The 56,157-nt window shown below is 64.1% G+C and carries 47 protein-coding genes, 2 tRNA genes and 2 pseudogenes; 25 read left to right on the top strand and 26 right to left on the bottom strand.

Features of this window, described 5'->3' with window-relative positions:
- The 5 genes from AAEZ08_RS20955 to ychF all read left to right on the top strand — a co-directional run bounded on the left by AAEZ08_RS20955 (position 1) and on the right by ychF (position 3,576).
- Positions 1–75 (top strand) — tRNA-Gln (locus AAEZ08_RS20955).
- A gap of 78 nt (positions 76–153) precedes the next feature.
- A complete protein-coding gene (locus tag AAEZ08_RS20950) occupies positions 154–1,095 on the top strand; it encodes a ribose-phosphate pyrophosphokinase (protein ID WP_003284802.1) in 942 nt (313 codons plus the stop codon).
- 120 nt (positions 1,096–1,215) lie between these two features.
- A complete protein-coding gene (locus AAEZ08_RS20945) occupies positions 1,216–1,833 on the top strand; it encodes a 50S ribosomal protein L25/general stress protein Ctc (RefSeq protein WP_041016211.1) in 618 nt (205 codons plus the stop codon).
- 33 nt (positions 1,834–1,866) lie between these two features.
- Entirely contained in the window at positions 1,867–2,451 is a 585-nt protein-coding gene (gene pth / locus AAEZ08_RS20940; RefSeq protein WP_014819341.1) for an aminoacyl-tRNA hydrolase, read from the top strand.
- 24 nt (positions 2,452–2,475) lie between these two features.
- A complete protein-coding gene (ychF, locus tag AAEZ08_RS20935; protein ID WP_023446969.1) occupies positions 2,476–3,576 on the top strand; it encodes a redox-regulated ATPase YchF in 1,101 nt (366 codons plus the stop codon).
- Positions 3,577–3,649: 73 nt separating this feature from the next.
- Here ychF and AAEZ08_RS20930 read toward each other — a convergent pair whose 3' ends face one another.
- The 10 genes and pseudogenes from AAEZ08_RS20930 to AAEZ08_RS20885 form a co-directional block, all read right to left on the bottom strand.
- Complete coding sequence (locus AAEZ08_RS20930) at positions 3,650–3,847, bottom strand: hypothetical protein (RefSeq protein ID WP_014819329.1); 198 nt, start codon at positions 3,845–3,847, stop codon at positions 3,650–3,652.
- 107 nt (positions 3,848–3,954) lie between these two features.
- Positions 3,955–4,962, bottom strand: coding sequence for a branched-chain amino acid ABC transporter permease (locus AAEZ08_RS20925; RefSeq protein WP_038662708.1), 1,008 nt, complete (start codon positions 4,960–4,962; stop codon positions 3,955–3,957).
- Positions 4,963–4,964: 2 nt separating this feature from the next.
- Positions 4,965–5,852 carry a branched-chain amino acid ABC transporter permease gene (locus AAEZ08_RS20920; RefSeq protein ID WP_044316223.1) on the bottom strand — a complete coding sequence of 296 codons (888 nt, stop codon included), beginning with the start codon at positions 5,850–5,852 and terminating at the stop codon, positions 4,965–4,967.
- 69 nt (positions 5,853–5,921) lie between these two features.
- Complete coding sequence (locus AAEZ08_RS20915; RefSeq protein WP_312916971.1) at positions 5,922–7,139, bottom strand: ABC transporter substrate-binding protein; 1,218 nt, start codon at positions 7,137–7,139, stop codon at positions 5,922–5,924.
- Positions 7,140–7,223: 84 nt separating this feature from the next.
- Positions 7,224–7,940, bottom strand: coding sequence for an ABC transporter ATP-binding protein (locus tag AAEZ08_RS20910; protein ID WP_174214551.1), 717 nt, complete (start codon positions 7,938–7,940; stop codon positions 7,224–7,226).
- Positions 7,937–8,698: an ABC transporter ATP-binding protein gene (locus AAEZ08_RS20905; protein WP_014597518.1), complete on the bottom strand. Its 762-nt coding sequence runs from the start codon at positions 8,696–8,698 to the stop codon at positions 7,937–7,939. The genes AAEZ08_RS20910 and AAEZ08_RS20905 overlap by 4 nt, the downstream gene beginning before the upstream one ends.
- A gap of 313 nt (positions 8,699–9,011) precedes the next feature.
- A pseudogene (locus AAEZ08_RS20900) lies at positions 9,012–10,273 on the bottom strand (OprD family porin).
- A gap of 102 nt (positions 10,274–10,375) precedes the next feature.
- Positions 10,376–10,981 (bottom strand): peroxidase-related enzyme, encoded by a 606-nt coding sequence (locus AAEZ08_RS20895; protein WP_125862794.1) that lies wholly within the window; start codon positions 10,979–10,981, stop codon positions 10,376–10,378.
- 57 nt (positions 10,982–11,038) lie between these two features.
- Positions 11,039–12,721: pseudogene (locus AAEZ08_RS20890) on the bottom strand (AMP-binding protein).
- 392 nt (positions 12,722–13,113) lie between these two features.
- Positions 13,114–14,136 (bottom strand): apurinic/apyrimidinic endonuclease family protein, encoded by a 1,023-nt coding sequence (locus tag AAEZ08_RS20885; protein ID WP_500125073.1) that lies wholly within the window; start codon positions 14,134–14,136, stop codon positions 13,114–13,116.
- 319 nt (positions 14,137–14,455) lie between these two features.
- On the opposite strand from AAEZ08_RS20885, the gene AAEZ08_RS20880 reads away from it, so the two are divergent.
- The 16 genes from AAEZ08_RS20880 to AAEZ08_RS20805 all read left to right on the top strand — a co-directional run bounded on the left by AAEZ08_RS20880 (position 14,456) and on the right by AAEZ08_RS20805 (position 34,468).
- Entirely contained in the window at positions 14,456–15,619 is a 1,164-nt protein-coding gene (locus AAEZ08_RS20880) for an isovaleryl-CoA dehydrogenase (RefSeq protein ID WP_044314764.1), read from the top strand.
- Positions 15,620–15,729: 110 nt separating this feature from the next.
- The gene (locus tag AAEZ08_RS20875) at positions 15,730–17,337 is read left to right on the top strand and encodes a carboxyltransferase domain-containing protein (RefSeq protein WP_500125072.1); all 1,608 of its coding nucleotides are present in this window, start codon (positions 15,730–15,732) and stop codon (positions 17,335–17,337) included.
- 57 nt (positions 17,338–17,394) lie between these two features.
- Positions 17,395–18,192 (top strand): gamma-carboxygeranoyl-CoA hydratase, encoded by a 798-nt coding sequence (locus AAEZ08_RS20870; RefSeq protein WP_500125071.1) that lies wholly within the window; start codon positions 17,395–17,397, stop codon positions 18,190–18,192.
- A 511-nt stretch (positions 18,193–18,703) separates the two neighbouring features.
- The gene (locus tag AAEZ08_RS20865) at positions 18,704–20,605 is read left to right on the top strand and encodes an acetyl/propionyl/methylcrotonyl-CoA carboxylase subunit alpha (protein ID WP_500125070.1); all 1,902 of its coding nucleotides are present in this window, start codon (positions 18,704–18,706) and stop codon (positions 20,603–20,605) included.
- Between the two features lie 236 nt (positions 20,606–20,841).
- Entirely contained in the window at positions 20,842–21,741 is a 900-nt protein-coding gene (locus tag AAEZ08_RS20860; protein ID WP_500125069.1) for a hydroxymethylglutaryl-CoA lyase, read from the top strand.
- An 86-nt stretch (positions 21,742–21,827) separates the two neighbouring features.
- Complete coding sequence (locus AAEZ08_RS20855; protein WP_500125068.1) at positions 21,828–22,523, top strand: CoA transferase subunit A; 696 nt, start codon at positions 21,828–21,830, stop codon at positions 22,521–22,523.
- Positions 22,524–22,527: 4 nt separating this feature from the next.
- The gene (locus AAEZ08_RS20850) at positions 22,528–23,157 is read left to right on the top strand and encodes a CoA transferase subunit B (protein ID WP_049339925.1); all 630 of its coding nucleotides are present in this window, start codon (positions 22,528–22,530) and stop codon (positions 23,155–23,157) included.
- 257 nt (positions 23,158–23,414) lie between these two features.
- The gene (locus AAEZ08_RS20845) at positions 23,415–24,596 is read left to right on the top strand and encodes an acetyl-CoA C-acetyltransferase (RefSeq protein ID WP_500125067.1); all 1,182 of its coding nucleotides are present in this window, start codon (positions 23,415–23,417) and stop codon (positions 24,594–24,596) included.
- A 73-nt stretch (positions 24,597–24,669) separates the two neighbouring features.
- Positions 24,670–25,068, top strand: a complete 399-nt coding sequence (locus tag AAEZ08_RS20840) for a MerR family transcriptional regulator (protein ID WP_103458122.1) — start codon at positions 24,670–24,672, stop codon at positions 25,066–25,068.
- A 687-nt stretch (positions 25,069–25,755) separates the two neighbouring features.
- On the top strand, positions 25,756–26,841 hold the full coding sequence (locus AAEZ08_RS20835) for a TRAP transporter substrate-binding protein (protein WP_500125066.1): 1,086 nt from the start codon (positions 25,756–25,758) through the stop codon (positions 26,839–26,841).
- Positions 26,842–26,913: 72 nt separating this feature from the next.
- Positions 26,914–27,516, top strand: coding sequence for a TRAP transporter small permease subunit (locus AAEZ08_RS20830; RefSeq protein ID WP_011914296.1), 603 nt, complete (start codon positions 26,914–26,916; stop codon positions 27,514–27,516).
- A gap of 16 nt (positions 27,517–27,532) precedes the next feature.
- A complete protein-coding gene (locus AAEZ08_RS20825) occupies positions 27,533–28,903 on the top strand; it encodes a TRAP transporter large permease (RefSeq protein ID WP_500125065.1) in 1,371 nt (456 codons plus the stop codon).
- 76 nt (positions 28,904–28,979) lie between these two features.
- Positions 28,980–30,479, top strand: coding sequence for a sigma-54 interaction domain-containing protein (locus AAEZ08_RS20820; protein WP_500125064.1), 1,500 nt, complete (start codon positions 28,980–28,982; stop codon positions 30,477–30,479).
- Between the two features lie 111 nt (positions 30,480–30,590).
- A complete protein-coding gene (locus AAEZ08_RS20815; RefSeq protein WP_500125063.1) occupies positions 30,591–30,989 on the top strand; it encodes a DoxX family protein in 399 nt (132 codons plus the stop codon).
- 232 nt (positions 30,990–31,221) lie between these two features.
- On the top strand, positions 31,222–32,937 hold the full coding sequence (locus tag AAEZ08_RS20810; RefSeq protein WP_500125074.1) for a tannase/feruloyl esterase family alpha/beta hydrolase: 1,716 nt from the start codon (positions 31,222–31,224) through the stop codon (positions 32,935–32,937).
- 265 nt (positions 32,938–33,202) lie between these two features.
- A complete protein-coding gene (locus AAEZ08_RS20805; RefSeq protein WP_500125062.1) occupies positions 33,203–34,468 on the top strand; it encodes an OprD family porin in 1,266 nt (421 codons plus the stop codon).
- 121 nt (positions 34,469–34,589) lie between these two features.
- Here the strand turns inward: AAEZ08_RS20805 and AAEZ08_RS20800 are convergent, their stop codons facing one another.
- The 8 genes from AAEZ08_RS20800 to otsB form a co-directional block, all read right to left on the bottom strand.
- The gene (locus AAEZ08_RS20800; RefSeq protein WP_181067089.1) at positions 34,590–34,751 is read right to left on the bottom strand and encodes a hypothetical protein; all 162 of its coding nucleotides are present in this window, start codon (positions 34,749–34,751) and stop codon (positions 34,590–34,592) included.
- Positions 34,752–34,919: 168 nt separating this feature from the next.
- A complete protein-coding gene (locus tag AAEZ08_RS20795) occupies positions 34,920–35,129 on the bottom strand; it encodes a hypothetical protein (RefSeq protein WP_500125061.1) in 210 nt (69 codons plus the stop codon).
- Between the two features lie 240 nt (positions 35,130–35,369).
- Positions 35,370–35,651, bottom strand: a complete 282-nt coding sequence (locus tag AAEZ08_RS20790) for a hypothetical protein (RefSeq protein WP_102821592.1) — start codon at positions 35,649–35,651, stop codon at positions 35,370–35,372.
- A 90-nt stretch (positions 35,652–35,741) separates the two neighbouring features.
- A tRNA-Met gene (locus tag AAEZ08_RS20785) sits at positions 35,742–35,818 on the bottom strand.
- 146 nt (positions 35,819–35,964) lie between these two features.
- Positions 35,965–36,864: a DMT family transporter gene (locus AAEZ08_RS20780; protein ID WP_500125060.1), complete on the bottom strand. Its 900-nt coding sequence runs from the start codon at positions 36,862–36,864 to the stop codon at positions 35,965–35,967.
- A complete protein-coding gene (gene can / locus AAEZ08_RS20775) occupies positions 36,864–37,508 on the bottom strand; it encodes a carbonate dehydratase (RefSeq protein ID WP_500125059.1) in 645 nt (214 codons plus the stop codon). The genes AAEZ08_RS20780 and can overlap by 1 nt, the downstream gene beginning before the upstream one ends.
- An 80-nt stretch (positions 37,509–37,588) precedes the next feature.
- A complete protein-coding gene (gene otsA, locus AAEZ08_RS20770; RefSeq protein ID WP_500125058.1) occupies positions 37,589–39,004 on the bottom strand; it encodes an alpha,alpha-trehalose-phosphate synthase (UDP-forming) in 1,416 nt (471 codons plus the stop codon).
- Between the two features lie 16 nt (positions 39,005–39,020).
- Positions 39,021–39,797 (bottom strand): trehalose-phosphatase, encoded by a 777-nt coding sequence (otsB, locus tag AAEZ08_RS20765; RefSeq protein WP_500125057.1) that lies wholly within the window; start codon positions 39,795–39,797, stop codon positions 39,021–39,023.
- Positions 39,798–39,977: 180 nt separating this feature from the next.
- On the opposite strand from otsB, the gene AAEZ08_RS20760 reads away from it, so the two are divergent.
- On the top strand, positions 39,978–40,520 hold the full coding sequence (locus AAEZ08_RS20760) for a hypothetical protein (protein ID WP_102821589.1): 543 nt from the start codon (positions 39,978–39,980) through the stop codon (positions 40,518–40,520).
- Between the two features lie 547 nt (positions 40,521–41,067).
- Here AAEZ08_RS20760 and rimI read toward each other — a convergent pair.
- The 5 genes from rimI to AAEZ08_RS20735 form a co-directional block, all read right to left on the bottom strand.
- Positions 41,068–41,520 (bottom strand): ribosomal protein S18-alanine N-acetyltransferase, encoded by a 453-nt coding sequence (gene rimI, locus AAEZ08_RS20755; protein ID WP_003281964.1) that lies wholly within the window; start codon positions 41,518–41,520, stop codon positions 41,068–41,070.
- 9 nt (positions 41,521–41,529) lie between these two features.
- Positions 41,530–42,339, bottom strand: coding sequence for an energy transducer TonB (locus AAEZ08_RS20750; protein ID WP_500125056.1), 810 nt, complete (start codon positions 42,337–42,339; stop codon positions 41,530–41,532).
- A complete protein-coding gene (locus AAEZ08_RS20745; protein ID WP_102821587.1) occupies positions 42,336–43,880 on the bottom strand; it encodes a 2-isopropylmalate synthase in 1,545 nt (514 codons plus the stop codon). Before AAEZ08_RS20745 ends, AAEZ08_RS20750 begins: the two co-directional genes overlap by 4 nt.
- Positions 43,881–44,283: 403 nt before the next feature.
- Complete coding sequence (locus AAEZ08_RS20740) at positions 44,284–45,525, bottom strand: saccharopine dehydrogenase family protein (RefSeq protein ID WP_500125055.1); 1,242 nt, start codon at positions 45,523–45,525, stop codon at positions 44,284–44,286.
- 26 nt (positions 45,526–45,551) lie between these two features.
- Positions 45,552–46,649: a carboxynorspermidine decarboxylase gene (locus tag AAEZ08_RS20735; protein ID WP_102821585.1), complete on the bottom strand. Its 1,098-nt coding sequence runs from the start codon at positions 46,647–46,649 to the stop codon at positions 45,552–45,554.
- Between the two features lie 306 nt (positions 46,650–46,955).
- Here AAEZ08_RS20735 and mksB point away from each other — a divergent pair, with 306 nt between their 5' ends.
- The 3 genes from mksB to mksF all read left to right on the top strand — a co-directional run bounded on the left by mksB (position 46,956) and on the right by mksF (position 52,060).
- The gene (mksB, locus tag AAEZ08_RS20730; protein ID WP_014819294.1) at positions 46,956–48,197 is read left to right on the top strand and encodes an Mks condensin complex protein MksB; all 1,242 of its coding nucleotides are present in this window, start codon (positions 46,956–46,958) and stop codon (positions 48,195–48,197) included.
- Positions 48,198–48,527: 330 nt separating this feature from the next.
- A complete protein-coding gene (gene mksE, locus AAEZ08_RS20725) occupies positions 48,528–49,229 on the top strand; it encodes an Mks condensin complex protein MksE (protein WP_228208291.1) in 702 nt (233 codons plus the stop codon).
- A complete protein-coding gene (gene mksF, locus AAEZ08_RS20720) occupies positions 49,226–52,060 on the top strand; it encodes an Mks condensin complex protein MksF (RefSeq protein WP_500125054.1) in 2,835 nt (944 codons plus the stop codon). Before mksE ends, mksF begins: the two co-directional genes overlap by 4 nt.
- A gap of 103 nt (positions 52,061–52,163) precedes the next feature.
- Here the strand turns inward: mksF and AAEZ08_RS20715 are convergent, their stop codons facing one another.
- The 3 genes from AAEZ08_RS20715 to AAEZ08_RS20705 are packed head-to-tail and all read right to left on the bottom strand — an operon-like array spanning position 52,164 to position 55,732.
- Entirely contained in the window at positions 52,164–54,473 is a 2,310-nt protein-coding gene (locus AAEZ08_RS20715; RefSeq protein WP_500125053.1) for a PqiB family protein, read from the bottom strand.
- Positions 54,466–55,089 (bottom strand): paraquat-inducible protein A, encoded by a 624-nt coding sequence (locus AAEZ08_RS20710; RefSeq protein ID WP_104098607.1) that lies wholly within the window; start codon positions 55,087–55,089, stop codon positions 54,466–54,468. The genes AAEZ08_RS20715 and AAEZ08_RS20710 overlap by 8 nt, the downstream gene beginning before the upstream one ends.
- Positions 55,076–55,732 carry a paraquat-inducible protein A gene (locus tag AAEZ08_RS20705; RefSeq protein WP_181067079.1) on the bottom strand — a complete coding sequence of 219 codons (657 nt, stop codon included), beginning with the start codon at positions 55,730–55,732 and terminating at the stop codon, positions 55,076–55,078. The genes AAEZ08_RS20710 and AAEZ08_RS20705 overlap by 14 nt, the downstream gene beginning before the upstream one ends.
- Between the last annotated feature and the right edge of the window lie 425 nt (positions 55,733–56,157).

Raw genomic sequence — 56,157 nt, 5'->3', positions numbered from 1 at the left:
AGGGGCGTCGCCAAGCGGTAAGGCACCAGGTTTTGATCCTGGCATGCGTTGGTTCGAATCCAGCCGCCCCTGCCATACACTTGAAGCTGTTCAAGAGCTTGCCTTTTGAACAGCTTTTTATTCATCGGACCCACCCTCAGGCAGGTACTGCGCGTGTCCAAGATGATGGTCTTCACGGGGAACGCCAACCCCGACCTGGCCCGGCGTGTCGTACGTCAGCTGCATATCCCCCTCGGTGATGCCTACGTCGGAAAATTCTCCGACGGCGAAATCAGTGTCGAGATCAACGAGAACGTTCGTGGTAAGGACGTCTTTCTGATTCAACCGACCTGCGCCCCGACCAACGACAACCTGATGGAACTGGTGGTGCTGGCTGACGCCTTCCGCCGCTCCTCGGCGTCGCGAATCACCGCTGTGATCCCCTACTTCGGTTATGCCCGCCAGGATCGTCGCCCGCGCTCTGCTCGTGTGCCGATCAGCGCCAAGGTCGTGGCCGACATGCTCGACGTCGTGGGCGTCAACCGTGTTCTGACCGTCGACCTGCACGCCGACCAGATCCAGGGTTTCTTCGACATGCCGGTGGACAACATCTACGGCTCGCCGGTACTGGTCGACGACATCCAGGCTCAGCGCTTCGACAACCTGATGATCGTCTCCCCCGATATCGGCGGCGTAGTTCGCGCCCGTGCCGTAGCCAAGTCCCTTGGCGTCGACCTGGCGATCATCGACAAGCGTCGACCAAAGGCCAACCAGTCGGAAGTGATGCACATCATCGGTGACATCGATGGCCGTACCTGCATCCTCGTCGACGACATGGTCGATACCGCCGGCACCCTGTGTCACGCAGCCAAGGCGCTGAAGGATCATGGCGCCGCCAAGGTCTACGCCTACTGCACGCACCCGATCCTGTCCGGCCGCGCCATCGAGAACATCGAAGGCTCCGTGCTTGACGAACTGGTGGTGACCAACACCATCCCGCTGTCGGCTGCCGCACAGTCCTGCACCCGAATTCGCCAACTGGACATCGCGCCAGTGGTGGCTGAAGCGGTTCGCCGCATCAGCAATGCCGAATCGATCAGCGCGATGTTCCGCTAAGCGAAAAGCTTCGCGAATCGCACTGAACGTAATGTGCCCCGCCTCGTGCGGGGCTTTTTGCCCAACAGCCCGAGCGCTGGTCGCAAGCGCGACAGGTAATGTTGCTACTGGAGAATCACCATGAACGATTTCACTCTGAATGCCCAAGTGCGTTCCGACCTGGGGAAAGGTGCGAGCCGCCGCCTGCGTCGTAACGCCGCCCTGGTTCCGGCCGTCATCTACGGTGGCGACAAAGCCCCGCAGTCCATCAGCATCCTGGCCAAGGACTTCGCCAAGCTGCTGGAAAACGAAGCCTCCTTCAGCCACGTGCTGAACCTGAACGTCGACGGCCAGAACGAATCCGTTCTGATCAAGGCACTGCAGCGCCATCCGGCCAAGAGCTTTGTCCTGCACGCTGACTTCGTTCGCGTCGTTGCCGGCCACAAGCTGACCGCAACCGTTCCCCTGCACTTCATCAACCAGGAAACCTCCGTGGGCGTGAAGAAGCAAGGCGGCGAAATCCTGCACAACCTGAACGAAGTCGAAGTTTCCTGCCTGCCGCAAGACCTGCCGGAATTCATCGAAGTCGACATGATCAACGTCGAAGTCGGCCAGGTTCTGCACATGACCGACATCAAGCTGCCGAAAGGCGTTGAGCTGGTCGCCCTGGCCCACGGCAGCGACCTGCCAGTAGCCAACGTTCACGCTCCGCGCGTGAACAAGGAAGACGCTCCGAAAGAAGAAGACGCTGCCGAGTAATCCACTCGCATAGTCGAAGAAGAGGCCCCCGTCGTGACTGCCGTAAAACTGATCGTCGGCCTGGGAAACCCAGGCCCTGAATACGACCAGACCCGGCACAACGCGGGGGCTCTTTTCGTTGAGCGTCTGGCTGCCCGTGAAGGCGTCTCGCTCAGCAACGATCGCAAGTACTTTGGCCTGGTCGGCAAATTCAGCCATCAGGGTGAAGACATCCGCCTGCTTATCCCCACTACCTACATGAACCGCAGCGGTCAGGCGGTGGCGGCATTGGCCGGCTTTTTCAGAATTCCCCCCGAGTCCATCCTGGTCGCCCATGATGAGCTCGATATGCCCCCGGGCGTCGCCAAGCTCAAGCAGGGTGGCGGTCATGGCGGGCACAACGGGCTGCGTGACATCATCGCCAAGCTCGGCAATCAGAACGGCTTTCATCGCCTGCGCCTGGGTATCGGCCATCCTGGCCACGCCAGCCTGGTCAGTGGCTACGTACTGGGCCGCGCACCGCAGACCGAGCGCGAAAAGCTCGACGCCAGCATCGACTTTGCGCTGGATGTCGTGCCAGAAATCCTGGCCGGCGACTGGACCCGCGCGATGCAGCGCCTGCACAGCCAGAAGGCCTGAACCTAACTCCGAGGCAAGATCACCATGGGATTCAACTGCGGCATCGTCGGTCTGCCCAACGTCGGCAAGTCCACCCTGTTCAACGCCCTGACCAAATCCGGCATCGCGGCTGAGAACTTTCCCTTCTGCACCATCGAGCCGAACAGCGGCATCGTGCCGATGCCCGACCCGCGCCTCGACGCGCTGGCGGCGATCGTCAAGCCGGAGCGGGTGATCCCGACCACCATGGAGTTCGTCGACATCGCCGGCCTGGTCGCCGGCGCTTCGAAGGGCGAAGGCCTGGGCAACAAATTCCTCGCCAACATCCGCGAAACCGACGCCATCGCCCATGTGGTGCGCTGCTTCGAAGACGAGAACGTCATCCACGTCGCCAACAGCGTGGACCCCAAGCGTGACATCGAGATCATCGACCTCGAACTGATCATGGCCGACCTCGACAGCTGCGAGAAGCAGCTGCAGCGCGTCGCTCGTACCGCCAAGGGCGGCGACAAGGAAGCAGTCGCACAGAAGGGGCTGCTGGAGAAGCTGATCCCGCACCTCACCGAAGGCAAGCCGGCACGCAGCCTGCTGAAGAGCTTCAGTGACGAGGAAAAGCGCCTGGCCAAGACCTTCCACCTGCTGACCACCAAGCCGGTGATGTACATCGCCAACGTCGCCGAGGATGGCTTCGAGAACAACCCGCTCCTGGACGTAGTCAACGCCATCGCCGAGGAAGAAGGCGCCATCGTCGTGCCGGTGTGCAACAAGATCGAGGCCGAGATCGCCGAGCTGGACGATCTGGAAGAGATGCAGATGTTCCTCGAAACCATGGGTATGGAAGAACCAGGTCTGAACCGTGTGATCCGCGCCGGTTACGAGCTGCTCAACCTGCAGACCTACTTCACCGCCGGCGTGAAGGAAGTCCGCGCCTGGACCGTCAGAATCGGTGCGACCGCTCCGCAGGCGGCCGCGGTGATCCACACCGATTTCGAGAAAGGCTTCATCCGCGCTGAAGTCATCGCCTATGACGACTTCATCCAGTACAAGGGCGAAGCCGGCGCCAAGGAAGCCGGCAAGTGGCGCCTGGAAGGCAAGGAATACATCGTCAAGGACGGTGACGTCATGCACTTCCGCTTTAACGTCTGAGTCCTTCAGGTACTCGGCAAAAGGCCCCGACTCGTCGGGGCCTTTTAGTTTCTATCGAAGGGAGTGCAATCCGTTAAAGCGGACCCGGGTCGGGCATCGGATCCGGTGGCGGAGCGACCTTCTCGAGTTGTTCGAGCACTTCTTCCGGCAGCTCGTCCGGGCCTTCGAACTCGGTATCGCTCTCGGCGTCGTCGAGATCGTTGAGGGGCGATTCGTCGGCTCGCCAGGGCCAGGTGGGTTGCGGCTGCATTTGGGGTTCGGTGCCAGGCATGGCTCTGTCCTCTGAAAGGGGCCTGGGACGTTAGGCACGTATCCCTGCAGCGGGTTCGCCGATGGCGGGACCGTCCGGCGCAATCTGGACGGTCCCGCATCGGATCGCTACTTGAAGTTGCGTTTCACCAGCCGTTCCAGCCAGCCGACGATGCCGGAGCGGAACAGCAGCACGCAGAGCACGAAGATCACCCCGAGGATCACATGCACCCACTCGCCCAGCGGGCCATTGGACAGCGAGCTTTGTAGCGTCACCACCACGGTGGCGCCGACCAGCGGCCCGAGGATGGTGCCGACGCCGCCGAGCAGGGTCATCAGGATGACCTCGCCGGACATGTGCCAGTGCGCGTCGGTCAGCGAGGCCAGCTGAAACACCACGGTCTTGGTCGCGCCAGCCAGGCCGGCAAGCGCCGCGGAGATGACGAACGCCAGCAGCTTGTGCCGATCGACGTTGTAGCCGAGCGACACCGCCCGCGGCTCGTTCTCGCGGATGGCCTTGAGCACCTGGCCGTACGGCGAGTGGATGGTGCGCTGGATGATGGCGAAGCCAATGACGAACACCGCCAGCACGAAGTAGTACATGGCCATGTTGTTCTTCATGTCGACCAGGCCGAACAGATGCCCGCGCGGCACGCCCTGCAACCCGTTTTCACCGCCGGTGAATGGCGCCTGAACGAAGACGAAGAACACCAGCTGCGCCAGCGCCAGGGTAATCATCGCGAAGTAGATGCCCTGCCTGCGGATCGCCAGCATGCCGAACAGCGCACCGAGCACCGTCGAGGCCAGGGTGCCGGCGAGTATCCCCAGCTCGGTACTGAGCCCACTGTAGCTGCTCAGCATGTAGCCGGTGATGTAGCCGCCGGTGGCGAAGAACGCCGCATGGCCAAAGGACAGCAGCCCCGCGTAGCCGAGCAGCAGGTTGAAGGCGCAGGCGAACAGGGCGAAGCACAGCAGCTTCATCAGGAACACCGGATACACCGCCAGCGGCGCCAACAACGCGATCACCAGCAACACCGCATAGAAAATCTTCTGCCGCCGTGCGGCCGCGTGCCTGCGCTCGCGTACCACACTGGCCTGCCGCAGCGATGCGGCCTGCACGTTTGCCGGATTCGTCATGCTCATGCCTCCTTACCAAAGAGTCCCGCAGGACGAATCAGCAACACCGCCACCATGACCAGGAACACCACGGTGTTGGCCGCTTCCGGATAGAACACCTTGGTCAGCCCCTCGATCAGACCCATGGCGATGCCGGTGATGATGGCGCCGAGGATCGAGCCCATGCCGCCGATCACCACCACAGCGAACACCACGATCAGCAGGTTCGAGCCCATGCCCGGCGTCACCGCGTAGATCGGCGCAGCCAGCACGCCGGCGAAGGCCGCCAGCGCCACACCGTAGCCGTAGGTCAGGGTCACCAGCAGCGGTACGTTGATGCCGAAGCCTTGCATCAGTTTCGGGTTCTCGGTGCCGGCGCGCAGGTAGGAACCCAGGCGGGTGCGTTCGATCACGTACCAGGTCGCCAGGCACACCACCAGCGCGGCGACGATCACCCAGGCGCGGTAGGTCGGCAGGAACATGAAGCCGAGATTGAAGCCGCCACGCAGCAACTCCGGCATTGGATAGGACGAGCCGGACACGCCGAACAGCTTGACGAAGCTGCCCTCGACGATCAGCGCCAGGCCGAAGGTCAACAGCAATCCGTAAAGGTGATCCTCACCGGCAATGCGCCGCAGCAGCCCGCGCTCGATGGCCATGCCCAGGCAACCCACCACCAACGGCGCCAGCACCAGCGCGAACCAGTAGCTCACACCCAGGTAGTTCAGCCCGAGGAAGGCCACGAAGGCGCCCAGCATGTACTGCGCACCATGGGCGAAGTTGATGATGCGCAGCAGGCCGAAGATGATCGCCAGGCCCAGGCTCAGCAGTGCGTAGAACGCCCCGTTGATCAGGCCGAGCAGCAGCTGCCCGAGCAGTACGCTCAGGGGTACGCCGAATAGGAGAGTCATGGTTCACCACCCAAAGGAAGTCCGTGGCACCCGGCCGTTGCCGACCGGGTGATGGCGCGGATCAGCCGGTCAGTCCTTGGCGACCAGCTTGGTGCACTGGGTCTCGGCGATCGGCCGGTAGGCCTGCTCTCCCGGAATGGTGCTGACGATCTTGTACAGGTCCCACTCGCCGCTGGATTCGGCCGGTGTCTTGACCTGCACCAGATACATGTCATGCACCATGCGGCCGTCCTCACGGATACGGCCGTCCTTGGCGAACATGTCGTTGACCGGGGTCTTGGCCATCTGTGCACGCACCGCGACGGTTTCGTCGGTGCCGGCGGCCTTTACAGCGTTCAGATAATGCGTTGTGGCCGAATAGATGCCGGCGTGCACCATGCCCGGCATGCGCTTGGTGCGCTCGTAGTAGCGCTTGGCCCAGGCGCGGGTGTCATCGTTCATGTCCCAGTACCAGCCGGTGGTCAGCATCAGGCCCTGGGTCACGTCCAGGCCCATGGCGTGGATGTCGTTGAGGAACACCACCATGCCGGCGAGCTTCTGCCCGGACTGGGTGACGCCGAATTCGCTGGCGGTCTTCAGCGAGTTGACCGTATCGGCACCGGCGTTGGCCAGGGCGATCACCTCGGCTCCGGAGCCCTGGGCCTGCAGCATGTAGGAGGAGAAATCGTTGCTCGGGAACGGATGGCGAACCTTGCCGACGACACTGCCACCTTCGCCTTCCACCACCTTGGTGATGTCGGTTTCCATGGCATGGCCGAAGGCATAGTCGGCGGTGAGGATGAACCAGCTCTTGCCGCCATCGGCGAGTACGGCCTTGGCCGTGCCATTGGCCAACGCGTAGGTGTCGTAGGTCCAGTGGATATGGTTCGGTGAGCAAAACTCGTTGGTGATGCTCGATGCCGCCGCGCCGGAGATCAGCGCCAGCTTGCCGCCCTGCTCCACCACCTTGCTCGCAGCAAGCACCACGGAGCTGGCGACCATGCCGGTCACCATGTCGACGTTGCGCTCGTCGATCCACTGGCGCACGGTATTGGCGCCGACGTCGGGTTTGTTCAGGTCGTCGGCATGGAAGACAACGATCTTCTTGCCGTCGACCTTGCCGCCGAAATCCTCCACCGCCATCTTCAACGCTTCCAGGCCGCCCGGGCCGGAGAGGTCGCGATAGGTGCCGGACATATCGGCCAGGTAGCCGATGCGGATTTCGTCATTGCTGATCTCGGCCTGGGCGGCCGAAGCGATCAGGGAAGAAGCCAGGATGGCGCTCGCGCTCTTGCGGAAAAAGCTCATGTATTCACCACTCTCGATTGTTTTTGTTGTGGTTCGGGCCGGCATCCACTGCGGCCGGTTGCTGCTTCCTGAGTCGTCCGGGGCTTACACCCCGAGACAGGAATTGAGGAAATCCTTCTTCGAATCCAGGTCGGCCGCCTCGATCTCTTCGATGATGCGGCCGTGTTCCATGACGTAATGGCGGTCGGCCAATGGCGCGGCGAAGCGGAAGTTCTGCTCCACCAGGACGATGGTCAGGCCGCGCTGTTTGAGCTTGATCAGCACCTCGCCGAGCTTCTGCACGATGACCGGCGCCAGGCCTTCGGTGATCTCGTCGAGCAGCAGCAGGTTGGCGCCGGTGCGCAGAATGCGCGCCATGGCCAGCATCTGCTGCTCGCCGCCGGACAGCCGCGTACCCTGGCTGAAGCGGCGCTCGTAGAGGTTGGGGAACATTTCGTAGAGCTCGTCCAGGCTCATGCCGCCGCTGCGTACCGTGGGCGGCAGCAGCAGGTTTTCCTCGACGCTCAGGCTGGCGAAGATGCCGCGCTCTTCCGGGCAGTAGCCGACGCCCAGCCGCGGAATCTGGTGGGCCGGCATGCCGATGGTTTCGTTGCCGTTGACCACGATGGAGCCGGTGCGGCGCCCGACCATGTTCATGATCGCCCGCAGCGTGGTGGTTCGCCCGGCGCCGTTGCGCCCTAGCAGCGTCACCAGCTCGCCGCGGCCGACCACCAGATCGACACCGTGCAGAATGTGCGATTCGCCGTAAAAGGCATGCAGATCACTGACGCGCAGCTGATCGCGGTCCATGGGTGGATTCATGCGTGCGCCTCCTCGAGTGTCGCGGCTTCGCTGCCGAGGTAGGCCTCGCGCACCTGCGGGTTGGCCGAAACGCTTTCGTAGTCGCCCTCGGCGAGTACCGAACCACGCGCCAGCACAGTGATGCGATCGCACAGGCGGCTGACCACGCTGAGGTTGTGCTCGACCATCAGCACCGTACGGTTGGCCGCGGCCTTGCGCACCAGCTCGACGACCATGTCGACGTCTTCGCTGCCCATGCCCTGGGTCGGTTCGTCGAGCAGCAGCACGAAGGGGTCGAGCGCCAGGGTGGTGGCCAGCTCCAGCGCGCGCTTGCGGCCGTAGGGCAGCTCGACTGCCAGGGTCTGGGCGAAGGATTGCAGGTCGACTTCAGCGAGCAGCTGCATCACCTGGTCGTCCAGCTCGCGCAGGCTGCGTTCGGATTTCCAGAAATGGAAGGAGTTGCCCATCTTCTGCTGCAGCGCTACACGCACGTTTTCCAGCACGCTCATGTGGCCAAATACTGCGGAAATCTGGAACGAGCGCACCAGGCCGAGCCGGGCGATCTCGTTGGCCTTCATCGAGGTGATGTTCTTGCCGCGATAGAGGATTTCGCCACGGGTGGGCGTGAGGAATTTGGTGAGCAGATTGAATACGGTGGTCTTGCCGGCGCCGTTGGGGCCGATAAGCGCATGGATGTGACCCTGACGGACCTTCAGATCGACGGAATCCACTGCGGTGAAGCCGCGGAATTCCTTGGTCAGGCCGCGCGTTTCCAGCACGAACTCTGGTTCCTTTGGGTGCCCTCTAACCTTGTTTGTTGTTGTTGGTTATGGCGCAGGTCGCTGCATGACCTTTACGTAAACGATAACAACCAGTTTCCGTATACGGCAAGTGGCTTTTTCAAACGGGTGATTGAGCGGTAAAGCGGGCAAATGAAAGGCAAAAGGCCAGTATTTTTCGCGCCATTGAGGTAGTTGGTTTGCATCGGCGATGCAAACCGCGAGCGCCGAAAGAAGGCCCGGCCGACGCAGAAAAAGCCGGGCCTATGCGGCCCGGAAATTTCCAACGAGGAGGTTCACAGCGGTTTCGCGGTTACCACAACGGCAGGCTGTAGCTGACGATAAAGCGATTCTCGTCCAGGTCGCTCTGGAAGTTGCTTCGCGTGGTGGCGTTGCGCAGCTTGAAGCCGAGGTTCTTCAGTGGGCCGCTCTGGATGACGTAGGCGATGTCGGTGTTGCGCTCCCAGGTCTTGCCTTCGCTGGCGCCGGCGCCACGGTCGACGTTGTCACCGGAGACGTAGCGGGTCATCAGGCTCAGCCCGGGAATGCCCATGGCGGCGAAGTCGTAGTCGTAGCGGACCTGCCAGGAGCGTTCGTCCTGGTTACCGAAATCGTTGATCTGCAGCAGGTTGATCAACGCGTTATCGCCACCGGCGACGTAGGCGAAACCGGTATCGCCGCTCATGTGCTGGTAACCGCCGGTGAAGGCGTGACCGCCATGCTTGTAGGTGAACAGCGCGCCGAAGGCGTCGTTGTCGACATTGCTGCCGCCATCGTCGGTGGAGCGCACATAGCGCAGGTCGGTCTTGAAGCTCTGCGACTCGCCGATCGGCAGCACATGGACCAGGCTGAGGTTGTGCTGGTCGTAGATGCCGTCCAGCCCACCGTAGTAGTAGCTGGTGGCCAATTGTGGCGACCAGTCGTAGCGCCCGCCGGCGAAGCGGAACTCGTCGCTCGTCGTATTGCTGCCAAAGGTAATGTTGCGCAGCCCGCCATTGAACACCGTCATCTCTTCGTAGTTGGAAGAGTCGCGGTAGCTCGTGCGATCCAGCATGCCGAGATCCAGCGTGAGGCCTGCGACGTCTTGCTCTGCAGCCAGGCGCCGCGATAGATGTTCGGCAACAGGCGGCTGTCGTTGCGCATCAGCACCGGGATAACCGGTTGCAGCGTGCCCACGTGCAGCGTGGTGGCGGACAGCTTGGCCTTCGCCGTCAGGCCTGCCGTGCCGTAGTCATCCGCCGGTTCACCGGAAGCCGAGCGTGGCAGGAGGCCGGTGCCGCCACGGCCGGAGCCGGAGTCGAGCTTGACGCCGAGCAGGCCGATGGCATCCAGGCCGAAGCCGACCGGTCCTTCGGTGTAGCCGGATTCCATTTTCAGGATGAAGCCCTGGGCCCACTCCTCGGCCTTGGACTGGCCGTCCCCCGAACGGAAGTCGCGGTTCATGTAGAAGTTGCGCAGTTCGACAGCGGCCTTGCTGTCTTCGATGAAGGCGGCCGAAGCCGTGTTGGACATGCCCAGAATGGCTGCAGCCAGGCTGGAAAGCAGGAAGGTCCGGCTTGCTGGTTTCAGTTGCATAGCTTTCTCTCTTGTTGTTGTGATCGTTGATGCAGCTGTTGAGCCCGACTGCCAACTGCCCGGGCTCGGATTACCACTTCATGCGGTAATGCGGTGTCGCGCTCAGCGCGCGGTGCTTCTGGGCACGCGGCCCAGCAGGTAGAACTCGTCGTTGGGCGGGGTGCGCGCCATGGACACCAGCCGGTTGGAGAGGCCGAACAGCCCGGCGATGGCGCCGATGTCCCAGATGTCGTCGAGGCTGAAACCCTGAGCTTCCAGCCGCGCTTGCCAGGCGTCGTCCAGCACGCCGCGCCCTGCCGCAAGGTGCAGGGCGAAATCGAGCATCGTGCGCTGGCGTTCGGAGATCGGCGCGGTGCGGTAGTTGACAGCGATCTGGTCGGCCAGCTGCGCGTCCTTGGCGAGGATGCGCAAAATCGCGCCATGGGCGACCACGCAATACAGGCAGCCGTGGTCGGCGCTGACCGCCACCACGATCATCTCCTTCTCGGCCTGGGTCAGGCTGTCGGCTTCGCGCTCCATCAGCGCATCGTGATAGGCGAAGAAGGCGCGAAACTCCGCCGGCCGATGAGCCAGCATGAGAAACACGTTGGGGATGAAACCGGCCTTTTCCTGCACGGCGAGAATCCGTTCGCGCAGGTCGGCGGGCAGTGCGTCGAGGCTGTCGGGCAGCGGGAAACGGCTGATCGACTGAGTAGTAGGCAGCGCCATGGAAAGCTCCATTTCGGATGAGCGAATGGCCGGCCGGGCGAACCCGGCCGGTGCCGGTCAGTGCTGTTCGCTGATGCCCAGCTCGACCACGCTGATCTCGCGCATGCGGAACTTCTGCACCTTGCCGCTGATGGTCATCGGGAAGTCGTCGACGAACCGGATGTGCCGCGGCGTCTTGAAGTGGGCAATGCGGCCCTTGCAGAACTCGCGCAGCGCCTCGGCCTCGACCTGATGGCCGGGGTGCAGCTTGACCCAGGCGACGATCTCCTCGCCGAACTTGCTGTCCGGCACGCCGATCACCTGCACGTCGGCGACCGCAGGATGGGTGAAGAGAAATTCCTCGATCTCGCGCGGGTACACGTTCTCGCCGCCGCGGATGATCATGTCCTTGTTGCGGCCGACGATCTTGATGTAACCCTCATCGTCCATTACCGCGAGGTCACCGGTGTGCATCCAGCGGGCGCCGTCGATGGCATCGCGGGTGGCGTCCGGGTTGTTCCAGTAACCGAGCATCACGCTGTAGCCGCGGGTGCACAGTTCGCCGATCTGCCCGCGCGGCACCACCGCGCCGTGCTCGTCGACGATCTTGCTTTCCAGGTGCGGCTGGGTGCGGCCGACGCTGGTCACGCGGCGTTCCAGGTCGTCGTCGGCACTGGTCTGGGTGGACACGGGACTGGTTTCGGTCATGCCGTAGGCGATCTGCATTTCGGCCAGGTGCATGTCGTCGATGACGCGCTTCATCACTTCGATCGGGCAGGTAGAGCCGGCCATGATGCCGGTGCGCAGGCTGCTGAGGTCCAGCGACTGGCGCTCCGGATGGTCGAGCATGGCGATGAACATGGTCGGCACGCCGTACATGCCGGTGGCCTTTTCCTCGGCCGCAGCCTGCAATGCGGCCAGCGGCTCGAAGGCAGCGCTCGGGTAGATCATCGTGGTGCCGTGGGTGACGCAGCCGAGGTTGCCCATGACCATGCCAAAGCAGTGGTACAGCGGCACCGGGATCACCAGGCGGTCGTGCTCGGTCAGCCTGAGGCTCTCGCCGACCATGTAGCCGTTGTTGAGGATGTTGTAGTGGCTGAGCGTGGCGCCCTTGGGAAAGCCCGTGGTGCCGGAGGTGTACTGGATGTTGATGGGGTCGTCGAACTGCAGGCGCTCGCCGCACTGGCGCAACTGCTCGGGCCCGACCTGCTCGGCCATCTCCATCAGCGCCTGCCACTGCAGCATGCCGTCCACCGGCTTGTCGCACAGGCTGATCACACCGCGCAGCTCGGGCAGCATATGGCTCTGCAGGGCCCCGACGGCGGCGCTTTCCAGCTCCGGCAGCAGCTCGTGGAGCATGGCGTGGTAATCGGACGTCTTGAAGGCATCGGCGCAGATCAGCCAGCGGCAGCCGGACTGCTTCAAGGCGTATTCGAGTTCGCTGAGGCGGTAGGCGGGATTGATGTTGACCAGCACCACACCGATCTTCGCAGTAGCGAACTGGGTGATGCACCACTGGGCATTGTTCGGCGACCAGATGCCCACTCGTTCGCCAGCCTGCAGTCCGAGGGCCAGCAGGCCACGCGCGCAACGGTCCACCGCCTCTGCCAGTTCCGTCCAGGTGTAACGCAGTTGCTGATGGCGCACCACCAGGGCCTCGCGCTAGGGAAAGCGCTCCACGGTACGATCGAACGCCGCGCCGATGGTCATGGGCAACAGTGGTTTGCTCTGCGGTCCGCAGGTATAGCTCGGAAGACTCATGACGATATTCCTCAGTCTTATGTTTGTTATGAGGCGTGCTCGCAAGGGCGCTGGCGCTGCTGACAGTCACCCTAGGCCACGATTACGTTAACGTAAAGGTAATTAAGTGACAACATGTCGCGGGGTAGGCGAAAGTCGAGGGACAGCACGTAGCCAAATGGCCAGCATTGCCGACGTGCAACCTGGCTGCAGCCTTAGTGGCGCGCCTCGCTGATGTGCTTTCCTCTCACGGAAACTGCGGTGCGCCTTGGTGGGCTAAAGCCCACCCTACTGGGAGATCGTAGCCAGTCGAACCGCTACGGTGCGGCGGGCATCACGGCACCGTTGTGGGGTGGGCTTCAGCCCACCAGAACGAGCCGAGGCTATAACCGCATCTGCCGGCCACGGCACCGTCAGGTACTTTCGCGCTGGTACTCGTGAAGGAAATCCAGCGCAGCGAGGTTCTTGTCCTTGGCTTCGAGCATGATGTCGAAGCGGTCCATAAACTGAAACGCATAGCGATTCGTCCAGCGGTTCCACATGCGCTTGCTGTGCGCATAGAGGTCGCGCTTGCTGACCTGCTCCAGCAACTCGGGGATTTCCAGCTTCCGCTCCGGGGCGAAGCCCAGCTCCATCAGGCTCTCCGGCGGCTGCGAGTAGTGCATGGTCGGCCGCACGCCGCGCCAGCTTTCCAGGATGCGCTCGATGCGCGGGTCGTTCGGCTCGATGTAGCGGCCCTCGTGAATCCAGCAGTGATGGATGTCCAGCACCACCGGCGCGAGGTCCGCGAGACCCAGACAGTCGTCCAGGCCATAGGTCTTTTCGTCGTTCTCGAAGGTGATGCAGTGGCGCGCCTCGGTCGACAGGCGCGGCCACACGGCACGCACCCCCTCGGCGCCGAGACGCCCGGCGATATGCAGGTTGCATTTGAAGTCCTGGAAGCGCCGGCCGTAACCCATCATGCGGATCATGTCGGCGTGGTATTCGAATTCCGCCAGGCTGTTTTCCACCACCTGCGGCTTGTCCGATCCCAGCACGCAGTACTGGCCGGGATGCATCGACAGGCGGATTTCGTTGGCCCGTGCCAGTTCGCCGATCGCGGCGAAGCCAGCCTCGAGGCAGTTCCGTATCTCGGCGCGACGGTAGAACGGCGCGATCTCGGCATGGCTGTAGAACGGCAGCAGGTCGCTGGACAGGCGCAACATGCGCAGCATCGGCGGCAACGTGGCGACATATTCGAGCAACACCCGCTGGGCGTTCAGGTTGTGCTCGACGATCTCCTCGAGCTTCGCCTCCGCCGCCTCGCGTCCCGCCGAAGCCATCCAGCGCAGCGTGGTGCTGCGCGGATTGAAGGTGCGCTCGATGCGCTCCAGCTCCTTCAGCGAGAGGCTCTGTTGCGGGTGGCGATACATGCAGGCGAAGCCGATGCGGGGCATGGATTTCCTCGTCGGTGGCAGGCCGGCGCTGCGGCCACTGCCTGTTTAGTCCCGCCAGCCTCCAGCCAAGTGCCCCGCCACCGACGAAACACCTCCGCGCGCCAGCAGCCCACGGCCGCACCTTGCCGGGCCTATGCTTGCAGACATGCCGACTCGGCGGTGTGTTGACAGACCCGCAGCGGACCTTTACGTTAACGTAAAGCAGCGAACGATCATCCATACCGATGACGTCAGACCGCTACCAGAGCGCCGGCCTGCACTCCGCCGACGAACGAATCCTCTGAAAACAGAACAATTACAAGACAAGCAGGTGGCCCCTATGAACTACTCCAGCCTCAATTTCGCCCTCGGTGAAACCATCGACATGCTGCGCGAGCAGGTCCAGGCCTTCGTCGCCGCCGAGATTGCCCCGCGCGCCGAAGCCATCGATCAGGAAAACCTGTTCCCGGCGGACATGTGGAGAAAATTCGGCGAGATGGGCCTGCTCGGCGTGACCGTCTCCGAGGAGTACGGCGGCGCCGGCCTCGGCTACCTGGCCCACGTGGTGGCGATGGAAGAAATCAGCCGCGGCTCGGCCTCGGTCGCCCTCTCCTACGGCGCCCACTCCAACCTGTGCGTCAACCAGATAAACCGCAACGGCAACCCCGAGCAGAAGGCCCGCTACCTGGCCAAGCTGATCAGCGGCGAACACGTCGGCGCGCTGGCCATGAGCGAGCCGAATGCCGGCTCCGACGTGGTCTCCATGAAGCTGCGCGCCGAAAAGCGCGGCGACCGCTACGTGCTCAACGGCAGCAAGACCTGGATCACCAACGGCCCGGACGCCAACACCTACGTGATCTACGCCAAGACCGACCTGGACAAGGGCGCCCATGGCATCACCGCATTCATCGTCGAGCGCGACTGGAAGGGCTTCTCCCGCGGCAACAAGTTCGACAAGCTCGGCATGCGCGGCTCCAACACCTGCGAGCTGTTCTTCGATGACGTCGAGGTGCCGCAAGAGAACGTGCTGGGCGCCGAGAACGGTGGCGTCAAGGTGCTGATGAGCGGCCTGGACTACGAACGCGTGGTGCTGGCCGGCGGCCCGACCGGGATCATGCAGGCCTGCCTCGATGTGGTGGTGCCCTATATCCACGACCGCAAGCAGTTCGGCCAGAGCATCGGCGAGTTCCAGTTCATCCAGGGCAAGGTGGCGGACATGTACACCCAGCTCAACGCCAGCCGCGCCTATCTGTATGCCGTCGCCCAGGCCTGCGACCGCGGCGAGACCACCCGCAAGGACGCCGCCGGGGTGATCCTCTATACCGCCGAAAACGCCACACAGATGGCCCTGCAGGCGATCCAGATCCTCGGCGGCAACGGCTATATCAACGAATTCCCCACCGGCCGCCTGCTGCGCGACGCCAAGCTCTACGAGATCGGCGCCGGCACCAGCGAGATCCGCCGCATGCTGATCGGCCGCGAGCTGTTCAACGAATCCAGGTGAGCTGCGGGCGGAACAACGCCCAGTCTCGTAGGGTGGAAAACCGCGACGCGTTTTCCACTGCAGTCGGTGGATGACAGAGCCATCCATGATGGAATTGAACGGAGCCAACCATGGCCATCCTGCACACCCAGATCAATACCCGTTCGCCGGAGTTCGCCGCCAATAGCGCGGCAATGCTCGAACAGGTGAACAACCTGCGCGCCCTGCTCGGCCGCGTCAGCGAAGGCGGCGGTGCCACCGCCCAGCAACGCCACGTCTCGCGCGGCAAGCTCTTGGTGCGCGAGCGCATCAACCGCTTGCTCGACGCTGGCTCGCCGTTTCTCGAAATCAGCCAACTGGCGGCTTACGAGGTTTACGGCGAAGAGGTTCCAGCGGCCGGGTTGGTGGCCGGCATCGGCCGGGTCGAAGGCGTCGAGTGCATGATCATCGCCAACGACGCCACCGTGAAAGGCGGCACCTACTACCCGCTGACGGTGAAGAAGCACCTGCGCGCGCAGACCGTCGCCCGCGAGAACCGCCTGCCCTGCATCTATCTGGTGGACTCCGGCGGCGCCAACCTGCCGCGTCAGGACGAGGTGTTCCCGGACCGCGAGCACTTCGGCCGCATCTTCTTCAACCAGGCCAACATGAGCGCAATGGGGATTCCGCAGATCGCCGTGGTCATGGGCTCCTGCACCGCCGGCGGCGCCTATGTGCCGGCGATGGCCGACGAGACCATCATGGTGCGCAACCAGGCGACCATCTTTCTCGCCGGCCCGCCGCTGGTGAAGGCTGCCACCGGCGAAGTGGTAACCGCCGAGGAGCTGGGCGGCGCCGACGTGCACTGCAAGACCAGTGGCGTTGCCGACCACTACGCCGAGAACGACGAGCACGCCCTTTCCATCGCCCGCCGCTGCGTGGCCAACCTCAACTGGCGCAAGCTCGGCCAGCTGCAAACCCGCGAACCGCGCGCGCCGCTGTATGCCGCCGACGAGCTGTACGGCGTGATCCCGGCGCAGGCCAAGCAACCCTACGACGTACGCGAGGTGATCGCGCGGCTGGTAGACGGCAGCGAGTTCGATGAGTTCAAGGCGCTGTTCGGCACCACCCTGGTCTGCGGCTTCGCCCATCTGCACGGCTACCCGATCGCCATCCTCGCCAACAACGGCATCCTCTTCGCCGAGGCGGCGCAGAAAGGCGCGCACTTCATCGAATTGGCCTGCCAGCGCGGCATCCCGCTGCTGTTCCTGCAGAACATAACCGGCTTCATGGTCGGGCAGAAATACGAGGCCGGCGGCATCGCCAAGCACGGCGCTAAGCTGGTCACCGCGGTGGCCTGTGCCCAGGTGCCGAAGTTCACCGTGCTCATCGGCGGCAGCTTCGGCGCCGGCAACTACGGCATGTGCGGCCGCGCCTACGACCCGCGCTTCCTGTGGATGTGGCCCAACGCGCGCATCGCCGTAATGGGTGGCGAGCAGGCCGCCGGGGTGCTCGCCCAGGTCAAGCAGGAACAGAGCGAGCGCGCCGGCAAGAGTCTCGGCGACGACGAGGTAGCCGCGATCAAGCAGCCGATCCTCGAGCAGTACGAGCGCCAGGGCCATCCGTACTACTCCAGCGCTCGGCTGTGGGACGACGGCGTGATCGACCCGGCGCAGACCCGCGAGGTGCTGGGGCTGGCGCTGTCCGCCGCGCTGAATGCGCCGATCGAGCCGACCCGCTTCGGCGTGTTCCGCATGTAATCCGTGCCGCCGGCAGCCGAACGCGCCGGCGACTGCAGTCGCATTGAGGATGCCGAGATGACCGATTTCCAGACCATCGAACTGAACAAAGACGCGCGCGGCGTCGCCACCCTCTGGCTCAACCGCGCGGACAAGAACAACGCCTTTGACGCCCGGGTGATCGGCGAACTGAATGCGGCCCTGGCCCAGGTGCAGGACGATGCCAGCATCCGCTTCCTGATCCTGCGCGGGCGTGGCAAGCACTTCTCCGCTGGTGCGGATCTCGGCTGGATGCGCGAGTCGGCCAAGCTCGACTACCAGGCGAACCTGGCTGACGCCCATGAACTCGGCGAACTGATGCAGCGCCTCTACCTGTTGCCGCAGCCGACCCTGGCCGTGGTGCAGGGTGCGGCGTTCGGCGGCGCGCTGGGGCTGATCGCCTGCTGCGACATGGCCATCGGCGCCAGCGACGCGCTGTTCTGCCTGTCGGAAGTCCGCATCGGCCTGGCGCCGGCCGTGATCAGCCCGTTCGTGGTCAAGGCCATCGGCGAGCGCGCCGCCCGCCGCTACGCGCTGACCGCCGAACGCTTCGACGGTAAGCGTGCCCGCGAACTCGGCCTGCTCGCCGAGACCTATCCGGCCGGCGAACTGGACGCAGCACTCGAGCAGTGGGTCGACAATTTGCTATTGAACAGCCCGCAAGCGCTCAAGGCCTGCAAGGACTTGTTGTTGGAAGTGGGCGATGGCGATTTCAGCGCCGACCTGCGCCAGGCCACCGAACAAGCCATTGCGCGCCTGCGCACCAGCCCGGAAGGTCAGGAGGGCCTGAGCGCCTTCCTGGAAAAACGCACGCCCGTCTGGCAGGAGCGCGCGTGATGACTGGGCTTCTGTGGGGTGCTCGCTCGTATACGTTGTCGCGTACGCGCGGTGAGAGGGTTGCGTTGTGTGGTGGTCGGGCGGCTGTGTCGGTCCTTGGCATCGCCCCCTCACCCCAGCCCTCTCCCCATTGGGGAGAGGGAGTTGGTTTGTGCAATGGCGAGGCGTTAGTGCATGTGCGTAGCGCCGCCCCCTCGCCCCGGCCCGCACCCCATTGGGGGGAGGGGGTTGGTCTGTGCGATGGCTGGGCGGGAGTGCACGTGCGTAGCAACGCCCCTTCGCCCAGGCCCGCTCCCCAGCCCTCTCGAGAGGGGGTTGGGTTGTGTGGGGTTTGGGAGCGGCTGCCTAACCATATCGTCCGCGCTCAGGCCGCTGATCGCACATCAACCGGTCACGCCAATCATTGCCGAACCACTTCATTGCTTCGCCCCACTCCGTCGTCCCCTCGCCCCTCCGGGGAGAGGGCTAGGGTGAGGGGAAACGTCTTCCAGGCCACGCAGGAATCACAAAAATGATAACGACCCTCCTGGTTGCCAACCGCGGCGAGATCGCCTGCCGCGTGATGCGCACCGCCAAGGCCATGGGCCTGACCACCGTTGCGGTGCACAGCGCCATCGACGCCAGCGCGCGCCATGCCCGCGAAGCCGATATTCGCATCGACTTGGGCGGCGCCAAGCCGGCCGACAGTTACCTGCGCATCGACAAGCTGATCGAGGCGGCCAAGGCCAGCGGCGCCCAGGCGATCCATCCGGGCTACGGCTTTCTCTCGGAGAACGCCGAGTTCGCCCGCGCCATCGAACAGGCCGGGCTGATCTTCCTCGGCCCACCCGCCTCCGCCATCGACGCCATGGGCAGCAAGTCCGCCGCCAAGGCGCTGATGGAAGAAGCCGGCGTGCCGCTGGTGCCGGGCTACCACGGCGAAGCGCAGGACGTGGAAACCTTCCGTGCTGCCGCGGAAAAGATTGGCTACCCGGTGCTGCTCAAGGCCACCGCCGGTGGTGGCGGCAAGGGCATGAAGGTGGTCGAGCGCGAGGCGGACCTGGCCGAAGCACTGGCGTCCGCCCAGCGTGAGGCGCAGTCGTCGTTCGGCGATTCGCGCATGCTGGTCGAGAAATACGTGCTCAAGCCGCGCCATGTGGAAATCCAGGTCTTCGCCGACCAGCACGGCAACTGCCTGTACCTCAACGAGCGCGACTGCTCGATCCAGCGCCGCCATCAGAAGGTGGTTGAAGAGGCCCCTGCCCCTGGCCTGTCCCCCGAGCTGCGACGTGCCATGGGCGAAGCCGCAGTGAAGGCGGCCAAGGCCATCGGCTACGTCGGCGCCGGCACCGTGGAGTTCCTGCTGGATGCCCGTGGCGAGTTCTTCTTCATGGAAATGAACACCCGTCTGCAGGTCGAGCACCCGGTCACCGAGGCCATCACCGGCCTCGATCTGGTCGCCTGGCAGATTCGCGTCGCCCGCGGCGAGCCGCTGCCGATCAGCCAGGAGCAGGTGCCGCTGATCGGCCATGCCATCGAGGTACGGCTGTACGCCGAAGACCCGGACAACGATTTCCTCCCCGCCACCGGCACCCTCGAGCTCTACCGTGAAGCCGAGGATGGTCCGGGCCGTCGCGTCGACAGCGGCGTCGCCGAGGGCGATACCGTGTCGCCGTTCTACGATCCGATGCTCGGCAAGCTGATCGCCTGGGGCGAGAACCGCGAGGAAGCACGCCTGCGCCTCTTGGCCATGCTCGACGAGACCGCCGTCGGCGGCGTGCGCACCAACCTCGCGTTCCTGCGCCGCGTCGTCGGCCACCGCGCCTTCGCCGAGGCCGAGCTGGATACCGGCTTTATCCCGCGTCACGAAAGCGAATTGCTGCGTCCGGCTGGCGAGCTATCCGATGCGTTTTGGCAGCAGGCTGCGGAGTGCTTCGTGCAGACCGAACCGACCAAGGTACGCGGCGACGATGCCCATTCGCCGTGGTCCAAACGCGACGGGTTGCGTTTCGGCATGCCGGCGCAGATCAGCCTGCACCTGCAGTGCAATGGCGAAAGCCGCCGGCTGAAGGTCGATCCGGCAGCGCCGCAGCCAAACGTCCGCACGCCCAAGGCGATCCGCCAGGGCGATGCGCTGTACCTGCAGTGGAACGGCGAATGGCTGGCTGTGCGCACCTTCGACCCCATTGCTGAAGCCGAGGCCAGCCACCAGCATCACGGCGGCCTGACCGCACCGATGAACGGCAGCATCGTTCGTGTATTGGTGGAGGCCGGTCAGCATGTCGAGGCCGGCACCGCGCTGATCGTGCTGGAAGCAATGAAGATGGAACACAGCATCCGCAGCGCCCAGGCAGGCGTAGTCAAGAGCCTGTTCTGCAGCGAAGGCGAGATGGTCAGCGAAGGCGCGGTGCTGCTGGAGATGGAAGAGGCTTGATCCGTAGGGTGGGCTTCAGCCCACCCTACGGTGATGGCATGCAGGTTTGCAGGGTGGGCTTTAGCCCCCAGCAGTGCCGGAGCACTTTCGGTCAGCCTGCGGCGACATCGGTGGGCTGATGCTCACCCTACGGTGAAGGCGTGCAGATTTTGTAGGGTGGGCTTTAGCCCACCAGCAGCGCCACAATTCAACGACACGGGTGAAGGCTCGCTAAGCATTCACCCTCTGGAGGACATATGAGCCTGCCCAAACAGGTCCGGCTGGTGGAAGTCGGCCCGCGCGACGGCCTGCAGAACGAGCAGCAGCCGATCAGCGTGGCGGACAAGGTGCGTCTGGTCGACGACCTGAGCGCCGCCGGGCTGTCCTATATCGAAGTCGGCAGCTTCGTCTCGCCCAAGTGGGTGCCGCAGATGGCGGGCTCCGCCGAAGTCTTCGCGCAGATCCAGCGCAAGGCCGGGGTCACTTACGCGGCGCTGACGCCGAACATGAAGGGCCTGGAGGCGGCCATCGAGGCCGGCGTGAAGGAAGTCGCGGTGTTCGGTGCGGCCTCCGAAGCTTTTTCGCAGAAGAACATCAACTGCTCCATCGCCGAGAGCCTGGCACGCTTCGCGTCTTTGATGGAGGCTGCCCGCGAGCACGACATTCGCGTGCGTGGCTACGTTTCCTGCGTGCTCGGCTGCCCTTACGAGGGTGAGGTCTCGCCAGCCAAGGTCGCCGAAGTGGCCCGCGAGCTGTATGCCATGGGCTGCTACGAGGTTTCCCTGGGCGACACCATCGGCACCGGCACACCGGGCAAGACCCGCACACTATTCGACATGGTGGCCCGCGAGGTGCCGCGCGAACGGTTGGCCGGGCATTTCCACGACACCTACGGCCAGGCGCTGGCGAACATCTATGCCAGCCTGCTGGAGGGTATCGCGGTGTTCGACAGCTCGGTCGCCGGCCTCGGTGGTTGCCCGTACGCCAAAGGCGCCAGCGGCAATGTCGCCAGCGAAGACGTGCTGTACATGTTCAACGGGCTGGACATAGCCACCGGCATCGACCTCGATGCGTTGATCGGCGCCGGCCAGCGCATCAGCCAGCTGCTGGGGCGTGCCAATGGTTCGCGGGTCGCCCGCGCCAGGCAGGCCGGTTAGCGGCACCGATTTTGCTAAATCCTATTCGTTGGGCGGCCATCTATCGGACCACCCGGCACAGACAGAACAACAAGTAGAGGTAATTCATGAACAAGATTTACCCCAGCGCCGCCCACGCCCTGGAAGGCCTGGTCGAGGACGGCATGACCATTGCCGTCGGCGGCTTCGGCCTGTGCGGCATCCCCGAGCAGCTGATCGCCGCCTTGCGCGACAGCTGCAAGAAAGACCTGACTGCCATCAGCAACAACGCCGGCGTCGACGGCTTCGGCCTCGGCCTGCTGCTGGAGACGCGGCAGATCAGCAAGATGGTTTCCTCCTACGTGGGCGAGAACAAGGAGTTCGAACGCCAATATCTGGCCGGCGAACTGGCCCTGGAGTTCACCCCGCAGGGCACCCTGGCCGAGAAGCTGCGTGCCGGCGGCGCGGGCATACCGGCGTTCTACACCAAGACCGGCTACGGCACGCTGGTCGCCGAGGGCAAGGAGACCCGCCAGTTCAACGGCGAGTGGTACGTGATGGAAGAATCGCTGACCGCGGACCTGGCCTTGGTCAAGGCATGGAAGGCCGACAAGGCCGGCAACCTGCTGTTTCGCAAGACCGCGCGCAACTTCAACCCGCTGGCAGCGATGGCCGGCGAGGTCTGCGTCGTCGAGGTGGAGGAGATCGTCGAAACCGGCGAGCTGGACCCCGACCAGATCCACCTGCCGGGTATCTATGTGCATCGCATCGTGCACAACCCGAACCCGGAAAAACGCATCGAAAAACGCACGGTGAGGAGCTGAGACCATGGCCTGGACACGTGAACAGATGGCGCAACGCGCCGCCCAGGAGCTGCAGGACGGCTTCTACGTCAACCTCGGTATCGGCCTGCCAACCCTGGTGGCCAACTACATCCCCGAAGGCATGGATGTCTGGCTGCAGAGCGAGAACGGCCTGCTCGGCATCGGCCCCTTCCCGACCGAGGAAGAGATCGACCCGGACCTGATCAACGCCGGCAAGCAGACCGTCACCGCCCTGCCCGGCTCGAGCTTTTTCGACAACGCGCAGAGCTTCGCCATGATCCGCGGCGGTCACATCAACCTGGCCATCCTCGGCGCCATGCAGGTGTCGGAGAAGGGCGACCTGGCCAACTGGATGATCCCCGGCAAGATGGTCAAGGGCATGGGGGGCGCGATGGACCTGGTGGCCGGCGTCAAGCGCGTCGTGGTGCTGATGGAGCACACCGCCAAGGGCGGCGCGCACAAGATCCTGCCGGCCTGCGACCTGCCGCTCACCGGCCTCGGCGTGGTCGACCGGATCATCACCGACCTCGGCGTGCTGGACGTCACCGAGCAGGGCCTGAAGCTGGTGGAGCTGGCCGAAGGCGTCAGCTTCGAGGAGCTGCAAGAGGCCACCGGCTGCCCGATCCAGCGCTGAAGCCTGGGTGCGGGAAGAACGCCGGAGCACCCCTTGCCCGCTGCGTCTTCCCGCCTGCCCCGAACGCCCCGAGCCGGCGGCGCGCCAGCACTGGCCAGTCACCCAGGCGCCCGTATACTGCGGCATCGACCGGTCTGCCAGCGCGCTGACCAACGGCTTGCCCCCTGTCGTTCGAGGGCACCCTTTCCCGGAGCCAGGCCGTGTGCCTGGTCCTCGCGTTACGCCCCGGCGTAGCGCTTTTTTATTCGGAGTCCGTCATGCAAGACGTCGTCATCGTAGCTGCAACCCGCACCGCCATCGGCAGTTTCCAGGGCTCGCTGGCCAATGTGCCGGCAGTCGAACTGGGCGCCACCGTGATCCGCGCCCTGCTGGAAAAGACCGGCATCGACCCGACTCAGGTCGATGAAGTCATCCTCGGCCATGTGCTCACCGCCGGCGCCGGGCAGAACACCGCGCGCCAGGCCTCGATCAAGGCCGGCCTGCCCCACGCCGTACCGTCCATGACGCTGAACAAGGTCTGCGGCTCGGGCCTCAAGGCCGTGCATCTGGCCGTGCAGGCGATCCGCTGCGGCGATGCCGACGTGATCATCGCCGGCGGCATGGAGAACATGAGCCTGGCGCCCTACGTTCTGCCCGGCGCACGCACCGGCCTGCGCATGGGCCACGCGCAGATGGTCGACAGCATGATCACCGACGGCCTGTGGGACGCCTTCAACGACTACCACATGGGCATCACCGCGGAGAACCTGGCCGACAAGTACGGCATCGACCGTGCGCAGCAGGACGCCTTCGCCGCGCAGTCGCAGCAGCGTGCCGCGGCGGCCATCGAAAGCGGCCGCTTCGATGCCGAGATCACCCCGGTCATGATTCCCCAGCGCAAGGGCGACCCGCTCGCCTTCGCCCGTGACGAGCAGCCCCGCGCCGGCACCACGGCCGAATCCCTCGGCGGCCTGCGTGCAGCCTTCAAGAAGGACGGCTGTGTCACCGCCGGCAACGCCTCGACCCTCAACGACGGCGCCGCCGCGGTGGTGCTGATGAGCGCCAGCAAGGCCGAGGCCCTGGGCCTGCCCGTGCTGGCCAAGATCGCCGGCTACGCCAACGCCGGCGTCGACCCGGCGATCATGGGCATCGGCCCGGTCACGGCTACCCGTCGCTGCCTGGACAAGGCCGGCTGGACGCTGGCCGAGCTGGACCTGATCGAAGCCAACGAAGCATTCGCCGTGCAGGCGTTGTCGGTCGGTAAGGAATTGGGCTGGGATGCCGATAAGGTCAACGTGAACGGCGGGGCCATCGCCCTCGGTCACCCGATCGGCGCCTCGGGCTGCCGCATCCTGGTGACCCTGCTGCACGAGATGCAGCGCCGCGACGCTCGCAAGGGCCTGGCAACACTGTGCATCGGTGGTGGTCAGGGAGTAGCCTTGGCAGTCGAACGCCCCTGAGCGAATCACACGGCGCGGGGCAGACATACGCGCCCGGATCACCGGGCGCGACAGAGGATGATCGGAAGGAATCATGGCTAAACAGACCTACAGCATTTCCGACCTGGCCAACGAGCTGGACATCACCACCCGCGCCATCCGTTTCTATGAAGAACAGGGCATGCTCACGCCGACCCGCCGCGGTCAGGAACGCATCTATTCAGGCAAGGATCGCGTCGCGCTGAAGCTGATCCTGCGCGGCAAGCGCATCGGCTTCTCGCTGGCGGAATGCAAGACGCTGATCGAGCTCTACGACCCCAAGGCCGGCAACCAGAAGCAGCTGAACATCATGCTGCAGATGATCGCCGATCGCCGCCAGCAGCTGGAGCAGCAACTGCTCGACATCCAGCAGATGCAGCTTGAGCTGGACACAGCCGAGGAACGCTGCCGCAGCGCCCTGGAAAGCACCCTGGCCAAGCAAGCCGCCAGCTGATCGCTTCGCTTACCCGATAGATTCATCCCGTCAGGCGTCGCGCCAAGCGCAACGCCTTTTTTTTGCGCGCCACAGCAAACAGCCCGTCCGGAAAAATGGACACTTTCCAGAATTGCAGACACCACGAGTTTTCGGCCGTGCCGGTGTCTGCCGGAATGGACACCTTGCGTAGTGTCCCGAACGATCGAACGCCGGCTTCGATCCGAAATTGGTGGGCTGAAGCCCACCCTACGGTTGATCGACCAAAGAAGTGGCCCGGGGCGCTCCGCTTCCACTTGTAGGGTGGGCTTCAGCCCGCCGCACCGCCTTGCATATCATCCACGAAAGCCGTGCACCAAATACCACGCAGCCCCACCGCGCCGTCAAACGCCGCACGTCCGTAGGGTGGGCTTCAGCCCACCGGCCATCTCAACGCCAGCCCATAACCATCTATCGAAGGATCGCGCCTTCTGCCCACCGCCTCATCCGCACCACAACCGATCCCCGCTTTTCGGCCTGCCCCACAAGATAGGCACAGAACCTGCAATCCGCCCTGCGACGCCAGAACAAACCAAAGAACAAGACTGGCGCCGGATCGGCAGCATCGGCTCGGCCTCTATTCTTGTTCTGGCCTGTTAACGCCCTCGACCCACGGGCAGTTACGCGTCCGCCCTCGGGCACCAGAACAACAACAAGAAGGAAACCTGCATGTCGACCAAGAACAAACTCTCCCGTATCGCCTGCGCCATCGGTGCGACCACCCTGCTCGGCGCCAGCCTGCTCAGTGGCGTCGCCAGCGCCGCGGAAAAGATCCGCTGGCAGGTGCCGCTGGCCTTCCCTTCCCACCTGATCGGCCTCTCCACTCCGGTCAAGCATCTTTCCGAATCGCTCAAGGCCGTGTCCGGCGGTGATATACAGCTGCGCTACTACGAGCCGGGCGAGCTGGTGCCGCCGTTCGAGATCATGGATGCGGTGAGCAGCGGCAAGTACCCGGCCGGCTACACCTGGATCGGCTACGACCAGGGCACCATCCCGGCCCTGCCGCTGTACTCCGGCGCGCCGTTCAACATGGAGCCGCCGGCGCACCTGGCCTGGTACTACCAGGGCGACGGCAAGAAGCTGCTCGAGGAGATCTACGCCGAGCGCAACATCCACCCGATGCTGTGCAGCATCATCGGCCCGGAAGGCGCCGGCTGGTTCGCCAAGCCCGTCGAGAAGCTGGACGACTTCGACGGCCTGCGCATCCGCTTCGCCGGTATCGGCGGCAAGGTGCTGGAAAAGCTCGGCGCCTCGGTGACCATGGTGCCGGGCGGCGAGATCTATCAGGCGCTGGAGCGCAAGACCATCGACGCCACCGAGTTCTCGCAGCCGGCGGTGGACAAGATGCTCGGCCTGGACCAGATCATCAAGAACTACATCATGCCCGGCTGGCACCAGACGCTGACCACCTCGCACCTGCTGGTGAACAAGGACGTCTGGGACGAGCTCAAGCCGGAAAGCCGCGCGCTGATCGAGATGGGTTGCGAGTCGGCCACGCTCAAGGGCTTCGCCGAAAGCGAGTGGGCACAGCCGACTGCCCTGCGTGACTACCAGAAGCAGGGCGTGAAGGCCCAGGTGCTGCCTGAGCCGGTATTGCGCGAGCTGCAGAAAGTCACCGACGAAGTGCTCGACGAGATGGCTGCCAAGGACGAGATGTTCAAGCGCGTGCTGACCAGCCAGCGCGAGTTCATGAAGCACCATTCGATCTGGCACGGCATGGGCTACCTGCCGCGCGATTTCTACAAGTACGACTGACAGCTGTACTGCAGCCCGCGGGCACGGCAACGTGCCCGCGTTCTTCACCTCTGTCGAGATTTCGAGGTCGCCGTGTCCTTCAAGCCCGTCTCTCCCGATGCGCCAGCGCCTGACGCGCTGCCGTACAACCGCATTTCGCGACCGCTGGACCGCCTGCTGGTCGCCATCGGCCAAGCCAGCGCCTGGCTCTGGCTGGCGGTTCTGCTGGTGGTACTGGCCAACGTGTTCAGTCGCTTCGCCCTCTCGCGCGGTTCCATTGCGCTGGAAGAACTGTCCTGGCACCTGTTCGGCGCCGCGCTGATGCTCGCCCTCGCCTACGCCGTGGTGCGCGACGACCATGTGCGCGTCGACGTGCTGCGCGAGCGCTTCAGCCTGCGCAGCCAGGCCTGGATCGAGCTGCTGGCCATCGCTCTGCTGGCGCTGCCGGTGATCGTGCTGATGATCGATGCGCTGATCCCCTACGCCTACAAGGCCTACCTCTACAACGAACGCTCCCAGGCGCCCAGTGGGCTGCCCTACCGCTTCATCTTCAAGAGCGTGCTGCCCATCGGCCTCGTGCTGGTGGCGCTGGCGCTGCTGTCCCGCGCGCTGCGCTGCAGCACGCTGCTGTTCAATTTCCCGCGGGCCCTGACGGCCCCCTCGGACGAGCGCGACCGCACTCGTTCGCAGCCCTGATGGAGTAGTCGCAATCATGGGTCTGGAAGCAATCCTCGTCATCGCCATGTTCGCCAGCTTCATGGGCCTGCTGCTGCTCGGCTTCCCGGTCGCCTGGTCGCTGGCCGGCATCGGCCTGCTGTTCGCCGTGCTCGGCTATGTGCTGGTGGAACACTTCGACGCCAATCTCTGGTTCACCTGGGACGGCACCATCGGCGTGCTCGACGCGCGCATCTACGGCATCGTCGCCAACGAGCTGATGGTCGCCCTGCCGCTGTTCATCTTCATGGGCATCATGCTCGACCGCTCCGGCATCGCCGAACGCCTGATGCACAGCCTGGTGCGCGTGCTCGGCCCGCTGCGCGGCGGCTACGCGGTGACCGTGGTGGTGGTCGGCATCCTGCTCGCCGCCTCCACCGGCATCGTCGGCGCATCAGTGGCGCTGCTCGGCATGCTCTCCATCGGGCCGATGCTGCAGGCCAACTACAACAAGAGCCTGGCGGTGGGCACCGCCTGCTCGGTGGGCACCCTGGGCATCCTGATTCCGCCGAGCATCATGCTGGTGCTGATGGCCGACCGCCTCGGCACGTCGGAAGCCTCGGTGGGCAAGCTGTTCATGGGCGCGCTGATCCCGGGGATGATGCTCGCGCTGATGTACATCCTCTACATCGTGATCGTCGCCTGGCTGAAGAAGGACTTCGCGCCGGCGCCGGCCAACCGGTCCAAGCTCGACGGCCGCGCGCTGCTCGACGTGTTCTGGGCCGTGGTGCCGCCGCTGGCGCTGATCTTCGCCGTGCTCGGCTCGATCTTCTTCGGCATCGCCACCACCACCGAGGCTTCGGCGGTCGGCGCCTTCGGTGCGTTGCTGATGGCCGCGGCCAGCCGCCGCCTGAACCTGTCGGTGCTCAAGGATGCGCTGTACCAGACCAGCCGCACCGCCGCCTTCATCTTCGGCATCTTCATCGGCGCCACGGTATTCGCCGCCGTGCTGCGCGGCCTGGGTGGCGACGACGTGATCCGTGCGGCGCTCACCGGCCTGCCGTTCGGCCAGACCGGCGTGCTGCTCACCGTGCTGGCGATCACCTTCCTGCTGGGGTTCTTCCTCGACTGGGTGGAGATCACCCTGATCATCCTGCCGCTGGTGGCGCCGGTGCTGTTCTCCATGGGCGTCGATCCGCTGTGGTTCGCGATTCTCTTCGCGCTCTGCCTGCAGACCTCGTTCCTCACGCCGCCGGTGGGCTTCGCGCTGTTCTACATCAAGGGCGTCTGCCCACCGGGCATCACTACCCGCGATGTCTACCTCGGCGTGCTGCCCTATATCCTCATCCAACTGCTCGGCCTGGCCCTGGTGTTCTATTTCGCACCGCTGGCCACCTGGTTGCCGAACGATGTGTATTCCCAGCCCTGAGCATGTCCCGGTTGCCTTGCCCGTGGCAGCCGGGGCCAACCATAATCGGCCGCTCCAGAACGGACCCTGACTGCCCATGAGCATTGCCCGCGACGCACTCGACAACCACGGCCTGATCGTCGGCGTATCCCCGGAACGTTTCCGTGCCGTGGCCATGCCTCTGTTGTTCGATCACCTCAACGCGCAGTGTGAGGGCACCATCGCGGTCAACCGGCAGGCGCGCATCGTCTGGATCAACGACAAGTACGCCGAGAAGGTCGGTATTCGCGATCCGTCCAGCGTGCTCGGCAAGGAGATCGAGGAAGTGCTGCCGGCCAGCCGCCTGCGCGAGGTGGTGGAAAGCGGCCAGCCGAGCATGCTCGACCTGATGGCCTTCGGCGACGAGCACTTCGTGGTCACCCGCATTCCGCTGCGCGACGAGGACGGCACCCTGGTCGGCGCGCTGGGCTTCGTGCTGTTCGACCGCGCTCGCCACCTCAAGCCGCTGATGTCCAAGTACACCAGCCTGCAGACCCAGCTGGTCGCCACCCAGAACGAACTGGCCAAGGCACGCCGGGTGCGTTACACCATCGCCGGCTTCATCGGTAACAGCCCGGCCGCCAGCGAGATCAAGCGCCAGGCCCGGCGCGCCGCGCAGCTCGATGCCACGGTGCTGCTGCGTGGCGAGACCGGCACCGGCAAGGAGCTGCTGGCCCAGGGCATCCATAACCTCTCACCGCGGGCGCGCGGGCCCTTCGTCGCGGTCAACGTCGCGGCAATTCCGGAAAGCCTGGTCGAGGCCGAACTGTTCGGCACCGCGCCGGGCGCCTTTACCGGCGCCGACCGCAAGGCGCGCATCGGCAAGTTCGAGGTAGCCAACGGCGGCACGCTGTTCCTTGACGAGATCGGCGACCTGCCCCTGCCACTGCAGGCCAAGCTCTTGCGCGTGCTGCAGGAGCAGGAGGTCGAGCCGCTCGGCTCCAACCAGGTCAAGACGCTCAACGTGCGGGTCATCGCCGCGACGCATATCGACCTGGAAGCCAAGGTCGCCGCCGGCCAGTTCCGCGACGACCTCTACTACCGCCTTAATGTCCTCGCCCTGCGCGTGCCGCCGTTGCGCGAGCGCGCCAGCGACATCCCCGCCGTGGTCGAGCACCTACTCGACGACATCGCCAACCGCTCCGGGCAGCCGCCGATGGAGCTGAGCCCCGAGGCGCTGGCGCTGCTCTGCGCGCAACCCTGGCGCGGCAACGTGCGCGAGCTGGGCAACCTGCTGGAGCGTGCGCAGCTGTCCGCCGACGGCCCGCAGCTGCAGGCCGCGCACCTACTGCCGCTGCTGGGCGAACAGGCGCGCTCGGCCGATGCGCCGGCCTATGCGTCAAGCGCGCCAAGCGCTGCCCTGCCGACCGAGGCTGCGCCGAGCGAAGAACTGCCGCTGCAACCGCTGGCGCAGACCCTCGCCCAGGCCGAGCGGCGCGCTTTGCAGAGCGCACTGGCCGCCTGCAAGGGCAACCGGCGGCGCGCCGCCATGGAACTCGGCATCTCCCGCGCGAGCCTCTACAGCAAGCTGCAGCAGCATGGCCTGAGCCAGCGCTGAACGGTCTAACCCGCGGCTTGGCCGTCATTGACGACGCGGCAATGTCACAGCGGCTGATCTACATTGGAGGCAGGGCCGCCGATTCCCGGCGCCGCAAGGGGACGCGCAACGATGACAGACGATGCAGGCAAACTGGTTCTCAGACTGGCAGTCGGCGTGCTGATGCTGCTGCATGGCATCCACAAGCTGCTGCATGGCGTGGACGGTATCGGCGGCATGCTGGCCGGCATGGGGCTGCCGGCCTTTCTCGCCTATGGCGTGTTCCTGGGCGAAGTGGTCGGCCCGCTGCTGGTGATCGTCGGCCTGTATACCCGCCTCGGAGCCCTGCTGATGCTGGGCAACATGGTCGTCGCCCTCGCCCTGGCGCACCGGGCCGAGCTGTTCGACATCGGGCCGATGGGCGGCTGGGCCATCGAACTGCAGGGCCTGTTCCTGTTCGGCTCGCTGGCCATCTTGCTGCTCGGCGCCGGGCGCTACAGCGTCGGCGGGCTGAACGGCCGCTACAACTAGCCACCTGAGTGTCCGGCGCGGCGGACATCGCTTCACCTGAACTCCGCGGGGCCGAACATCTTTCTGCCTCCCCCAACGGCTTCCGCATCCCCGCCCTAGAGCCCTCGCCCCGACGGCGATGACCGGCTATCGCCTGCTCTCGCCTCCTTCCGCCCGCTGGCATGTCATTGGCTTGAGCGCTTATGCGCCCAACCCGGCGCATCGGCTCGACAACAACAAGAAGGAAGCCCCAATGATGCCTATCCGTAGCAATCCGTTTACCCGCCGCGCGCTGTGCCTGACGCCCTTGGCGCTGGCCCTACTTGCCGCCGAATCAGTACAGGCGGCGACCTGCACCGAACTGCTCGGCCGCGAGATTCCGGCCCAGGCCATCGGCCTGCCCACCAGCGGCGCCCGCGTCACGGCGGCGACCCCGGTGGCCGCCGGCGGCAGCGCCCCGCAGATGTTCGGCGCCTATTGCGATGTCAGCGCCGAGATTCGCCCGGTCGATCCCGCCGCACCGGCAATCCGCATGCGCCTGGTGCTGCCCGAACAATGGAACCGCAAGGCGATGATGTTCGGCGGCGGCGGTTACAACGGCACGGTGCCGAACGTCGCCGGCAACGTCCCCGCCGGCCCGCTGGATCAACCCACGCCGCTCGGCCGTGGCTACGCGGTGTTCGGTAGCGACTCCGGGCACGTCGCCGACCCGACGAGCCCCGGCGCCTTTGCCTGGAATGACGAAGCGCTGGCCAACTACGCCCACGACGCGCTGAAGAAAACCCGCGACGCCGCGGTTTACCTGATCGAACAACGCTACGGCGCCGCGCCCGAGCGCAGCTATTTCGCCGGTGGTTCCACCGGTGGTCGCGAGGCGCTGGCCGTGGTGCAGCAATGGCCGACCGATTTCAACGGTGTGATCGCTCTCTACCCCGCCTATAACGCCCTGGCGCTGGACCTGCAGTTCGGCCGCATCACCCGTGCACTCGCCCAGCCCGGTGCCTTCCCCAGCCTGGAGAAACGCGCCGCATTGCTCGAAGCGGCGATGCAGGCCTGCGACAAGTTGGATGGCGTGCGCGACGGCGTGATCAGCCATCAGGCCGCCTGCAATGCGCAGTTCGACCCGGCCCGCGCCAAGCTCAACGGCAAACCGCTGCGCTGCCCGGGCGGTGCCGACACCTCGCAACGTTGCCTGTCGGATGCGCAGATCCAGGCGCTGCGGGTGTTCAACACGCCGATCCGCTTCAACTTCCGGCTGGCCGGCGGCGAAACCCACTACCCCGGCTTCAACACCTGGGGCACCGACCTCGGCCGGCCGGGTGAAGGCCTGCAGCTGGTGGTCAACCGCCTCGGCCTCAACACCCTGCAGCCGAGCTATCCGATGCCCGTGCACGGCACCGGCTTCGCCGAGGGCGCGCCCTACCACTCGGGGTTCTGGGATGAATGGGTGCGCTTCTTCGTGACGCGCAACCCCACCTTCAACTCGCTGACCCTCGACCCGCAGAACCCCGGCCCATGGCAGGCGCGCATCAGCGAGCTGTCGCTGCGCCAGGACGTCAACCAGACCGACCTCACCGCCTTTGCCCGCAACGGCGGCAAGATCCTCATGGCCCACGGCAGTTCCGACCAGCTGGTGAGCACCCGCGCCACCGCCGAGTATTACGAGCGCGTGCGCCGCGACATGGGCCCGGGCAGGACCAAGCACTTCCTGCGGTACTACGAGATCCCCGGCTACGGCCACGCCGCCAGCACCGTGTTCAACGCCGCCTGGGATTCACTGACCGCGCTAGAAGACTGGGTCGAACAGGGCCGCGCGCCGCGCCGGCAGGTCGTCGCCGATAGCATCGGCGTGCCCGGCCGCACCCGCCCGCTGTGCGAATACCCCGGCTGGCCGAAGTACGTCGGCAAGGGCGACGTGAACGCCGCGTCGAGCTTTGTCTGCGTCAAGAGTCGCAGGGGCACGCGCTGATCTGATCCGGCGCCGGTCTCACCCGCCGGCGCCGTCCAGTCTGCCCGACTGGACACCTCGACCCCGCAGAACACCACCGTCCGCCATACATGTCCAGTCCAACGGACGCACCGCAGCCCTCGCGGCAAGCCCAGCCAACCGCCCATAGATCGCTCTACCACGCGCCATCGCGGCGGGTGGCCACTCGAGCGCCACGACTGGCACGCCTTTCGCTCTATGCCCTGTAGCCGCCCGAGAGCGGCCCAAAACAACAAGAGGAAATACCATGCGACTGCACCACAAATCCCTCTGCCACATTCTCTGCGGCGGCGCCGTAGTGATCGCCACCAATCCCGCCAGCGCCGCCTTCATCGAAGACAGCAAGGCCAGCATCGACCTGCGCAACTTCTATATGAACCGCGACTTCCGGCAGTCTGGCGCTGCTCAGTCCAAGGCCGAGGAGTGGGCGCAGGGCTTCATGCTGAAAATGGAATCCGGCTACACCGAAGGCCCGATCGGCTTCGGCGTGGATGCCATCGGCCTGCTCGGCGTGAAGCTCGACTCCAGCCCCGACCGCGTCGGCACCGGCATCCTGCAGAGCGACCGCGAAGCGCCCAACCGCGCCCAGGACGACTACGGCTCCGCCGGTGTGACGGCCAAGGCCAAACTGTCCGCCACCACCCTGCATGTCGGCACCCTGCAACCCATCCTGCCGGTGGTGATGCGCAACGACAGCCGCCTGCTGCCGCAGACCTATCGCGGCGCCTGGCTGCAGAGCAAGGAGATCGACGGCCTGACCCTGGACCTCGGCAAGCTCGACCGCGTCAACCAGCGCAACTCCTCGGATAACGAGGAAATGACCGCCTTCAACGGCGGCCGCCGCAACATCCAGTTCGGCAGCCAGACCAGCAGCGACGAATTCCTCTTCGTCGGCGCGCGCTACGCCTGGTCGCCCGAGCTCAGCACCAGCTACTTCTACGGCGGGCTGGACGGCATCTACAAGGAGCACAACTTCGGCCTGGTTCATGTCCTGCCGCTCGGCGACAAGCAAAGCTTCAAGACCGACCTGCGCTACGTGCACCAGACCGACGACGGCGGCAGCAACGTCGACGCCGATGCCTTCGGCGCCATGTTCACCTACAAGCTCGGCGGCCACGCCTTCGGCGCCGGCTACCAGCAGCTCAACGGCGACACCGGCTTCGCCTACATCGCCGGCAGCGACAACTCGCTGGTCAACCTGGTGCAGATCAACGACTTCGGCAACGAGGACGAACGCTCCTGGCAGGTCCGCTACGACTACGACTTCGCCGCCATGGGCATCCCCGGCCTGAGCCTGATGACCCGCTACCTCTCCGGCGACAACGTCGACCGCGGCCCCGGCGCCAGCGAAGGCAAGACCTGGGAACGCAATACCGACCTCGCCTACGTGTTCCAGAGCGGCCCGCTGAAGAACCTCGGCCTGCGCCTGCGCAACGCCACCACCCGCAGCAACTTCGGCAGCGACCTGGACGAGAACCGCTTTATCGTCAGCTACAGCCTGCCGCTCTGGTAAGCACCACGCCGCAGCACCTCTCCTCGTTGGACTTCGCCGGGCCCCGCGCCCGGCTTTTTTCAGGCATAAAAAAGGCGACCCTCGGGCCGCCTATTTTCACGCTTCAGCCTTGCCTGTCGGCTCAGCCCTGCTTGGTGCCGCGCCGCAGCATCTCGTTCACCCGCTCCGCGGTATACACCCGCTTCGCCTCGTCGCTCGGCTTGTGCCGAACATCGAGCATCACACCCGCACTGATTGCCAACACACAAACGATCACCGAGACCGCAGACAGCAACGTATTCATCGCACGCCCTTCAGACACCAAAGAAACCGCTAGCGGAGGATAGCTCCCCGCGAAATGGCGCCGATTCTGCGCCGCACCACGGGTAACGTCAACGGCAAGAGAACCCGCCACAGACCGCTGATACCGCGGCCCCCACACGAATCAGCTCGCCAGCTATCGCCCCAGCTTTCACGGCAACGCAAGCTGCAGCCCGCCCAAGGCGAACCGCGCAAACACCGCCCAACCGACGGCACTGATCAGACCCAACGCCAGATAACCCACAACAATCCCCAACGCGATCTGCTTCCACAGCCCGGCATGGGGATCACGGCTGTAAACAACCGGCTCCACGGAATGAACATCCCGCTCGGCACGAATCTCATCGAAACGGTCACGCATGGTTTACCTCGGTAAACGGAACAGCAAATAGGTGGAACGACAAAGGGCGGCTAGCTTTGGCTAGGCGCCTTTGGATGTCTAGTGGAAGGCGACTAAGCGAGAGGGAGGGATCAGGTTTCCTGGGACACATGTCAGTGACCACGCGCTATGCGCACTGTCGCCGGATCATCTGGAATCGGCACTGCGGCTCTCGCCGCTCGCACAGAACAGACACTTCGAGCAGAAGCTAACCGCTCTAGATCAGAACAAGTGAAACTTAACGAACAGAAACGGGATGATGATCAAGAGCAAAGCCGTATTGTGCTGCCGCCTCGTCAGCCACACGAAAGCAACGAGTGACAACACGGTCGCCGGTAGCAAAAGGAGTTGATAGACATAGAAGGAGACGGCAAAACATTCGATCTGGCTGTCTTCAGGTCCGAGAAAGAACAGGCATTCCGTACTTAGCAAAGCAAGGGCAGTCCACCCAAGCGCGCCTAGAACCATTGCAGTTCTGAACAGCCATAGGGCGATCTTCTTCATAGCATCCTTTGCTAAAGCGAGCCGTAGCCAGCGCGTAGTCACCGGCACAAACAAAAAAGGGGCTAGCTTTCGCTAACCCCTTGTTTTGTCTGGTGGCTACACCGGGACTTGAACCTGGGACATCAGCATTATGAATGCTGCGCTCTAACCAACTGAGCTATGTAGCCAAGTGGCGCGCATTATTCTCTGGTCGGTTTTGGCTGTCAACCCTGGCCCCGCAGATTTTTTATCCTTTTCAAACGGTTAGTTACGAACGGTCCGGACCGCGCAGGTGGGCCGCACAGGCGGCCGCCTAGCTCGGAATGCTACGGGCTTAGCGGAAAGACGGCCGCGTGGCCAGCAGCAGGCCGGCGAAGATCAGGGCGCCGCCGATCCAGTGGAAGGGTTGCAGCGCTTCGCCCAGTAGCATCCAGCCGAGCAGCGCGGTGAATACCGGCATCAGGTAGCTGGCCATGGCGGCCTTGGCGGCGCCGACGACTTTTACCCCGTGGTTCCAGGCGAGGTAGGCGATCAGCGAGGCGAACACGGCGGTGTAGCCGATGGCGCCGAGGTTGGCCGGCGTGGCGGCGAAGCCCCCTACCCGGCTGAGTTCGTACAGGTAGAACGGCAGGATCAGCGGCACGCCAAGCAGCATCAGCACGCCGAGCAGCACCAGCGGTGGCACGGTAAGGAATCTCGACCAGCGCCGCAGCAGCAGCGTGTACAGCGCCCACACCAGCACGGCGAGCAGCATGATGAGGTCGCCGGCCTTGAACGACAGGCTGGCGAAGGTCTGCCAGCTGCCGCGGCTGATCAGGTAGAGCAGCCCCGCCGCCGCCACGGCCATGCCGAACCAGGCGCGGCGCAGTGGCCATTCACCGAGCAGAAAACCCGCCCCGATAAAGGTCGCCAGTGGCAGGCAGGTGTTCACCAGCGTCAGGTTGATCGCTTCGGTGCTTTGCGCGGCGGTATAGAGCAGCGAGTTGTAGCTGGCGATGCCGAGCGCGGCGATCACCGGCAAGCGCCAGCCGGCAGCACGCAGGGCCGCTCGATGGGTCCAGATGCCTTTCGCGACGAAGGGCAGCAGCAGCGTGGTGGCCAGCACCCAGCGCCAGAACGACAGGCTCAGCGGCGGAATTTGATCATAGAAGGCGCGCGCCACCAGTGCGTTGCCGCTCCAGCAGAGCACAGCGATGAGCAGACCGGCGAACGCCGGGGCGTGACGGCTGTTCATCAGGCGTTACGCAGTGGACGCAGGCGGTATTGCGACGGCAGCTGATCGAGCCCGCTGACGGTGACGTTGAGGTTCTTCCAGATGCCATCCTTGATGCCGTAGATGCAGCCATGCACGGCCAGCGGCTGGCCGCGGTGCCAGGCGTTCTGGACGATGGTGGTGTGGCTGACGTTGGCGACCTGCTGGATGACGTTGAGCTCGCAGAGACGGTCGACCTGCTCGTCTTCTGTGGCCAGCTTGGACAGGTGCACGCGATGCTCGTAGTAGAGGTCGCGGATGCTGCGCAGCCAGCCGTCGATCAGGCCCAGCTGGTCGTCACGCATGGAGGCACGCACGCCACCGCAGCCGTAGTGGCCGGTGACGAGGATGTGTTTGACCTTGAGCACGTCGACCGCGTACTGGATGACCGACAGGCAGTTGAGGTCGGTGTGCAGCACGACATTGGCGACGTTGCGATGAACAAAGAGATCGCCCGGCAACAGGCCGACGATCTCGTTGGCGGGCACGCGGGCATCGGAGCAGCCGATCCACAGGTATTCCGGTGCCTGCTGCTTGGACAGCTTCTCGAAGAAGGTGGGGTCTTCTTCCTTGATGGCCTCGGCCCAGCGGGCGTTGTTCTCGAACAGCGGTTCCAGCTCGCTCATCTATGTTGTCCCTATGGTTCGGCCCCGCACCTTACGAGCCGGCCTGGCCTTTGACAAGCAAGGCCGGCTCGCACGGGCGATCAGTCCGGCTCGACGAGTTCTTCCGTCTCGATGACCGTGGTGCTGGGCTGGGAGACGAACGAGCGCAGGTCACGCATGAAGTTGTCGCGCCAGGCATCCAGATCGGCGACACGAATGGCGCGCATCAAGTGCTCGTAGCGGTCCTTGCGTTCGGCGAGCGGCATGCTCAGCGCGCGGTCAAGGGCTTCGGCCATGCCGACGCAATCGTACGGATTGACGATCAGCGCCGAGGTCAGCTCGCGCGCCGCACCGGCGAAGCGCGACAGCACCAGCACGCCTGGGTTTTCCGGGTCCTGCGCGGCGACGTATTCCTTGGCGACCAGGTTCATGCCATCGCGCAGCGGGGTGACGAAGCCGACGTCGGCGGTGCGGAACAGGCCCATAAGCACCCGGCGGTCGTAACTCTTGTTGAGGTAGTGCAGCGGCGTCCAGTCGAGGTCGGAGAGACGCCCGTTGAGGTGCCCGGCCTGGCTTTCGAGCTGTTCGCGGATGTGCTGATAGGTGCGCACGTCGGAACGCGAGGTCGGCGCGATCTGCAGGAATTCGACGTTGTTGCGGTGCTTGGGATAACGGTCGAGGAACTCTTCGTAGGCGCGGAAGCGCTCGACCAGGCCCTTGGAGTAGTCCAGGCGGTCGACCGAGATGATGGTCTGCCGCTTGGTGTCGCTGGCGCGGCGCATAGGATGGGCGCGGCCCTTGTAGCCTTCGGCGAGCTTCTGGATTTCGTCCGGCACCACGCCGATCGGGTACACCCCTGCGCGGAAGTTCTGCCCGTAGGCGGTCAGGCTGCCGTCCGGCTCGATCACGCCGCGGACCTCTCGGGTGATGTAGTCCTGAAAGGCCAGTCGGTCGGTGTCGGTCTGGAAGCCGATCAGGTCGTAGTAGCAGAGGGTCTTCAGCAGCTCGTTGTGCGGCGGGATGGCGGTGAGGATTTCCGGCGCGGGAAACGGGATGTGCAGGAAGAAACCGATACGGTTGCGGATACCCAGCTGGCGACAGGCTTCGGCGAACGGAATCAAGTGGTAGTCGTGAATCCAGATAATGTCGTCGGGCTTGAGCAGCGGTAGGAGCTTCTCGGCCAGCATGGCGTTGACCCGCCGGTAGCCGTCGTATTCCTCGCGGCTGTAGCGGGCCAGGTCGATGCGGTAGTGAAAGATCGGCCACAGCGTGGCGTTGGAGAAGCCACGGTAATACTGGTCGTAGTCACGCTTGTTCAGCGGCAGCGTGACATAGGTGATGTTGCCGACTTCCTCGGTGTTGATGGTCGGGGTCGCGCTGATCTCGCCACTCCAGCCGAACCAGATGCCACCGGCCTGGCGCAGCGCATCGTAGACACCGACGGCCAGCCCTCCGGCGGCTACCTTGCCCGGTTTGATTGGCGCCACGCGGTTGGAAACCACTACTAAACGGCTCATGGCAGTAAATCTCGCTCTAGTCGGGTTTTATTCTGGGTTCGGCCGGTACACCGAGTTCGTTCAGCAGCGCTTCGATCCAGCTGCCGACGGCAGCCACCGACGCCACCCGTTCGCGGGCCTCGCTGGGGCCGTCGCCGACCTTGATGGACCGACCGTCGAGCGCATTGACGGCGGCAAAGCCGGCTTCGTCGGTGAGATCGTCGCCAAGGAACACGGGAGTGCAGCCGGAGAACGGCGCTTCCTGCATGAAGGCGCGGATCACCTCGCCCTTGCTCGCGCCGCGGGGCTTGAGTTCGAACACGCACTTGCCGGGCTGCAGGGACAGTACCTCGGCGTAACGCTGGGCGAAGTCTTCGGCGAGTGTGCGGGCCACCTCCTCCAGCTCCGGCGCCTGGCGAAAATGCAGGGCGAAGGCGACGCTCTTGTTCTCCAGGTGCAGACCTGGATGCTCGTTACAGACCTGCTGCAACTCACGCTGGATGCGCTCCAGCGCCTGATTGTCGAGTGCCAGGTTGCGCAGCTCACCCGTGGCATCACGACGCTCGGCACCGTGCACGCCGGCGGCGGGAAGTTGCAGGGGCGCCAGCAGCGCATCGAGCTGCGCGAGCGGTCGGCCGGAGATCACGGCGACGGGAATGCCGCTGGCATGCAGGCGTTCCAGGGCCGCGAGGGTGGCCGGTGGAATGAAGACGAGTTCCGGTCGGGGCTGAATCTCAGCCAGCGTTCCGTCGACATCGAAGAAGAAGGCGTAGCGCCGAGGCTCTGGCGCAGGTTGGTCGTTTTGATCATTCATGCAGAGTAGGACTCCGGATCACGCGCGGTGGTTCGTCCCCTTTTTCTCAAGACGCTCAGGCATCTACGGCCGCAAGAAAGGATGGACCCGAATGGCGTTATCGGCCAGCCGACGGCCCTGAATCTTCCCAGGGCGGCCGGGTCACAACCTGCATGACCGACGTTCTGACAGGAGACGATCATGAGCGATCAAAAACCCTACACCCCAACGGAAATCGACAACACCGAAGACCGCATGGGCTCCATCGAACAGCTCGATTTCGATCAGCGCCGTGACGAGCGCAAGGGCCGCATCGGCGACGAAGTGCCCGGTGAACAGGTGGCCGACGAGTTCACCGCCGAACGCGCGGCCGAAGCAGGCATGACAGCCGGTGAAGTCCCGGATGGCGAGACCACCATGGACGACATGGCGCCGGAAACGCTGATCCCCGAGGATGGCGCGCGCTCGCCGAGCGAACGCGGCCATGGCGGCCCTGCGGACCAGGATCTGAGCGTGGTTTCAGAGCATGAGATCGGCGCCGACGTGGATCTCGACGAAGCCGAGCTGGGCCGCCAAGACCCACTCGACGGCAAGCCGTGGGACGGCCCCGCAAAAGGCGACGAAGACACCGGACTTGGCGGCGGCGATGCGGTATTGCGTGAGGACGACAGCGTGCTGTCCGACGAAGAACTGGAAGGCGAAGCCCCGCTGGATTCGGGACGGGACAAGCGGCCGGGGGAATAGAGCGGAGCCATTTGCCGCAAGCCATAGGTACCTGCGCAACGAGAACCCGGATGGACGCTGCCGCAACGGGGGCGTCCCGCCAGGTACCTGTAGGGTGGGCATCAGCCCACCAAATAACCGAGACCACGCGAATCGGTGGGCTAAAGCCCACCCTACGGCGTGGGTGCGCCGTAGCGATGGTTAGCCTATTCCAAGCAGCCGAATCAGCCCTCATGAGCGCCCGCCGCGCAGCAGTGCATACGTAGGGTGGGCTTCAGCCCACCCAAAAACCGAGACCGCGCGAAGCGGTGGGCTAAAGCCCTCTACGGTATGGGTGCGCCGTGGCGATGATTGGCCCATTCCGGGCAGCCAAATCAGCCACCGCATGGCAGCGGCATCGCAGTGTAGCAGCGCACACGTAGGGTGGGCTTCAGCCCACCAGATGACCGACGCCCCGCGAAGGCGTTGGGCTAAAGCCCACCCTACGACATGGGTGCGCCGTAGAGATAATTGGGCCGCTCCCAGGGAGCGAGCCCTCGTATGACTGAGCCTTCAGCCGACCCGGCGATCAATCCAGCAACGTGCAGGCCATGACCAGCGCATCTTCACGGCCGTCCGCCGCAGGGTAGTACGCTCGCCGCCGGCCGACTTCGTTGAAGCCATAACGCTCGTAAAGCCGATAGGCCGTGGTGTTGCTCGCACGTACTTCGAGGAAGCATTCGCGGCCGCCGCGTTCGCGGGCACGCTCCATCAGATGCTCGAGCAGGCGCAGGCCGAGGCCGCGGCCCTGGCTCTGCGGCTTGACGGTGATATTGAGCAGGTGCGCCTCGTCGAGGATCAGGTTGATCACACCGTGGCCGACCTGCTGCTCGCCCTCGAACATCACCCAGCACTCGTAGGCACTCAGCGCGTCGTTGAAGATGCCACGCGTCCAGGGGTGACTGAAGGCGGCGTACTCGATCTTCAACACGGCTTCGATGTCCGCCGCGGTCATCGGGCGGAAGCTGACAGCATCACTCATCACACGTACTCATGAACCTATGTGCCAGCGCGGCATGCTGCGGCGCAGGGTTTTCCACAGCTCGGCCTTGGCGGCCGGCTGCTCCATCAGCTGTTCCAGGCCGGGCATCGCCAGGGCGCGACCGAGCCCTTCGACAGCCAGTTCGCGATAGCAGGCGTCGACATCCACTTCACCGGCGAAACGCAGCGCCGGACGACCGATCAGCCAGATGCAATCGCAGCCCATGTTCTCCAGCTCGGCGGCCATCACGCCCTGCACGTAATCACGTGCGGCTTCGCCCCCCTGATCGAGGCTGCCCTTGTTCAGCAGCGGCCAGCGAATCGGCTCGCCATCGCCGACCTGCTGCGGCTTGTCCGGCAGGCGTGCCGCGCGCAACAGGTCCTTGAGCAGGATGTAGGCCGGATCGCGGCTCTGGAAGGATTCGCCGGTGGGCAGTTCAACTACCAGCAATACGTTGCCAGCCCGCATCAGCTGCAGCGAGAAACGCGGCGGTGGCTCGATGGGCTTGGCCGGCTCGGCCGCCTGTTCTTCCGTCGCGGCAGCAACCGGTTCCGGCTGCTTGGGTTCCGGCATGGCGATACGCGGACGCGGCGCCTGCGGCGGCTCGACTACAGGTGCTGCGGGTCCCCGCTCCACTACCGGCGCGGCCACCGGCACCTCGGCTGGCGGTGCGACGGCAATGTCCGGCTCCGCTTCGGCCGCGACCGGCAACAGCAGCTCCGGCCGCGACGGCGCAGCGAAAGGCAGTTCGGTACGCGGCAGCCAACTGGCTACCTGCATGGCGTCGAGGTAGGCGCGACGCCGGGCTTCGTTGATCAAACGCCCTCCACCTGCGGATGTGCCTTGGCGCCGACCTGCATCAGGTTCAGCGCGTTGAGATAGGCCTTGGCCGACGCGACGACGATATCGGTATCAGCGCCGTTGCCATTGACGATGCGTCCGCCCTTCTCCAGCCGCACGGTGACTTCGCCCTGGGAATCGGTGCCCTGGGTAATGGCGTTGACCGAATAGAGCTGCAGGGTCGCACCCGACTGGGCGACCCCTTCGATAGCCTTGAAGGTGGCGTCCACCGGGCCGGAGCCCTGCGCTTGAGCGCTGCGCTCGGCGCCGTCGACGCTGAGCACCAGCTTGGCTTCGGGGATGGTGCCGGTCTTGCTCGCGACTTCCAGGCTGGCCAGCTTGAAGTGCTCAGGCGCTTCGTCGGCCAGGGTGTCGGAGACCAGTGCCTGCAGGTCTTCGTCGAAGATTTCGTGCTTCTTGTCCGCCAGTTCCTTGAAGCGGGCGAACGCGGCGTTCAGCTCGTCGCCTTCAAGCAGGATGCCCAGCTCATCCAGGCGCGAACGGAATGCGGCGCGGCCGGAGTGCTTGCCCATGACCATCTTGTTGGCGTTCCAGCCGACCGACTGGGCGGACATGATCTCGTAGGTTTCGCGGTGCTTGAGCACGCCGTCCTGATGGATGCCCGACTCGTGGGCGAAAGCGTTGGCGCCGACGATGGCCTTGTTCGGCTGCACCGGGAAGCCGGTGATGCCCGACACCAGACGCGAGGCCGCGAGGATGTGCTCAGTCTCGATGCGGGTGTGTACGTCGAGCAGGTCCTGGCGGGTCTTGATCGCCATGACGATCTCTTCCAGCGCGGCGTTACCGGCACGCTCGCCGAGGCCGTTGATGGTGCACTCCACCTGGCGTGCGCCGGCCACAACGGCAGCCAGCGAGTTGGCCACGGCCAGGCCGAGGTCGTTATGGCAATGCACGGAGAACACCGCCTTGTCGGCGTTGGGGATGCGCTCGAGCAGCTGGCGGATGGTTTCGGCGTACTGGTGCGGGATGGCGTAGCCGACGGTGTCCGGGATGTTGATGGTGCGCGCGCCGGCGTCGATCGCGGCCTCGATGATGCGGCAGAGGAAGTCGATTTCCGAGCGGCCGGCGTCTTCGCAGGAGAATTCCACGTCAGCGCACAGGCTGCGCGCCTTCTTCACCGCGCGCACGGCCTGCTCGACCACCTGGTCCGGCTGCATGCGCAGCTTGTACTGCATGTGGATCGGGCTGGTGGCGATAAAGGTGTGGATGCGCCCAGAGTTGGCGCCGGCCAGTGCTTCGGCGGCACGCTCGATGTCGGCATCGACGGCGCGCGCCAGGCTGCACACGGTGCTGTCCTTGATGTTGTCGGCAACCAGCTTCACCGCGGCGAAGTCGCCGGGGCTGGCGATGGCGAAGCCCGCCTCGATCACGTCCACCTTCAGCCGCTCCAGCGCCCGGGCGATGCGCAGCTTTTCCTCACCGGTCATGGACGCGCCGGGGCTCTGCTCGCCGTCGCGCAGGGTGGTGTCAAAGATGATGACGCGATCGTTGCTGCTCATAGGAAATCCTCACGGCTGCCGAGCGCCTCTCGGAGGGCGCTGTAGTCCATGGATTGTCGCGTGAAATGAACAAAGCGGGAAGGCGAAGCTGCGTTTGGCATGGGTTGTTGTCGCGCAGGGTGGAAAAACCGCGAAGCGTTTTCCACCAGCGTTCCCCGTCGGTGGAAAAGCCTTCGGCGTTTTCCACCCTACGCCAGAAAACACAAAGCCCGCCTTTAGGCGGGCTTTGGGCTGATCGAGCGAGCTAGAGCCATGCAAGGCAAAAACAGGCGAGGAAGCGGAGTTTACTGCTGTAAATGAGCATGACTCGCTCCGCTCGCCCTTCGGGCCGGCCTAAAGGCCGTTCGGTGGCAAGCCACCGTCCGAGCCTGTTTTTAACGCAGCAGGGCCGACGCGCAGCCGATCAAGCCTGATCCCAGGCCCGATCGCCGTGCTCATCCTTGATCCGGGTCGGCAGCCCCATCACATCGAGCAGCTTGAGGAACGGCTGGGCCGGCAGCTCTTCGACGTTGACCATGCGCTGCGCATCCCACTCGCCACGTGCTACCAGCAGCGCAGCGGCAACCGGCGGCACGCCGGCGGTGTAGGAGATGCCCTGGCTGTCGGTCTCGGCATAGGCCTCTTCATGGTCGGCGACGTTGTAGATGAACAGCTCGCGCGGCTGCCCGTCCTTCGTGCCCTTGACCAGATCGCCGATGCAGGTCTTGCCGGTGTAGCCCGGCGCCAGCGAGGCGGGATCGGGCAGCACAGCCTTGACCACCTTGAGCGGAACCACTTCCAGGCCTTCGGCGGTGCGCACCGGCTGCTCGGAAAGCAGGCCAAGGCTGTTCAGCACGGTAAAGACGTTGATGTAATGCTCGCCGAAGCTCATCCAGAAACGGATGTTCGGTACATCGAGGTGCTTGGACAGCGAGTGCACCTCGTCATGACCGGTCAGGTAGAGGCTCTGTTCACCCACGACCGGCAGGTCGTCGGTGCGTTTGACCTCGAACATGCGGTTGGTCGTCCACTGGCCGTTCTGCCAGCTGTAAACCTGGCCGGTGAATTCGCGGAAATTGATTTCCGGGTCGAAATTGGTGGCGAAATACTTGCCGTGAGAACCGGCGTTGACGTCGAGGATGTCGATCGACTCGATCTTGTCGAAGTATTCCTGCTGCGCCAGGGCAGCGTAAGCGTTGACCACGCCCGGGTCGAAACCGACGCCGAGGATGGCGGTGACGCCCTTTTCCTGGCACTCGGCCAGGTGCTTCCACTCGTAGTTGCCATACCACGGCGGCGTTTCGCAGACCTTGCCCGGCTCTTCGTGGATCGCGGTATCGAGATACGCGGCGCCGGTGTCGATGCAGGCGCGCAGCACGGACATGTTGAGGAAGGCAGAACCGACGTTGATGACGATCTGCGATTCGGTTTCACGAATCAGTGCCTTGGTCGCTTCCACGTCCATGGCGTCCAGCGCATAGGCCTTGATTTCGCCGGGCTGCTTGAGCCCGCCCTTGGCTTGCACGCTGTCGATGATGGCCTGGCATTTGGAGATGTTGCGCGACGCGATAGCAATACGACCGAGTTCGTCGTTGTGCTGCGCGCACTTATGGGCCACCACCTTGGCGACACCTCCTGCACCAATGATAAGAACGTTTTTCTTCAATTGTTTCACCCCCTTGTACTGCGGCCTCAGGAAAGGCTGGACAGGTAATCGTTAAAGTCGAACTCACGAACCACCTCGACGCTGCCGTCGAGCTGCTTTACCACGATGGACGGCATTTTCAGGCCGTTGAACCAGTTCTTCTTGACCATGGTGTAGCCTGCCGCGTCGATGAACGACAGCCGATCGCCGATGGCCAGCGGACGATCGAATTGGTACTCGCCGAAGATGTCGCCGGCCAGACAGGATTTGCCGCACACCATGTAGCTGTGCTCGCCGTCGTTGGGCGCCATCTTGGCGTTGAGGCGGTAGATCAGCAGGTCGAGCATGTGCGCCTCGATGGAGCTGTCGACCACCGCCAGGTTCTTGCCGTTGTACAGGGTGTCGAGCACCGTGACTTCCAGCGACGCACTCATGGTGATCGCCGCTTCGCCCGGCTCCAGGTAGACCTGTACGCCGAATTTTTCCGAGAACGCTTTCAGCCGCGCGCAGAAGGCATCCAGCGGATAGCCTTCGCCGGTGAAGTGGATACCGCCGCCGAGGCTGACCCACTCGACCTTTTCCAGCAGGTGGCCGAAGCGCTCCTCGATGGTGGTCAGCATCTGGTCGAACAGCTCGAAGCTGCTGTTCTCGCAGTTATTGTGGAACATGAAGCCGCTGATCTTGCCGATCACCGCCTCGATCTTCGCCGGATCGTGCTCGCCAAGACGGCTGAACGGCCGCGCCGGGTCGGCCAGCAGATAGTCGGAACTGCTCACCTGCGGATTGACCCGCAGGCCGCGGATGGTGCCCTCGGTGCCAGCTTCGAAGCGCTCCAGCTGACCGATGGAGTTGAAGATGATCTTGTCGCAGTTGGCGACCATCTCTTCGATCTCGTCGTCGGCCCAGGCCACGCTGTAGGCGTGGGTTTCGCCGGCGAACTTCTGCCGGCCGAGCTTGAGCTCGTACAGCGACGACGAGGTGGTGCCGTCCATGTACTGCTGCATCAGGTCGAACACCGACCAGGTGGCGAAGCACTTGAGTGCTAGCAGCGCCTTTGCGCCGGACTGTTCGCGCACGTAGGCGATCTTCTCCAGATTGCCCAGGAGCTTCTGTTTATCGATGAGGTAATACGGCGTCTGGATCATGTCTACGTGCCCCCAAGGGATTTCGCCGGATAGGAGCCGGCGGCCCCGTTTGCAAAAGCCGCGAATTGTGCCGATTACCGGCGCAGATCGAAATAGATTTTCAACACTTCGTCATCATTCAAGGACATCCGGTAGCCTCCACCGGGCTGCTAGGGCTGATGCTAGACAGGCTAACCCGCATGCAATGACGTTCAGGTGAATTATCCCGCCGATCACCGGACGTAGATTCCGATTGTCTGGCGAGCCATCAGCCGGGCTCAATGCAGTACAATTCGCGCTTTTTTTAATGGCTGGACTGGCGCCGCGATGATCGAACCCAAGCGCGTACTACGTGCCCTCGCCGAACACTGGACGTTGCTCGAACCGCTGTGCGAGCGTTTCGACGCCGGCACGCTGAGCCTGGTCGAACTTCGTCATCAGCTGGCGGCGCAACTGCCCGAAGGCACGCCCACCGACGTCACCGCCCTGCTCGACCAGTGGATACGCCTGGACATCCTGGTGCCGGTGGCCAAGAGCCCCAACCGCTTCGAGCTGAACGCGCAGATCCACGACTTTCTCGCCTACCTGCGCCGCGAGCACCGCCTCGGCCTGTGCCTGGAGATCGAAGCCTACCTGCGCCATCTTGAGCGTCTGGCCGGACATATTCTCGATGCCTTCGAGATTCGCGACGGCAACGATCTGGCCCGCCAGTTGCGCCTGCTCGACATGCGCGTGCGCGATGTACTGAAGAAGCTTGATAACGACGAACAGGCGCTGGTCGCCGTGGCCGACCGGGCCAAGACCAGCGACCGCCAGATCCCGCTGCGCCAGCGCTACGCCGAGGTGCTGGCGACCTGGGACGAATACGTCGAGCCAATGATTCAGTTGGTTTCCGCCGACGGTGCCTTCGAGCAGGGCGTGCACCGCGTCGAGCAGGTGCTGATGAAGCTACTCGGCGAGCAGCAGCGCCTCGGCCAGTTGGTGGACGACGATCTGCTCGTGCGCACCCATGCGCGCATCCTCGAAATGCAGACCACCGCCCAGCTGACCCTGCGCAAGGCCCGCGAACTGCTGCTGCCGCTGCGCGAGGAAGCGCGCCGGCACAACGCCGTGACCCGCGGCGCGGCACTGGCGCTGTCGGCGATCCGCAAGAAGGGCCTGGACGCCGTACCGCAGGCCTCGCTGCCGCTGTTCACCCGCCCACAGAGCACCTTTCTCGGCACCGCCAGCCAGGTCGAAGCCTACGTCTATGCCCTGGCGCGCTTCGAGCCGAAACCGGCGCAGTTCCCGCGGGCCAGCGGCAAGCGCAAGGGCGAGCAGCCGCGCGCACCGCGCACCGCCCGCGAGATGATCGAGCGCTGCCAGCAGGCACTGCCGCTGCCGGACCTGATGGCCTGGCTGCTGGAACAGGAACCCGAGGGCGCCACCGACGAGCTGCTCTACTGGTTTTCGCGCCTGTCCCGCGACGCCCGCTTCCAGCGCGACCGCCTGGAGCGCCGCGAATACCTGACCCGCGAGCACTGCGTCAGCCTCAGCTCCTTCGCGCTGGTGGCCAACGCCAATGGCTGATTCCTACGTCGGGTGGACAACGCGCAGCTTGTCCACCCCCAGCCACGCCGAATCGAAAAGGTGGAAAAGGCTTCGCCGCTTTCCATGGGGCGGTCTTCCATGCTGCGCTCACATCCGGCATTGCAGCCAGGCCCCGCAGCCTGCCCATCGCAAGGCTCAGGTCGACGTCGCTTTCCGCTCCCCGCACCAACAGCCCCCTCTCCCCTATGGGGAGAGGGTTGGGGTGAGGGGCAGGCACCAACCAGCAGCACAGACAGGCCAAAGCCCATCAAATCACGCTGTGGAAATCACCTTGTTGATTTCTACCCAACGATCCAGCGAGCAACCTGAATGAACATCGACCTCAAGGAAATGACCCAGCTGGCGCCGATCTTCCGCGAGCTGTTCAAGGGCTATCACCTGTCGCGCAGCGAGCCGGAGCCTTACGCGCAGCTGTCGAACATGCAGGACCAGTACCGCGCATTGTTCAAGGCGCTCGGCTTCGAGCTGGTCTGCGATCCGCGCGGTTTCTACTACTTCGTCCCCGAGCAGATGGGCGCGCAGGTGAACAAGACCGCCCAGCGCCTGGCGCTGTTCACCTTCATCCTCGTCGAGCACCTGGCCGACCAGGGTCGCGATCCGCTGGCCGTGCTCGACGGTGGCAGCCTCGGTCGCGATGAACTGCCGGCACTGCTGGACAAGTACCGCGACCTGTTCCTACAGGCCGAAGTCACCACCCAGGAAGAGCTGGAAGAAAAGGTCATCCGCCGCCTGACGCAGCTGGGCTTCGCCGAGGACAGCAATGGCGTCTACCGCTTCCTGCCGCCGATGCACCGCTTCCTCGACGTCTGCCTGTCGGTGCAGCAGGACCGCGACCTGGCCGCCAGCCTGCACAGCAGCGACCTGCCGTTGCCAGCGCCGGAGCTGATCGCTGAAGACGACAGCGAGGACGACATCATCCTTATCGAAGAGCCGGACGAAGCTCTCGTCGAAGAGTCCGAAGAAGCCGCCCTCGCCCGCGCCATTGCTGCAGAAAAGGAGCTTGAAGCATGAGCCAGGAACGCTACGGCATTCGCCGCTTCGCCCTGCTGAACACCGCCGGCTACAGCCTCGGCATCTTCCCGCTGGAAAACCCGTTGTCGGTCTACGGCGCCAACAACCTCGGCAAGTCCGCTTCGATCAACGCGCTGCAGTTCCCGATCCTGGCGCGCATGTCGGACATGAGCTTCGGCAAGTACAGCCTGGAGCAGTCGCGCAAGTTCTATTTCGCCAGCGACACCAGCTACATCCTTGTCGAAGTCATGCTGCCCCACGGCCCGCATGTGATCGGCGTGGCCGGCCGCGGTCCGGGCGGCGGCTTCGGTCATCAGTTCTTCGTCTACCAGGGCTCGCTGGATCTGGACCATTACCAGCAGAACGGCACCTGCCTGCGCCAGCGCGAGCTGTTCGCCAACCTCGAACGCGCCGGCATCAAGGCCTACGAGGCCAAGCCGGACGAGCTGCGCCGGCTGCTGGTCGGCGGGCATACCTCGATTCCGCTGGATATGACGCTGATCCCGCTGCGTTCGACCAGCGAGCAGAGCCTGAAGACCTTCCGCGCGCTGTTTATCAACCTGCTGCATATGAGGGAAATCACGGCGGCCAAACTGAAGCAGCTGTTCCTTGATGCCTTCGAGCACAGCTTGCGCTCGGGCAGCGTCGACTACATCGCCGCCACCGAAGAAGCCTTCCGCGACGTGCGCCGCATGGAGCAGGACTACCAGGCACTGGTCGCCGCCGGCCCGCTGGTCGAGGCGCTGGCTTCCGGTGTCGCCCAGCGCGAGCTGCTGCGCGGCAAGCTGCATCGCCTGTCGCCGCTGCTCGACAACCTGCTCGGTACCTGGCACGACTACGCCGATGCGCGCAAGGAAGAGCTGGTGATCCAGGCCGAGCACTACCGCCGCGAGCAGGACGGCCTGCAGAACGAACAACGCGGCTCGACCGGCGAACTGATGCGCCTGGAACGCGAGATCAGCGAAGCCCAGCGCTGGCTCGGCGAGCTGGCGGTGTTGAAGAACCGTTTCGCCCTGGTCGAGGACGCCCATGTGCTGGAGCAGCAGCTGCTCGCCGCCAAGGACGCCCATGATGAGCTGGCCGGTGCGTTGGCGCAGTCCCGCCAGTTCTCCAGCGAGGACCTGGACGAGCGTCTACGCGATCTGGAAAAGCGGTTGAAGTCGGTCAAGCAGCAACTCGACCATGCCGACAACAACAGCTACTCGCGCCTGCGCGAAGAGTTCTCCCAGGCCGACGTCGATCGCCTGATGCGCCTGTTCAATGGCCAGCTGTTCAGCCTGCCGCTGGGTGAGAAAGGCATCAGTGCCGAGGGTGACGACTGGGTCAAGGCCGTGGAAGCGGTGCTGGATCGTTTCAAGGGCGACACCTTCTCGGTGCCGGGCCTGTCCATCGACCTCTCGCATATCGAGCCACCAGCGCTGCAGGCTCTGGCCGACCGTGCCGCCCTGCGCGACCAGAAGGATCGCCTGGAGCGCGAACTCAAGCAGCTCAAGACCCAGCATGCGGTGGCCGTCGACCGCGCCGCGAGCAAGGCCCAGGCCGAGGCGCTGTATCAGGCCGTACTTGATGCGCAGAAAGCGCTGGAAGACTTCCGTCGCAGCCAGACCCTGGCGGCCGAGGAGCCGGCCAAGCTGGAACAGCTGGCCCAGGCCGAAGCCGCCCAGGAAGAACTCAAGCGCACCAGTGACGCCTTCGCCGAGCGCGTGCAGCACCTGTCCGCCAAGCTGCAGCTGGTCGGCCGTCAGCTAGCCGATCTGGAAGCCAAGGAGCGCACGCTGGAAGACGCCCTGCGGCGTCGCCAGCTGCTGCCGGCGGATCTGCCGTTCGGCACGCCGTTCATGGAACCGGTGGATGACTCGCTGGACAACCTGCTGCCGCTGCTCAACGACTACCAGGACAGCTGGCAGGCGCTGCAGCGCGTCGACGGCCAGATCGAGGCGCTGTATGCCCAGGTGCGCCTGAAGGGCGTGGCCAAGTTCGACAGCGAGGAAGATCCCGAGCGCCGCCTGCAGCTCTTGGTCAACGCCTACGCGCATCGCCAGGACGAGGCACTGACCCTGGCCAAGGCCCGCCGTGCCGCGGTCACCGACATCGCCCGGACGCTGCGCAACATCCGCAGCGACTACGAGAGCCTGGAACACCAGCTCGCGCTGTTCAACCGCGAGATCAACAAGCGTCAGGTTTCCAACCTGGCGAGCTTCCGCATCGTGCTGGCGCCGAACAAGGATGCGCTCAAGCATATCGATCAGATCATCCACAGCGCCGGGCAATACGAGGAAGGCGAGACGCTCTCGGTGTTCGATCTGTCCCAGTCTTCCGAACAGGACGCGAAGAACGAGGAAGCCAAGGAGTATCTGGCGCGGCTGGTGGCGGCGAACAACAACCAGCTGGGCTTGAAAGACCTATTCGAGCTGGCGTTCGAGATCACCAAGGTTGGCGGCCAGCCGGTTATCCACACCGACATCGACGGTGCGGCGTCCAACGGCACCACCATGACCATCAAGGCGCTGACCAACATGTATCTGTTGTTGCACCTGATGGACCGCGAGCAGGCCGGGCGCATCCGACTGCCCTACTACCTCGACGAGGCGGCTGACATCGACGAACGCAACCAGCAGGCGCTGATCGAAACCAGCCTGCAGCTGGGCTTCGTGCCGATCCTCGCGTCGGTGAAGCCGCAGGTCTCGGCCCACGTGGCCATCGACCTGGAAGGCGGCAGCGGACCCTCCGGCATCTATATCGACGAGGCGGACTGGAAATACATCAGCCGCCGCGAACCGGTCGCCAGCGAGCACACTGCTTCAGCCCAACGGACCGAAGAACCGGCCTGATCTCCCTGCAACGAAAAAGGGCCCCGCGGGGCCCTTTTTCATATACATCCGGCTATCGCCGTAAGGTGGGCCTCAGCCCACCAATAACGTACCGGATCGATCGTCACTTGCCACTGGCTGCTCGCCCCAGCTCGATCTTCGGCGCCCAGTCAAACCACTCCTCCTGGGGCTCCTTGAACAAGGCAAAGGTCTGTCCTGGTAAGGCGCGCTGTCCCATGCGTTCGCCATCAGGCGTGGCAAAGGCAACGCCGCCCTCGATCAACGACTCCAACGAATCGGTACGCAAGCTGGCGCCCTTGAACAGGCTGAAGTCGACACCGAAGCCACTGGTTTCCCAGAAGCGGCTGCCGGTGTGCACTAGTGCGGCATAACGCGGCTCGATAAGCACGCGGATCAATACACGGTCGGCAGTCTGACCGAGCTCGTAGCTAGTCACTTCACCGACCTTTACCTCACGATAGGTCACCGCATTGCCCGGCTTGATCGAGCCCAGACGCGCCGCGCTGAGGACCAGGGCCAGCCCTTCGCCAGCCTTCCGCGGCTCAAGCTCCTGCCCCACGAAACGCGCTTGGGCTGCAGCACCCGACTTGCCGGGAGCAACCTCGAGGTAGGGACCGCTGACTAGCGTATCCAGATTGGCCGTGCGCATGAGACCCAACTCGGGCCGAACCACCCAGAACTGCGTGCCGGCACGAGCGATGCGGGACTCTGCGGCGGTAATCCGAGCACGCAGCACGACGTGGCCGAGGTCGTCGCTCAGCGTCACGCTATCCACTTCGCCGACCTCCAGCCCCTTGTATCGGATCGGTGTCCCGGCACCGAGACCGTCACCGCGATCCAGACGAATCTCCACCGAGGTCCCGCGTCGTATGGCGCTATCCCTGTCCTTATGCAATTCGAATCGGGGCACTTTTCTAGTGGCCGCGGCTTGCGGATCCGACGTCTCGAATGCGATGCCGCCGGCCAGCAGGCTCTGCAGTGATTCGCTGCGCACTTCGATACCGGACAGCCCGCCGGTCAGGGAAATGCCACTGGCGTTCCAGAACCGGCTCGAACTGTTCACTAGGTCGGCGTAGGGCTGCTCGATGTGCACGCCTACCACAACCCGCTGCTGGTCTCGAGAAAACTGGTAACTCTGCACCGAGCCAACTCGAACCTGCCGGTAGAGCACAGGACTACCCACATCCAGCGAACCGAGGTTATCGGCCGTTAGCACCAGATGCAGGCCTGGCGATCGTATATCCAACGGCGGCGCCTTGGCACGTGCCACGAAGTTGCGCCTGGCCGGTGCGCCCTTTTCACCCGGACGTACGGAAATGTAGTTACCCCGCACCAGTGCCTCAAGCCCGGAAATTCCAGCCACCGAAACGGACGGTTTGACCACCCAGAATTGCGTGTCATCGACCAGATAGTCTTCGAACAGGGGGTCGATGGAGAGCTCGGCCTGTGCACCGCTAAGGTCCGAGTCGATATCGAGCTTCTTCAGTAGGCCCACTTGCATGCCCTTGTAGATCACCGTCGTTCGCCCGGCCTGAAGCCCGTCGAAGTCTTGCAGAGCCACGAGTGTCTTGATGCCGGCCTGAGCTGCGTCGAAGTCTTCATACAGACGAAACGGAATGCTCGGATCAGTCGCCGGGCTGTCCTTGCGGTGCGCCGGCGTGGCGAAGGCGATGCCGCCAGCCACGATGCTGGCCAGTGACTCCGTGCGGAATTTCACCCCGGTCAAGCCAGCGTCAACCGTGACCCCGCTGGCATTCCAGAAACGCGTGTGCTTGCGCACCAAATGCGCGTATTCCGGCTGGATATACAGCTGCACCTCGACCGTGCTGTCGTCCTCGGCCAGCACGAAATTCTTTACCTGCCCGACCTGAATCTGCCGATAGAAGACCGGGCTACCGCGATTTAGTGAGCCAAGTCGATCAGCCTTGAGTGTCAGATGCAGGCCGATACGACTATCGGACATGGGTGGCTCTTCCGTCAGCGCGACAAAGCGCCGGGTATCCTCGCCATCGGCTGGACTGATACCGATGTAGTTGCCCGACACCAGCGTTTCCAACCCAGTGATCCCTGCCAGGGTCACGCTGGGCCTGACCAGCCAGAAACGTGTGCCGCTGCGCAGGTAGCCGTCGACATCCTTGTTCATTTCGATTTCAGCTACCACCACCTGGCGACGCTCATCATCGCCGAGGCGCAGATCCCTTACGACACCAATCGTCATGCCCTTGTAGAGCACCGATGTTTTGCCGATCTCGATACCCTCGGCACTTTCGAAGACAACCTCGATGTATATGCCACGTTCACTATAGGCTTCCCACGCCAGCCACGCGCCGATCGCCAGTGCGATCAACGGCAGAATCCAGATGGCCGACCAGCTGGATGCAGGACGAGTATTAGCTTGTGGCAGGTCAGTCATGCTTGTTCCCGGATTCCGTGTTATCCCAGATCAGACGAGGGTCGAACGTGATGGCAGCGAGCATGGTCAAGATGACCACGCTGGCGAAAGCAACCGCACCGAAGCCAGCTTCGACGCTGGCGAGGCTGCCGAAATTGACGATGGCCACCAGAATGGCGATCACAAAGATATCGAGCATGGACCATCGCCCGATCCACTCGATAAAGCGAAAAACCAATATCCGTTGGCGCGGCGACATTGGATGGTGGCGCTGTACTGAAAACAACAATATCGCGATTCCAACAAGCTTGAATGTGGGAACCAGTATGCTGGCGATGAACACCACGGCGGCTATCGGGAACATGCCGTGTTTGGCTAAGGTCACGACACCGGACATGATGGTATCCGGCGTGCCACTGCCCAGCATGCGTACCGTCATGATCGGCAGGAGATTGGCCGGCAGATAGAGCAATGCCGCTGTAATCAGAAGCGCCCAGGTTCGAACGATACTGTTGGGTCTGCGCATATGCACGCGTGCACCGCAGCGGACGCAGCGTTGATGACGCTGACCGGCATCAGCCCGATTGAGCTGATGACACTCATGGCAAACCATCAGCCCGGCGTCAGCAGCGCGCATCGCGACGCTCCGATAAGGCTTCCCAAACCTGGTGTGGTGACATCACCAACTCTAGCCAGACCTGAACGACCAGTAGACCGACAAAGCACCCCAAGCCGATACCCAGGCTGAGCTCTGCCATATCCCTAAGCTTGATGATCGAAACCAGAATGCCGAGCAAATAGACCTCCAGCATCCCCCATTCGCGGAGATGGTGATATGTCCGATAGAGCAGCATGCCCAATGGCTTCGCCCGATCAAGCGCAATGCAAAGCAATACAGCGAGCTGGCAAAGGAGTTTAAGTAGCGGCACAGCCATGCTGCAGAGAAACACCACCACGGCGACCCCTTGCATGCCGCTGCTATACAGACTGAGCACACCGCTCCAGACCGTATCGTCAGTAACACGGCCAAGCAGATTCAATCGCATGATGGGCAGGAAGTTGGCCGGAAAGTACAGCAACAACGCGGCAAGCACCAATGCCAGCCCAGGCCCGACGATGCGATGCCGTAAGCGAAACAGCTCGCAGCTACAACGAGGGCACTCTGCGACCTGGCCGAGGCTGAGCTCCGGCTTGAGCATCAGCAAATCACATTCGGGGCACGCGGCCAGTCGCTCAAGCGGGACCTCTTCAAGCACTGGCGTAGCAGCCGATTCCGGCATGGGAACAATATCCGAGTAAAGCGCTCATTCTAAACGAGCGATGCAAGCTGCTGTGAGCGCTCAGGCGGGTGGATAACCACGACACGTATATCAGCGAGTGGCCCATGGCGTTCGAAGAGACACTAGGGCTAGCGCTCCACGCCTATATATATCCACTAGACCGAGGCGGTACGTGCATCGGCATATGCGCGGATACGGTGAGAGATCCAGATCGTCTAACAGCTAAGGCCGCCATACAGGCGACACGCTACCGCCGGCCCCGTCTACTTAAACCCACTTACAACCATGACGGGCAGGTAAGCCAATTACCTTGCCACGCACCTTCACTGCCAGCGCGATCGACCTTTCCTTACGCGCAAAAGCAAACCCCCGACCGGATTTCTCCGATCGGGGGTTTGGGATAAGAGCTTGACGATGACCTACTC

Source organism: Pseudomonas sp. E45-MNA-CIBAN-0222 (genome assembly GCF_040310405.1).
In the GTDB taxonomy this organism is placed as follows: Bacteria; Pseudomonadota; Gammaproteobacteria; order Pseudomonadales; family Pseudomonadaceae; genus Stutzerimonas; species Stutzerimonas stutzeri_AC.
This window is presented reverse-complemented; position numbering and strand designations above follow the sequence as displayed.

Bases quoted from the DNA above. Each gene is read 5' to 3' on its own strand.
- AAEZ08_RS20945 (WP_041016211.1), top strand. From the start codon at position 1,216: ATGAACGATTTCACTCTGAATGCCCAAGTGCGTTCCGACCTGGGGAAA.
- ychF (WP_023446969.1), top strand. From the start codon at position 2,476: ATGGGATTCAACTGCGGCATCGTCGGTCTGCCCAACGTCGGCAAGTCC.
- AAEZ08_RS20930 (WP_014819329.1), bottom strand. From the start codon at position 3,847: ATGCCTGGCACCGAACCCCAAATGCAGCCGCAACCCACCTGGCCCTGG.
- AAEZ08_RS20925 (WP_038662708.1), bottom strand. From the start codon at position 4,962: ATGACGAATCCGGCAAACGTGCAGGCCGCATCGCTGCGGCAGGCCAGT.
- AAEZ08_RS20920 (WP_044316223.1), bottom strand. From the start codon at position 5,852: ATGACTCTCCTATTCGGCGTACCCCTGAGCGTACTGCTCGGGCAGCTG.
- AAEZ08_RS20915 (WP_312916971.1), bottom strand. From the start codon at position 7,139: ATGAGCTTTTTCCGCAAGAGCGCGAGCGCCATCCTGGCTTCTTCCCTG.
- AAEZ08_RS20910 (WP_174214551.1), bottom strand. From the start codon at position 7,940: ATGAATCCACCCATGGACCGCGATCAGCTGCGCGTCAGTGATCTGCAT.
- AAEZ08_RS20895 (WP_125862794.1), bottom strand. From the start codon at position 10,981: ATGGCGCTGCCTACTACTCAGTCGATCAGCCGTTTCCCGCTGCCCGAC.
- AAEZ08_RS20885 (WP_500125073.1), bottom strand. From the start codon at position 14,136: ATGCCCCGCATCGGCTTCGCCTGCATGTATCGCCACCCGCAACAGAGC.
- AAEZ08_RS20880 (WP_044314764.1), top strand. From the start codon at position 14,456: ATGAACTACTCCAGCCTCAATTTCGCCCTCGGTGAAACCATCGACATG.
- AAEZ08_RS20875 (WP_500125072.1), top strand. From the start codon at position 15,730: ATGGCCATCCTGCACACCCAGATCAATACCCGTTCGCCGGAGTTCGCC.
- AAEZ08_RS20870 (WP_500125071.1), top strand. From the start codon at position 17,395: ATGACCGATTTCCAGACCATCGAACTGAACAAAGACGCGCGCGGCGTC.
- AAEZ08_RS20865 (WP_500125070.1), top strand. From the start codon at position 18,704: ATGATAACGACCCTCCTGGTTGCCAACCGCGGCGAGATCGCCTGCCGC.
- AAEZ08_RS20860 (WP_500125069.1), top strand. From the start codon at position 20,842: ATGAGCCTGCCCAAACAGGTCCGGCTGGTGGAAGTCGGCCCGCGCGAC.
- AAEZ08_RS20855 (WP_500125068.1), top strand. From the start codon at position 21,828: ATGAACAAGATTTACCCCAGCGCCGCCCACGCCCTGGAAGGCCTGGTC.
- AAEZ08_RS20850 (WP_049339925.1), top strand. From the start codon at position 22,528: ATGGCCTGGACACGTGAACAGATGGCGCAACGCGCCGCCCAGGAGCTG.
- AAEZ08_RS20845 (WP_500125067.1), top strand. From the start codon at position 23,415: ATGCAAGACGTCGTCATCGTAGCTGCAACCCGCACCGCCATCGGCAGT.
- AAEZ08_RS20840 (WP_103458122.1), top strand. From the start codon at position 24,670: ATGGCTAAACAGACCTACAGCATTTCCGACCTGGCCAACGAGCTGGAC.
- AAEZ08_RS20835 (WP_500125066.1), top strand. From the start codon at position 25,756: ATGTCGACCAAGAACAAACTCTCCCGTATCGCCTGCGCCATCGGTGCG.
- AAEZ08_RS20825 (WP_500125065.1), top strand. From the start codon at position 27,533: ATGGGTCTGGAAGCAATCCTCGTCATCGCCATGTTCGCCAGCTTCATG.
- AAEZ08_RS20820 (WP_500125064.1), top strand. From the start codon at position 28,980: ATGAGCATTGCCCGCGACGCACTCGACAACCACGGCCTGATCGTCGGC.
- AAEZ08_RS20815 (WP_500125063.1), top strand. From the start codon at position 30,591: ATGACAGACGATGCAGGCAAACTGGTTCTCAGACTGGCAGTCGGCGTG.
- AAEZ08_RS20810 (WP_500125074.1), top strand. From the start codon at position 31,222: ATGATGCCTATCCGTAGCAATCCGTTTACCCGCCGCGCGCTGTGCCTG.
- AAEZ08_RS20805 (WP_500125062.1), top strand. From the start codon at position 33,203: ATGCGACTGCACCACAAATCCCTCTGCCACATTCTCTGCGGCGGCGCC.
- AAEZ08_RS20800 (WP_181067089.1), bottom strand. From the start codon at position 34,751: ATGAATACGTTGCTGTCTGCGGTCTCGGTGATCGTTTGTGTGTTGGCA.
- AAEZ08_RS20795 (WP_500125061.1), bottom strand. From the start codon at position 35,129: ATGCGTGACCGTTTCGATGAGATTCGTGCCGAGCGGGATGTTCATTCC.
- AAEZ08_RS20790 (WP_102821592.1), bottom strand. From the start codon at position 35,651: ATGAAGAAGATCGCCCTATGGCTGTTCAGAACTGCAATGGTTCTAGGC.
- AAEZ08_RS20780 (WP_500125060.1), bottom strand. From the start codon at position 36,864: ATGAACAGCCGTCACGCCCCGGCGTTCGCCGGTCTGCTCATCGCTGTG.
- can (WP_500125059.1), bottom strand. From the start codon at position 37,508: ATGAGCGAGCTGGAACCGCTGTTCGAGAACAACGCCCGCTGGGCCGAG.
- otsA (WP_500125058.1), bottom strand. From the start codon at position 39,004: ATGAGCCGTTTAGTAGTGGTTTCCAACCGCGTGGCGCCAATCAAACCG.
- otsB (WP_500125057.1), bottom strand. From the start codon at position 39,797: ATGAATGATCAAAACGACCAACCTGCGCCAGAGCCTCGGCGCTACGCC.
- AAEZ08_RS20760 (WP_102821589.1), top strand. From the start codon at position 39,978: ATGAGCGATCAAAAACCCTACACCCCAACGGAAATCGACAACACCGAA.
- rimI (WP_003281964.1), bottom strand. From the start codon at position 41,520: ATGAGTGATGCTGTCAGCTTCCGCCCGATGACCGCGGCGGACATCGAA.
- AAEZ08_RS20745 (WP_102821587.1), bottom strand. From the start codon at position 43,880: ATGAGCAGCAACGATCGCGTCATCATCTTTGACACCACCCTGCGCGAC.
- AAEZ08_RS20735 (WP_102821585.1), bottom strand. From the start codon at position 46,649: ATGATCCAGACGCCGTATTACCTCATCGATAAACAGAAGCTCCTGGGC.
- mksB (WP_014819294.1), top strand. From the start codon at position 46,956: ATGATCGAACCCAAGCGCGTACTACGTGCCCTCGCCGAACACTGGACG.
- mksE (WP_228208291.1), top strand. From the start codon at position 48,528: ATGAACATCGACCTCAAGGAAATGACCCAGCTGGCGCCGATCTTCCGC.
- mksF (WP_500125054.1), top strand. From the start codon at position 49,226: ATGAGCCAGGAACGCTACGGCATTCGCCGCTTCGCCCTGCTGAACACC.
- AAEZ08_RS20715 (WP_500125053.1), bottom strand. From the start codon at position 54,473: ATGACTGACCTGCCACAAGCTAATACTCGTCCTGCATCCAGCTGGTCG.
- AAEZ08_RS20710 (WP_104098607.1), bottom strand. From the start codon at position 55,089: ATGCGCGCTGCTGACGCCGGGCTGATGGTTTGCCATGAGTGTCATCAG.
- AAEZ08_RS20705 (WP_181067079.1), bottom strand. From the start codon at position 55,732: ATGCCGGAATCGGCTGCTACGCCAGTGCTTGAAGAGGTCCCGCTTGAG.